Origin of the sequence: Coleofasciculus sp. E2-BRE-01 (assembly GCF_040221695.1) — a bacterium.
In the GTDB taxonomy this organism is placed as follows: Bacteria; Cyanobacteriota; Cyanobacteriia; order Cyanobacteriales; family Coleofasciculaceae; genus Coleofasciculus.
Window position 1 is genome coordinate 1 of sequence record NZ_JAVKEA010000138.1, and the last position, 49,429, is coordinate 49,429.

Consider the following 49,429-nt stretch of genomic DNA (forward strand, 5'->3'; position numbering starts at 1 on the left):
CCCACACCCACAAAACCACCACAAACCCAAACAAAACAAACTAATAATACTCAATATTCAAATTATTACCAATACCCATAAATACACCAAACTACACCACCACAATCAAAAAAACCACAACAACAAAACCCACAAAAAAAATAACCCAACAACATTACCAAACACCCTGTATCTTTTGGTGGTTTTTGTGGTTTTTTTTGACACCTTTGGGAATTGCGGTGCCCCTACAGGTAGCGCCTGTGCCGTCAATTTGCTTAAGTCCTATTCCTTTGTCCTTTGTCGCAGAATGCTGGTAAGCTGTTCGGCATTTAAACCTTAATATCAACAATGGCGAAATCCTTGTAGTGCGAGCATCTTGCTCGCTACCCATTCCCAATCTTGCTCGCTACCCATTCCCAATCTTGCTCGCTACCCATTCCCAATTTAAATGCATGACAGCTTAATCCGTTGGGGCGGGTTTAGTGACATCAGGGTGAAAACTAAATGTTAATGGTAAAACCCGCCCCTACATTTTCTCCATCTCCCAGACGCGCCATGTTCAGTCTCTACAACCCCTGTTCCTCAACCCAACCTACACCAATGGGGGAAATCTAAAAAAAATCAATAGAAATGCAGACTCCGCAAAAAAATGCTAATTTAGATACAGAAATGCCATTCAAGGTGAAACGTTAGATTTAACCGATAAGCATTTTGAGTACAAATCTGTACTCAGTAAAAGCTCCGAATAAAATTAGCTCAATTCCGCACTACAATAGGCTTTGAGCGTGAGTACAGAAATACTCGAACCCCACCCCTTAAATACTTGCACCCCATCCCGAAAATACTAGAACCCCTACCCCCAAAGAAATTTGAAACGCCTCTGTAATCAGACTTTAGGGGGATGAGTACATAACTAATTAATCTAATAAGTCTTAACCCCAGGCGAACAGAACCTCCTGTTTAGACCGAGCTGCTATAAAAACAACTATCGCCGGAATTCAAGTATGAAGGATGCTCAATCAACTCCTTCATACTTAACTGTTTAAGTATTGGCGTTGGGTGTTAAGGGTGCATTTATCTTTTAATTCAGACAATGCCGAAAGCCCATGACTCAAACAGTTACTAGATTGGCTACGCCGAGACGATTAGGCGATTCGGGGACACCGGAGGAGGAAGGATGTCATGAACACCAACAGTCTGAAGATGAAATCAGAATACGACTTGAAACGACATCAGGAACGACAAACGGGCAAAGAGCCTAAAGAAATCCTGAACGCGACTCGAACTGAAAATACATCCTCTGTCGCCAATCGGACTAAAATCCGCGTCGCTGTCGCCAGTAAAGGGGGTGGCTTGGTTAATCAACATTTTGGTCATGCCAAAGAATTCGAGATTTACGAAGTTGATCACGATGAAGCCCATTGTATTGATCGGCGTTCCGTAACTCCCTATTGCCAAGGCGGGTATGGCGAAGCCGATGTACTAGAAAACATTATGCAAACGCTTTCGGATTGCCAAGCTGTTCTCGTGTCTAAGATTGGTGCTTGTCCCAAGGAACAATTGCAAGCGCAGGGAATTGAGTGCGTTGAAGCCTACGACGTGATTGAAAACGTAGTGCTGGACTTTTATGAGCAATATCAGGGTTTTACCGATAAGGTTTGACAAAAACCAATCCTTTAACTAAACCCGCCCTGATTCAAACATGGAGTATTTTGTATCTTTGGTTACGATTTTACAGGAATTTTAGCATCGAGTTCAATTCCGAGACTGATGTTCTATAGGTAGATTTATGAGTGTAATTTATCTGGATAACAATGCCACCACCCGTGTAGACGAGGCTGTGCTGGAGGAGATGCTGCCTTATCTGACTGAATATTATGGAAATCCCTCCAGTATGCACACGTTTGGTGGACAATTAGCCCGCAATATAGAGCAAGCACGAGAAAAAGTTGCGGCATTATTGGGCGCTCAACCGACAGAAATTATTTTTACCAGTTGCGGTACAGAAGGGGACAATGCCGCGATTCGTGCGGCGTTGAGGACTCAACCAGACAAGAAGAACATTGTTACCACGGCGGTGGAACATCCAGCGGTTTACACGCTTTGCAAACGACTGGAAAAAGAAGGCTACCGGGTGACTTATCTTCCCGTTAATGGCAAAGGGTTGATTGATCTCAAGGAATTGAAAGCCTCTCTCACCGACGATACGGCGCTGGTTTCAGTGATGTGCGCCAATAATGAAACGGGGACGATTTTTCCGATTGAACGGATTGGGCAGATTGTTAAAGAACGGGGCATTTTGTTCCACGTTGATGCGGTGCAGGCGGTGGGGAAAGTTCCCCTAAATATGAGCGAGAGTACGGTTGATTTCTTGGTTCTTTCCGGTCATAAACTTCATGCACCGAAAGGGATTGGCGTACTCTATGTTCGCAAAGGTGTGCGTTTCCGTCCCCTATTAATCGGGGGTCATCAAGAACGAGGGCGTCGGGGGGGTACGTCAAATGTTCCCGCCATTATTGGCTTAGGGAAAGCCGCAGAATTGGCAATCCAGCACGTCACGGAAGAAGTTACCCAGGTGAAGGAATTACGCGATCGCTTGGAACAAGGATTACTGAGTCAGATTCCCGATTGTCAGCTTAATGGTCATCCGTCGATGCGGCTACCGAATACGACGAATATTGGCTTTAAGTATATCGAAGGTGAAGCCATTTTACTGTCCCTGGATCGCTTTGGGATCTGCGCCTCGTCGGGTTCGGCTTGCACGTCTGGCTCATTAGAACCCTCTCATGTGCTGCGGGCGATGGGATTACCTTACACGCTTCTCCATGGTTCGATTCGGTTTAGTTTGTCTCGATATACCACTTCGGCTGAAATTGATCGGGTGTTGGAAGTAATGCCAGCAATTGTAGAACGCTTACGCATGATTTCCCCCTTCAAGAATGAAGCCGACGAAGAACACGGTTGGCTGCAAACAGCCAGGGAACAACAGGGGAGAGGGGTTATGGAGACAGTTAAATGAGCAGGGTTTGTAGAGACGTGCCATGGCACGTCTGGAAGCTGGGGGAGATTTTGTAGTTTGAAATGGTGCGTTAGCGAAGCGTAACGCACCCTACACCCGCCCCGACTTTACGTAATGACGAATGACGAATGACGAATGACGAATAACGGGAGGACGAGCTATGTGGGACTACACTGACAAAGTAATGGATTTGTTTCATAATCCGCACAATATGGGCGCGATCGCGACTCAAGATTGTGCGACGGCGGAAACGATCGCAGTTGGCGAAATTGGCAGTATCGTTTGTGGCGATGCGTTGCGGTTGTATCTGAGGATTGATAGCACAACTGATACCATTCTGGATGCCCGTTTTCAAACCTTTGGCTGTGCGAGTGCGATCGCGTCTTCCTCGGCATTAACAGATCTGATTAAGGGGATGACGGTTGATGATGCGTTGCGACTGACGAATCGTGAGATTGCTAGCTATTTGGGTGGCTTACCTCAAGAGAAGATGCACTGTTCGGTTATGGGTCAAGAAGCCCTGGAAGCGGCAATCTCTGATTATAAAGGGATTCCGGTTAGACCGGAGGAAGAGGACGAAAGTCCCTTGGTGTGTAGTTGTTTTGGGGTGAGTTCCGCTAAGATTAAACGACTGATTCGGGAAAATCACCTCACTAACGCCGAAGAAGTCACCAACTACATTAAAGCTGGTGGGGGGTGTGGATCATGTTTGGCAGAGATCGATGATCTGGTGATCGATGTTACTCAAGAACAGGAGACATTAAATACCGCCGCGTCGTTGTCCGCACCGATTCCTCAACCCGCCGTCGCTACAACGACTCCTTCGACTTTCCCGATCAAAGAGGAGAAATCGCCACCTCCTGCTACCCTGACGAACTTACAAAAAATTACCTTGATTCAGCAAGTCCTGGAAACGGAAATCCGTCCCACATTAGCCTATGATGGCGGCGATGTGGAGTTGCATGACGTAGAGGGCGATCGCGTCAAGGTGATTCTCAAAGGATCGTGTGATGGCTGTCCCAGCGTGATGATTACCCTGAAGATGGCGATCGAAAAGCGGCTGCAAGAACGAGTGTCTCCTAATCTTATGGTTGAAGCCGTGGTTTAAGTTTAATGTGCAAATTTTGACTTCAGTTTCTGATTGAACAAGTTTTAACGTAACTCCGTTGTATAGGTAACCCTTGGTGAATCGCCAAGGGTATTTTTTTAACCGATAACAGGTTGGATTGATTCTACACGTAAGTAACCTTTACCTTGATAAACCTGAATTAAAAACAGTGTTAATTGTCACTATTTAATAATAACTAAAGATTTAAGTAAATTGTAAATAAGTCATTGATCTATCGTTGACATAGAAAGACCAAATCTTTGTTACAAACCGAAAAATAGTGAATCAAAACTAAATCAATAAAACTCTGGTTATGTAGCGAAATACACTTTTAGTTTTAGATTTAATTTCTATTATTAAATCATCAGGAAAATAAAAAACGTTACCAGGATAAACGCTCAATTGTTTCTTGATAGACTTGAAGCTTTCGGATAGTTGAATATACAAATATTCTCCGAATCAACTTCAATTAACTGTTAATGATGTAACCTCAAAAAATTGATCCTAATGGAGGTCTGAAATGAGGAAGATTGCTATTTACGGTAAAGGTGGAATCGGTAAATCCACAACCACACAAAATACAGTGGCTGGACTTGTCGAACTCGGTCGCAAAGTCATGATCGTTGGTTGTGACCCCAAAGCAGATTCAACTCGCTTATTACTCGGTGGTTTGCACCAAAAGAGTGTGTTAGACACCTTGCGTGAAGAAGGCGACGACGTCGATCTCGAAGAAATTCGTAAAGAAGGCTATGGCAAAACCCTCTGCGTAGAATCCGGTGGTCCAGAACCCGGCGTAGGCTGTGCAGGTCGAGGCATTATCACCTCAATTAGTATGCTCGAACAACTCGGCGCCTATGACGAGAGTGAAGGTCTTGATTATGCTTTCTACGACGTACTAGGTGACGTGGTTTGCGGCGGTTTCGCCATGCCAATTCGGGAAGGTAAAGCCCAAGAAATTTACATCGTTACCTCTGGCGAAATGATGGCAATGTATGCCGCTAATAACATCTGCCGAGGCATTCAAAAATACGCTGAATCAGGTGGTGTTCGTCTAGGCGGTTTAATTTGCAACAGCCGTAAGGTTGATCTGGAAGCTGAACTTATCGAAGCATTGGCTGAAGCCCTCGGCACTCAGATGATTTATTTCTTGCCCCGCGACAATATGGTTCAACGGGCGGAACTGAACCGCAAGACGGTGATTGAATATGACTCCGATTGTGAGCAAGCCGGTCATTATCGCAGCTTAGCTAAAGCGATTGATGAGAACACCAATCATGTCGTTCCCACACCGATGAAGAATGACGAGTTGGAACAACTACTTGTTAAGTTCGGTTTGTACGGCTAAAGATGCAGTGTGTTGCAGGTGGAAGGTTACAAACATTCTCACATCTTCCACCGCTGAAATACAAGCACAATTGTTTGGAGGCAACATCCCATGACTATCATGGTGAGAGCGATTATTCGACCGGAAAAGAGCGACGACGTTATGAAAGCGCTCTTGGACGCTGGTTATCCAGCCGTTACCAAAGTTGATGTCTTTGGTCGAGGCAAACAACGGGGATTGAAAATTGGTAATGTGCTTTATGATGAACTCCCCAAAGCGTTGTTAATGGTAGTGGTTCCCGATACCGAAAAAGAGTTTGTGATTCGGGCAATCCTGGGCAGCGCTCGCACGGGAACAGAAGGAGCAGCGGGTGATGGCAAGATATTTGTCAGTCCTGTAGAAGAAGTCTACACCATCAGCTCCGGAAAAACCGATTCGAGTAAAAAAGAACCGGCGCTGGCTACGCGCTAAAAATGAGACCCATTTTGTATCCATTGTTCTTGTAGAAATCGTTAATAACGGTTTCTACAAGAGAACTCCCCGGTTTATGTTAGGAGGCACGAGAGTAAATCTCAGTGTTGAAGGTTATGAAAGAAGTTCTGGCTGTCATCAGGATGAACAAAATTAACCAGACGAAAGCCGCCTTAAGCAAAGCTGGTTTTCCGTCCGTGACAGCGGTGAAAGTAGTCGGTCGAGGCAGGCAAGCCGTGGACTTTCAGTTGGCGAAAGCAATTAATGAAAATCCCCAAGATAGCAGTGATTTGCTGCCCCTCCTGGCTCAAGGACACCGTTTAATTCCTAAACGGATGCTCAGTTTGGTGGTTCCCGATGACAACGTTCCGCAAGTGGTTGATGCCCTGATTCAAGCCAATCAGACCAGCAACCCTGGAGATGGAAAAATCTTTGTTCTGCCCGTTGAGGATAGTGTCCGCGTTAGCAGCGGCGAAACTGGAGCCGTCGCGGTTGATGAAATGATGGGTTAAGGTTTTCCAGCGAAATGTAGGGGCGGGTTTTACTTGGTACACATCGATAACTTGACTAAATCCGCCCTTCTAGGAAAGTAATTAAGACAGGAGAAAACGATTATGACTCCCCATGATTCAGATACCTTAAAATTAGAAAAGGCGACGTATGAAGTAGACCCGAAAGACGTTACCAAAGAGATGGTATCGCCCTACCCAGCCAAAGTTGCCAGAAAACGGGCAAAGCATATCGTGATGCGGGACCCGTCCATCGAAGGACAGGAAATTCAGGCGAATGTGCGGACGGTTCCTGGGATTCTCAACACCAGACACTGTGCCTTTGCTGGCTGTAAAGGGGTGGTTGTTGGTCCGTTTGGTGATGTGCTGCACATTGTTCACGGACCAGTGGGCTGTTCTTACTACACCTGGATGACGCGACGCAATCAGTATCGTAGCCGTGAAGATGGCAAGAATTACATGAGCTACTGTGTCACCACTGACATGCAGGACTCTGATATTGTCTTCGGCGGTGTGAAAAAGCTGCGTCAAGCCGTTCAGGAAGGCTATGACATCTTCAAGCCCAATGCGATTACCATCACAGCCACCTGTCCAGTGGGGTTAATTGGTGACGATATCCAAACCGTTGCCAAAGAGATGACTGAAGAACTCGGCATTTCGGTTGTTGCATTTAACTGCGAAGGCTATAAAGGCGTTTCCCAGTCTGCGGGTCACCACATCGCCAACAATGGTTTCTTTAAAAATTGGGTGGGTGAAGGCGAAGCAACAGACGAAGAAATTGAAGGCTTCACCGTCAACCTTTTGGGTGAGTACAACATCGGCGGCGATTCCTATGAAATTGAGCGGGTGCTTGAGAAGTGTGGGATTAATGTGATTGCCACATTCAGTGGTGATGGCACTTACGATGCAGCGACGAAAGCCCATTTAGCTAAGTTGAACTTGGTCATGTGTCACCGCTCAATTAACTACATGGCGGAGATGATGGAGACCAAGTTTGGGGTTCCCTGGACAAAGGTCAGCTTCATCGGCGTTCAAGCGTTTGCCAAGTCCTTGCGTAAGGTTGCCCGATTCTTTAATGATGAGGCACTTACCCAGCGCATTGAAGAGGTGATTGCTGAAGAAGTGGCTGCCGCAGAAGCTGAAATTGCCCCGATTCGGGAACGGTTGCAAGGCAAGAGTGCGATTCTGTTTGTGGGCGGTTCTCGCGCTCACCACTACCAAGACTTGTTTGCAGACTTAGGCATCAAAACCATTGCCGCCGGCTATGAGTTCGCCCACCGGGATGATTACGAAGGTCGTCAAGTTCTACCGTTGAAAGTAGACGCCGACTCCCGCAACGTCGAAGAGTTGCGTGTCGAAAAAGACCCCGAACGCTACAAACTGACGGCTGACCCAGCATGGGTGGAGCAGCTTAAAGAAGAAGGGTTCCTGAATCGGTACGAGGGGATGATTTCGGAGATGGGTGAAGACACGTTGATGATTGATGACATCTCCCATCATGAGCTAGAAACTCTGATTAAGCGCCTCAAGCCCGATATCGTCGGTTCCGGGATTAAGGACAAGTATGTGATTGAGAAGTTTGGCGTTCCTTGTAAGCAACTTCACAACTACGACTACGGCGGTCCGTTTGCCGGATTCCAAGGTGCGGTTAATTTCGCCAAAGATATCGATATGCGGATTAACAACCCCACTTGGAAGTTAGTGAAAGCCCCCTGGCAGAACTAGCCAATAATGTAGAGACGCGCCATGGCGCGTCTGAGAGCAAAAAAGTTATCCGTTAATTCTTGCGAGCAGGGCGGGTTTAGTCACATCTGGGTTGAACAAGCAACGTTAATCGTGAAACCCGCCCCTACTTAAACCCACAAAGGAGAACCAGAATCATGTTAGAAGCAACCCCTAAAGAAATCGTTGAACGTAAGGCGCTACGAATCAATCCTGCCAAGACTTGTCAGCCTATTGGTGCAATGTACGCCGCATTAGGGATTCACGGCTGCTTACCGAACTCCCACGGGTCTCAAGGCTGCTGTTCATTCCACAAGTCTCACCTGACCCGCCATTACAGAGAACCCATCATGGCTGCAACCAGCGCCTTTACCGAGGGTTCCTCTGTGTTCGGCGGTGGCGGAAACCTGAAGCAAGCCCTAACCACTATTTTTACCGTGTACAACCCGGATATGGTGGCAGTTAGCACCACTTGCTTATCGGAAACCATTGGCGATGATTTACCCACATTTATCCGCCAAGCCCGTGAATCTGGGGCAGTTCCCGAAGGCAAATACGTCATTCATGCCAATACTCCCAGCTACGTCGGGTCTCATGTCACCGGCTGGTCGAATATGACTAAGGCGATGGTGACCTATTTATCGGCAAAAACTGATACGCCGAATAACAAGCTCAACATTATTCCGGGCTACGTCGAACCCTCCGATGTGCGGGCGGTTAAGCAGTTAGTGACCCAAATGGGGATTGACGCGATTGTCTTCCCGGATACCTCGGATGTGGTGGATACACCGAAAACGGGTGATTTTCAGATGTACCCGAAAGGCGGGACACCGATTCCCGATTTAATCGACACCGGGAATAGCACCGCCACCTTAGCCTTGGGTAATTTTACCTCGGAAGCCGCTGCAACTGCCCTGCAAAACAAGTGCCAAGTTCCGTCTCGTGTCCTAGATTTACCCATTGGTCTTCGCGCCACTGACCGCTTTGTTCAAGCCTTGATTGAATTCAGTGATGTCACGCCACCTGAGTCGCTCAATGATGACCGGGGACGGTTGGTTGATGTGATGACGGATATGCAGCAGTATCTGTATCGCAAGCGGGTTGCGGTATACGGTGACCCTGACCAGGTGATCTCTGCGACTGAGTTCCTCGTAGACTGCGGTATGTTACCGGTTTACGTGATTACGGGTAGCCCGGTTGGTAAGCGCTTTGAAGAACGGGTCAAAGATATCCTCAAGGATGCCGTTCCTGATGCCGTGGTTGCGGCTAATGCAGACTTATTCTACCTGCATCAACTGATTAAGAATGAGCCAGTCGATTTGCTTCTGGGCAATGAATACGGCAAGTATATCGGTCGTGATGAAGATATTCCGATCGTGCGCTTCGGTTTCCCCATTTTAGATCGCGTCGGTCACAGTTATTTCCCCACAGCTTGCTACTGGGGCGGTATCTACCTGCTATCTAATATTTGCAACACCTTACTCGAACGCCTCGACCGGGATGCTCCCGATGAGCTGTTTGAATTGGTTCGCTAGAACGCTTTAGGGGCGGGTTTAACAATTATCGGATTGTTCCACACTCGCCCCAACTCTGACCAAGGACAAATGACAAATGACGAATGACCAAGGAGGTTTATCATGCAGAAACCTGAACACCATATCTTCGTTTGTTCCAGCTTCCGAGTCAATGGCAACGCGAAAGGAGTTTGTCAGAAAAAGGATTCTACTAATTTAATTCAGTATCTCGAATCAGAAATCACCGATCGCGGTTTAGACGCTCTGGTTTCCTCAACGGGATGCATGAATCTGTGCAACAACGGACCTGTGATGATGGTTTACCCAGATAATTACTGGTACGGAAATGTTGATGAAGAAGCCATTGACGAAATCCTCGACGCCTTAGAAGATGGCAAACCTGCTGAGGATTATCTGTTTGTTAGTTAAATCTCAACCACTCGCCACCGCCTTGGGTTCAAACCCAAGGAACCAAAAGCGAAAGTCGTCTAAAGACGACTCACTCAGAATTCTAGAACATGTTAAAGAAAGAATTAGTCAAGGGCAATCCGAGTCAATTGAATGGATACAGTTGTTACTTGATGTAAGCGGATCGCCCCTACCCGAAGACCCAATGTGACATGTTTACCAGAATTCCAGCCTTAAACCGCCTTGGGTTCAAACCCAAGGCTTAAAGCGAAAGTCGTCTAAAGACGACTCACTCAGAATTCTAGAACATGTTAAAGAAAGGATTAGTCAAGGGCGACACGAGTCAATTGAATGGATACAGTTGTTGATTTGTGTAAGCGGATCGCCCCTACCCGAAAACCCAATGTGACATGTTTACCAGAATTCCAGTCGTCTAAAGACGACTTGAGCTATAAGCCAAGAACTTGAGTTCTTGGCGGGTGTCGGGGCTTACCTCACCTTTTTCTTTTTCTAAAAGCATTTTTGTACAACGTTTGTGAGCCTGACGATATGGAACCTGTTATTTTTCAAGAACGTGAAAAGCAAATTCACCGCAAGGGAAACCAACCATTTGACCTGGAATGTAACAAAGACAGTCTTGCTGGTGCAGTTAGCCAACGGGCTTGCGTATTTTGTGGTTCTCGCGTTGTTTTATACCCCATCGCTGACGCGGTTCATTTAGTCCATGGACCAATCGGCTGCGCGGCGTATACGTGGGATATTCGCGGGGCGCTTTCATCGGGTCCAGAATTGCATCGGTTGAGTTTTTCCACGGACTTACAAGAACGCGATGTCATCTTTGGCGGTGAGAAGAAACTGTATCAGGCGTTAACGGAACTGATTGACCGCCATCACCCCAATGCGGCGTTTGTTTATTCCACCTGTATTGTGGGTATTATTGGTGATGATTTAGAAGCGATTTGTAGACGAGTTAGCCAAGAAAAAAATATTCCCGTAATTCCGGTTAAGTCAGAAGGATTTAAAGGGAACAAACGGGCGGGCTATAATGCCGCTTGTACTGCTATGTTCCGCTTAGTGGGGACAGGAGACACCACCGGAATTTCTCCCCGCAGTATTAATATTCTGGGCGACTTTAACTTAGCCGGAGAAATTTGGATTATCCGTGAATACTTTGAACGCATGGGTGTCCAGGTTGTTGCCAATATCACAGGCGATGGTAGAGTCGGAGATATCGCGCGATCGCACGGTGCTGCATTGAACGTGGTTCAGTGTTCTGGGGCGACAATGGATTTAGCTAAAATGATGAAAGAAAAGTATGGAACTCCGTTTATACGAGTGTCCTACTTTGGTGTCGAAGACATGGCGGAAGCCTTGTATAAAGTTGCCCGATTCTTCGAGGATGACCCAGACATTCTCAAACGCGCTCAAGACTTAGTGCGGGAAGAATTAACATTGTTATATACTAAACTGCAAGAGTACCGCAAAGACTTGCAAGGTAAAAAAGCGGCGATTTATGTTGGCGGTGCGTTCAAAGCCTTTTCCTTAGTTAAAGCCTTCCGACTTATCGGCATGGATGTGGTGATGGTGGGTTCGCAAACCGGAACCAGTGAAGATTACCGAGAACTCCACGAAGTTACCGATGAAGGCACAATTATTGTGGATGATTCTAACCCCTTGGAACTCTCAGCATTTTTAAAAGAAAAAGATGTTGATATCTTTGTTGGTGGCGTGAAAGAACGACCGATTGCCTATAAGTTAGGACTCGGATTTTGCGACCACAACCATGAACGCAAGGAAGCGTTAGAAGGGTTTCTGGGAATGGTAAATTTTGCTAAGGAAGTACATAGCACCGTTATGTCTCCCGTCTGGAGATTTGTGCCGCGTAAAAATCAAGCCTTGAACTCAAGTTCAATCTAAAAGCTTAAACCCGTTTAAACGGGTTGTTCGTAGTAGGCACTTTAGTGCCTTAAGGTAAGCTTTTGTATTCACTATTGCCTATTGCCTATTGCCCATTGCCGAGCGCGTAGCGCTATAGCTGTAGGGTGTGTTAGCGAAGCGTAACGCACCATTATTCCTCAAACTTAAGTTATAGGGTTAGCGTTCACGCCGCGTTTCCGAAAGGTAGCATAACACACCATTATTCCAGAATTGAAATGATAAACCATTACCCAATTCGCTGCCACCGATAAAACCATGTCTAAGAAACTCAAAATTAAGCAAAAAACTGAAGCCTACGTTTCCACAACCAACGCCTGTAAACTGTGTAAACCTCTGGGCGCTTGCATTGCCTTTCGAGGTATTGAGGGAACCGTGCCCTTTCTGCATGGATCACAAGGCTGCGCCACCTACATGAGGCGTTATATCATTAGTCACTTTCGCGAACCCATTGATATCGCCTCATCTTCCTTGAGTGAAAAACATGCCGTTTATGGCGGAGGACTTAACCTGAAAAAAGGTATCCTCAATGTCATGGATAAATATGGCGCAAAAGTTGTAGGAATTGCCACCACTTGCTTAACTGAAACCATTGGTGATAATGTTAGTGGGTTGTTGAGAGAGTTTAAGGAAGAATTTGGCGACAAGGAATTGCCAACCTTGTTAAATGTCTCCACCCCCAGTTATAGTGGAACACACATGGAAGGTTTCCATGCCACAGTGCGGGCAGTGATTGATCAGTTAGTAATTGAATCCCCCCCAACCCCCCCTTTGAAAGGGGGGGCAAATCAGGTCAATCTTTTACCTGGATTAGTTTCTCCCGCCGATATCCGTTATCTAAAAGAAGTTCTCGACGATTTTAATTGTCCAGGAACGATCCTACCGGATATCTCTGAAACCTTAGACGCCCCCGCGCAAATGGACTATGAAAAGATTCCAGAAGGGGGAACGCCAATCGCGGCGATTCAAAGTATGGGAGGTTCTAGCGCCACGATTGAGTTCGGTCAAGTGTTGCAACGCACGGGGAATTCTGGGGGTCAACTACTAGCTGAACGCAACGGTGTTCCCCTGTACGCCTTGGGTATGCCGATTGGGTTGCGAGAGTGCGATCGCTTCTTTGAAGCCCTAGAAACAGTTTCTGGTTGTGCGACACCAAGAAAACATCAACTGGAACGAGGGCGGTTAGTGGATGCCTATGTTGATTCCCATAAATATCTGTTTGGTAAGCGGGTAGTGGTTTATGGGGAAGAAGATTTGTGTGTCGGATTAACGGCATTTTTAGCCGAAATCGGCATGAAGATAGTCTTATGTGCATCAGGAGGAAATAGTGGACATTTTCAGGAGGCGATTAATGCGGTTACTTCGGATATTGTCACCGAACCGCCAATCGTTAAAGAAGGATTTGATTTCTATGAAATTTCTGAAGAAATCGAAAGTCTAGAACCGGATATGTTGATTGGAACCAGCAAAGGATATTCCCTGACTAAAAAACATCAAATTCCCCTAATCCGCGTTGGCTTCCCCATTCACGATCGCTTTGGCGGACAGCGGATGCTACATCTGGGGTATCGCGGCACTCAGAACCTGTTAGATCGGATTGTGAATGCCATTATCGAGAAGAAGCAAACCGATTCACCCGTGGGGTATGGCTATCTTTGATTTTGTCATTTGTCATTTGTCATTTGTCATTCGTCATTTGTTATTTGTCATTTGTTGACGAGTCACGCTTTAACCATCCGCCACTAACTTAGTTTAGAGAGTATTTCCCTAAATTCAACTCATCACTTCAGGAGAGAAAACCATGACAGCTACAATTAACTTAGAAAATCACCCTTGTTTTAATGTCAAAGTAAAAGGACAGTTCGGACGAGTCCATTTACCTGTAGCACCCAAGTGCAATATCCAATGTAATTATTGCAATCGCAAATATGATTGCGTTAACGAAAGTAGACCTGGTGTAACCAGCACTATTCTTTCTCCCGCCCAAGCCGCTGTTTACATGGAAAAGGTATTAGAAAAAGAACCAAGAATCAGTGTTGCTGGAATTGCGGGTCCCGGTGATCCCTTTGCCAATCCAGAGGAAACCTTAGGTACAATGCGGCTGCTGCGGGAAAAGTTTCCCGACTTAATCCTCTGCTTGGCAACCAATGGCTTAAATCTCAAACCCGAATATATCGACGAAATTGCCGAAATTGGCGTCAGTCACGTTACCGTTACCATAAACGCGATCGACCCAGAAATTACTCGCAAAGTGTACCGTTGGGTACGCCATGAAAAGTCAGTGTATCAGGGATTAAAAGGCGCTAAGTTACTCTTAGAACGCCAATTAGAAGCCGTAAAAGGATTGAAATCCGCCGGGATTACGGTTAAAATTAACTGCATTGTCATGCCCGGAATTAATGACCATCATGTGGTTGAAGTTGCCAAAATCATGGCAAAACTTGGGGCAGATTTATTCAATGCTATGGCGATGTATCCCACCGCCGAAACGCCATTTGAGGGATTGACTGAACCCGATGGGATTACGATGGCGAAAATCCGCAAAGAATGCGAGGAATATTTACCGCAAATGCGCCATTGCACACGCTGTCGGGCAGATGCTGTGGGACTTTTAGGGGCAGATCAGTCCGAGGAATTCCACGGGTGTTTGATTGCTTGTTCCAAGAAAGTAATTCCCATTGAAGAAAAAGAACGCCCTTATGTTGCTGTAGCCAGCGTTGAAGGAATTCTGGTGAATCAGCATTTAGGTCAAGCGGATCAATTTCAGATTTGGCAGAAAACGGATCAAGGCTTTACCTTAGTAGAAGAACGCCTCGCCCCGGAAAAGGGAAGTGGTTTTGAACGGTGGCAAAAAGTCGCGAATATGCTTAAAGATTGTCGGGCAATTTTAGCCAGTAGTATTGGGGATAATCCGAAAGAAATTTTGACCAAGTGTGGTGTGCTTCCGGTGGAAATGAGCGGTTTTATTGAGACGGGATTGCAAGCCGTTTATGAAGGAAGTGATTTGTCAAAGCTGAAAGGCAAACGGCAAGTTGCGGCGGGTAAAGTTGGCGAATGTACCGGGAGTGGCTTAGGTTGTGGTTAAATCGTTTGTAGTTGCGCTTTAGCGCCATCAACTCGCATTCTTGACCCATAACCCGTAGGGTGCGTTAGCAAAGCGTAACGCACCGTTTTTCTGATTATTGGTGGGTTACGGCGGATATCTGATTAAATAGTTATTCCTCTTCATGGAGTTACCGCCTAACCCACCCTACTGGCTATGTCCTTTTTCCCCTTATTATTGGTGGGTTACGGCGGATATCTGATTAAATGGTTATTCCTCTTCATGGAGTTACCGCCTAACCCACCCTACAGTTAATTATAATTTTTTTAATATTAAATAAAAATAACAAAGAGCGATTAAGCAATTATTTGTAGCTTGGAATACCAGCTCCCTATTTTTAATGATAAACAATAACAGTAATCACCTTAATCTGATCATGTGCCATAGATAAGGCATCTCCGCAATAGTTTTTCTAACCCCATTAAAGGTATCAAATTATGCTGTATTTAGCTGAAGTCAAAAAAAATCATTCCTGGATTGGCAGTCGGGCAACGGTACTTAAACTGCAAGCCTATTGCCAAGAAAGAAGCCGACAAATTTGGCGCACGGTTCAAGATGAAGTAATTCTCGCCACCCAAGTCAAGCATATTAATAAAGGTATGCTGGTCTTAATTGAGGTCACTTCAGATAGACAAGTTTGTCAAGTTTATTCGACGACAGCCGGACTAATTGTCAACATTCTCCAAGCCTTTACGTATCTGGAAAAGCAATGGACAACGTATACCCAAAGCTGGGAAGATTTGAAACTGTCTCTGCTGCTGCAACAGCAAGAACTCAATCGTCATGAAACTAGAATTCAGGAACTGGAAGAAAAATTGCAGCAAGCCTTGGCAAGGCGAGCAAGACGGCGGTATCAGTAGTTTTGAAAACATTTTTATCAGGATTCCCGCTTGGCTGACAATTTTTGTTAGATGAGACAAGTCCTATCCTAATTAAGTCAGGGCGCACGTCTGTGCGCCCCTACGATTCCGGGCTGCTGTTGACTGGTGAAAACTGAGGATTTGGCACAACCCAATGTTTAAGCACGCACCCTTTAATCTGTTGCCACCATGACATCTGTCGCTTTAACAACAGCATACGCTTCCTTACCCTCAGCAAGTCCGAGTCGTTCCGCAGAAGACTTGGTGATAATTGCCGTCATTTCCACCCCAGGAGCAACTTCTATTGTCACCTCACTGTTCACAGAGCCAGGTACAACCTTTTTTACTGTTCCTTTAAAGGTATTGCGAGCGCTAATTTCCATAGTTCAATCCCTGCTTTAGTCATTGGTTCACCAGCTAATAATACCAAAAATCACTGAATTTTCTGATTTTGCTGAGTAATTTGAGAAAAACAGCGAATTGTATTATTTTACTCACTTTTACCCTCGTAGAACTGATATAGCCTAGTCAGAAGTCCGAATGCAAAAATGCGGCATAGGTAATGGTTTTTATCTCACAGCAGTTTATCGAACAGTTAATCCAAGAAGACGTTCCCTATTTTGATTTAACCACCCAGGTGTTAGGGATTGGCGATCGCATGGGGACAATCCGCTTTACCACTCGCGCCAAAACCGTTCTAGCCTGCACCGAAGAAGCCGCCAGTATCTTACGCCAAACTGGGGCAGACGTGACAACAATCTTGGCAACAGGTGAAATCTTGGATGCGGGAATCCCATTTCTCAGTGCTACTGGAAACGCCGCCGCCTTGCATCTGGCTTGGAAACCTGCCCAGAATTTACTCGAATATGCCTGTGGAGTCGCCACCAAAACCTACAATCTAGTGCAGATAGCACAAGCGGCGAATCAAAATGTTATGCTCTATACCACTCGTAAAGTCATCCCAGGAACCAAACCTATCGCCGTAAAAGCCATCTTAGCAGGTGGGGCATATCCTCATCGACTGGGAGTCTCAGAAACCGTTTTAATCTTCCAACAGCATCTCAACTTTCTGGGCGGAATTGACTCCCTCATTCAGCAACTCCCCGTAATTAAGCGTCAGGTTAAGGAAAAGAAAGTCATGGTTCAGATTAGTACGATGATCCTATCAACACCTTCTGTCAGTCATTAGCTAAGGCAACAGGGAAATGAAAAAACGACATGTTTTCTCAATGGCATGGATGGTTGCGACATTCCTAATCGTTGTGGGTTGTTCTCAAGGGACACCTCAGAACCCTTCCGCCACGTCACCAGAATCGGTAGAAATTACGGTATCAGCGGCAGCTAGTCTACAGGATGTCATGAAAGCGATCGCGCCCTTGTATACTCAAGAACAAGCTAACGTTATCATTACCTATAACTTTGGCTCCTCCGGTTCTCTGCAACAGCAAATTGAACAGGGAGCGCCTGTGGATGTCTTTCTGTCCGCCGCACCAAAACAGATGAACGCTTTGCAAGAGAAAGACTTACTGCTAACGGATACACGCAAAGACTTATTGAAAAACTCAATTGTTCTGGTTACACCAAAGGATAAAAGCGATATTTCTAATTTCAAAGGATTAACGACTGATAAAGTGAGCAAAGTGGCAATTGGCGACCCGGAAAGTGTACCCGCTGGAAAATATGGGAAAGAAGTCCTAACTTCACTGAATTTATATAAACCCATCCAAGATAAACTGGTTTTCGCCAAAGATGTGCGCCAAGTCCTCTCTTATGTCGAAACCGGAAATGTTGAGGCAGGATTAGTTTATGCCACGGATGCTAACGTATCAGATAATGTCAAAGTTGTCGCCACGGCATCAGAAACGTCTCACGCACCAATTATTTATCCAGTTGCGGTATTAAAAGAGAGTAAACATCCGGATTCAGCCAAGGCATTTGTGCAGTTTATCTCTACTGAACCTGCTAAAAATGTGTTTAAAGCGTATGGTTTCAACTTAGCTAGCAATTAACAGTTTCAACTGAGTAATGGTGCGTTACGCTACGCTACCCTACCCTTCGGGAACGCTGCGCGAACGGGAACGCTCCGCGAACACTAACGCACGATGGCGGCGTGACCCAGCTAATTTGGTGAAATAGATTTGGTTCGTAGTGAGGGCTTTAGCCCTCTCCAGCTAGGCGTTAAAGCACTAAAGTGCTTACTACAAACAAAGTCCTATTTTAACCCGGTCGCGCCACCAGAATTTGGCGATGTTTGAAGACTATGGTTTTAGCTTGGCTGACAATTAACGGTTTCAAATATAGAGTTTCCTGATCGAATGAGATACTATGCCTTGGACGCAAGCCTTGCGCCCCTACTCTTGTAAATTTCCTTTCCCCCCAACCGCCAACTCCCTCTGCGTACCTCTGCGCTTACCTCTGCGTACCTCTGCGTTAAAAAAATAATCCTGCCATTTCACCGTTTAATCGAGGCGAGTTTATAGGCTAGGTTTATAGGCTAAGGTTCCCTACTACAAACCTAATGTAGAAAAAAGATAGTTAAACTACAGAAAACGCCAGGAAAAGCTGAGATATTATCAATCGAACCATCCCACAACCTTCTCGCCATAATTCGATTACTGGACGAATAGAATGCCCTATTCAGATTTATCTCCGCTGTGGATTTCGCTAAAAACTGCATTTGTCGCTACAATCTTCGCTTTCTTAGTGGGAATTGCCGCCGCCAGATGGATGTATGGCTATCGCGGTAAAGCCAAAGGATTAATTGATGGTTTGTTTACTTTGCCCCTGGTACTACCACCAACAGTTATCGGTTTTCTGCTGCTGCTGCTTTTGGGTAGAAATAGTCCTGTGGGACAATTGTTAAAGCACCTGGGAATTACTATAATATTTTCCTGGTCAGCCACAGTAATCGCGGCTACAGTTGTGGCGTTTCCTTTGATGTATAAAACGGTACTGAGTGCTTTTGAACAAATTGACAAGGATTTGATTCATTGCGCTCGGACATTAGGGGCATCAGAATGGCGGATTTTTTGGCAGATTCTATTACCTTTGGCATTACCTGGTGTGGTTTCAGGAACGATTTTAGCCTTTGCCAGGGCTTTAGGAGAATTTGGTGCCACATTAATGTTAGCGGGTAGTATTCCTGGCAAAACTCAAACCATGCCGATCGCGATCTTCTTTGCCGCAGAAGCAGGTAAGATGGGAGAGGCGTTGAATTGGGTGCTGCTGATGGTGGCGATCGCACTCTTGGTAATCGCCACGATCAACTACTGGTCAGGAACACAGCACTCCGCCAAGTGGCACGCGATCGCGCATTGGTTATCAATCACAACGGATTACGTGGCAAATGTAATACCATTGTTTAATCATGCCACGAAAAACCCTCGGAGTTATCGCCATTCTCCCTTAGCAAAGGGAGTTAAGTATGGCAATAAAGGACTTTTTGTTAACCTGAAAAAACAGTTGCCTGGGTTTACCTTAGACGCCCAACTAGAAGCAAATGGACAACCTTTAGGACTCTTAGGTACGTCTGGTTCGGGTAAAAGTATGACGCTGCGCTGCATTGCGGGATTAGACTCACCCAACCAGGGACGCATTGTTCTCAATGGAATAGTTTTGTTTGATTCAAAACGCGGAATTAATATTCCCAGTCGCCAACGCCGGATTGGTTTTGTGTTTCAAAATTATGCGCTGTTTACCCATTTAACCATTGCCCAAAATATCGCCTTTGGTCTGCAAGATTTGCCCAAACTGGAACGCCGACAGCGCATTGCCAAATATATGGAGATGATGCAACTGCAAGGCTTAGAAAACCGCTACCCTGAGCAAATTTCCGGCGGACAGCAACAGCGAGTTGCTTTAGCTAGGGCTTTGGCGATTCATCCAGAAGCCTTACTCTTAGATGAACCCCTTTCCGCCTTGGATACGTATTTACGCAGCCGGATTGAAAGGCTATTGAGTGAAACGCTTTCTACTTATGAAGGCGTGACGCTATTTGTCACCCATAAGCTAGAAGAAGCTTATCGAATCTGCCAGAATTTGTTGATTCTTTACCAGGGAAAAGTGATTGCTAATGATACCAAAGAGACTATTTTTGAACGTCCTCCTAGCTTTGAAGTTGCCCAGGTTACTGAATGTAAAAACTTTTCCACCGCCCGGATGATTGAACCCCAAACAATTGAGGCGCAAGACTGGGGTTGTGCGCTTCAGGTGGTTGAACCAATTCCTAACAAATTAACGTATGTGGGAATTCGCGCCCACCACTTCACCTTTCCCCATCATCCCGATGGAGAGAATACCTTTCCCTGCTGGCTGGTGATGACCAGTGAGACGCAACACCGGACAACACTATATATTAGACTGCATCAGCCTCCGGCTCACGCCCAAGACTACCACCTACAAGTTGAGGTTTATAAGGAAAAATGGGCGAATCTCAAAGACCGCCCCTTTCCCTGGTACATTCGTTTAGACCCGTTGCGACTAATTTTGATGGAACAATGACTGACTATTATGTCCGGAAACCTTGACAAAAACCGGGATCTACAGACCTGTCAGCCAATGTATTCTTATGTATAAGAAAAGGTTAAAATTGGGTTAAAATAACAGAACGTCCCTCATGTTTAGGGAAGGGAAAGCAGATACTATTGGGCTAATGGTCAAGGTAGGAACCTTAATTCGGGTTATCCGCCCTGAATATGCTGCGGGTATTCAGGGGATTATCCAAGGTCGTGAAGAGTCAGGACGTTGGATCGTCCGCTTAGAACAAAATTTAATGAATCCGAATGATGTTCCTCTGATGTTGTCTCTGGACGAATCTGACTTTGAACTGATTCAGCCTGAGTAGTGGTTCGGTTATTTTTTGAGACGCTTGTTTGCATTATTCTGTCTTAATGTAATTGATTGTAAACAAGTTTAGTTTTATAGCAATAAATTGAAATATTTCTCAGGAAAAAATAGTTTCAAAAAGATAGTTTAAATACAAAAAACCACAGGAGAGGTTGAGATACTATTCATCAGTTGAGCTATCTCATCCTATTTCTTTGGCAGAATAGTCACGCCTCCTAACCTTCCCTTAGTCAGGTGAGGTGGTGTTAATGGTGGGGTAGAGCAAGTGTAATGTCTTACAAAATTGGTATTACCCAGGTTTCTAATGGAGGTTAGCAACGATGTCTCAAGACAATGTGATCAATTTACTCGAAGCAGGCGGAAAAGATAAAAAATTGCGAGCTAAATATGACGCCCTCAAAACTAAGGAAGAGTTTGTGGAACTGGCGGCTACTGATGGTTACGAGTTTACCGTCGCAGAACTGGATGCTGTTTTGAAAGAAGCGGGGGACTCGTGGGAAGAGTCAGGCTTTCCACCCAGACGCTTGATTTGGTGGTAGGTTGTTTATGTCATTTGTGGACAGAATTCTCCAACTAAGCGTGGATTTGAGCTATAAGCCCGGAGTTTAAACTTCGGGCGGGTGTCAGGGCTTAACTCGTAAACTTTCTTCCTGTCGCTTGAGTGCGGCTAAAAGTTCAGCATTTTGCAGAATAACGCCAACTTGATTATTGAAGATTTGCATATATTTCTGATCACTTTCATCAAAACTGATTTGGAAATACTCCGGGGCGGCTTGGGAGAACCCATTATTCTCAAATTCCCAAAACTCGCCCGGTTTACGCTTATTCACCAATTGCGTCACCCCCAGCAAATCCCCATCGGGACTAAAAACAGGCATACAGAGTAAACTACAGGTGCGATACCCTGTCTTTTGATCGGTTTTCTTTGCCGTTTCTGAGTTAAGATGATCGTACAAATCAAAGGGAATATTCAACGGTTCCCCCGTCATCGCAACTTGACCCGCATACCCTTGTCCAATCGGTACACGCAGTTCTCTAAGTTCATTATCTTCAAAACGAATTTTTGTCCACAATTCCCCGGCTGGGCGGTTAACTAACCATAATGTGCTGCGATCGGCGTGCAATAATTGTTTAGCTGCTGTCATTACCCGTTGTAAAATATCTTCCATCTCTAGAGAACCTTGGACACAACGGGATGCAGCCATAAGTGCGGCGGCGACTCGTTGTCCCCGGGCTGTTTTATGATAGGAACGGAAGCTTTCCAGAATCATTTGAATCAAGGGCGCATTTTCGGCAAATCGTTTTTCATCTGTCCGAGTAAATCCCTGTTTATCAATGCGTTCAGATAAAGCCGCCCTGGGATTAGCCACTTGCTTTAATTTGTTGAGTAACTGAACAACGGCGACTAACTCCCCGTGGTCATTTAAAAGGGGAATAGCCAGCATGGTATAAGTACGATAACCGGTTTTTTTATCCTGTTCCTTTGCCATCTGCGATCGCGGATCATCATAGAAGTCAAAAGAAATGTTAATGGTTTGCTGTAACCGCGCCACTTCCCCGACAATTCCTTTATCTGCACTCATGCGAATTTCCAGGGAACCACTCCCTTCATCTTCAGCAACAATTGACCAAAATTCTTTCTTTTCTTCGTCGAGTAAGAAGATAGTCGTGCGATCGGCACATAAGGATTTCCCTGTCTTTAACGTAATCGAACGTAACGTACCATCTAGAATATCATCAAACCCCTGATTATCCATCACCGCATTCAGCATCGCCAGGGTTTGACTAACCACATTTTGCTGTTGACTCTCGGCTTTTTGCTTAATCCGCTCAAACTTTTGAGCATTTTGCAGCGCTACCCCGGCTTGGGAGTTGAAAATCTGCATATATTTTTGACTATTGGTGTCAAAACTTGCCTGAAAACATTCCGGTGCTTGGGGCCAATCGGCGGGGTTATAATCGGGAAATTGCCCCGGTTTTCGTTTATTGACTAACTGAGTTACACCGAGTAACTCCCCATCGGGACTAAAGACAGGCATACAGAGTAAACTACAGGTGCGATAGCCTGTTTTTTGATCCGTTTCCTGGGCTGTGGTTGAATCAGGATGATCGTACAAATCAAAGGGAATATTTAACGGTTCCTGCGTTTGGGCAACTTTCCCGGCAAACCCTTGACCGACTTGAACTCGTATTTCTCTCACCGAACCATCTTCAAAGGGAATCTTTGTCCACAACTCCTGCTTATCTGCATCTAATAACCAGAGGGTACTGCGATCGGCATTCATCAATTTTTTCGCCGCATCCATCACTCGTCCCAGGATTTCTTCGGAGTTTAAACTGCTATGAGACAGGGAATGAGTGGCTTCGGTTAGGGCTTCAGCGGCTTGTAACCGTTGGGTTAATTTATAACAGTATTGGCATCGCTCTAAAATGCGTAAAATAGTTGGCGCATATTCATCTAACTGGCTTTGATCGGTGAGGGTAAACCCCTGTTGATCAATGCGTTCCGATAGGGGGGCTTGGGAATTGTTAAACCGTTTCAGTTTATTGATCAGTTGAATCACAGCAATCAAATTCTGCTGTTGATTGGCGATGGGATAGACTAATTCATTATAAATGGCATAGCCGTTGGTTTGATTGAGTTCATTGGGAATGGTTTCTGGGTTCTCCTGGCGGAAGTTAAAAGGAATGTCACTAAATTTTTTAAAGTTAGTCAGGCGGGCTTCTGTTTCTTTATTGGTGAGAATTTGAATATCGGGAAAGGTTTTTCCTTCATTCCGGGCAATAATCGACCAAATCTGATTTTGCTCATCATCAATAAAGAGAATCGTCGTCCGATCCACGCTTAAGGCTTCTCCCATTTTTAAGGTAATCGAGCCTAAAATTTCATAGAGAATATCGGCAAAATCCTTCCCCTCCATAAAACTCAACATAGACAGTAGTTTTTGCTCTTGTTGGGTAACAATTTGCTCAAAGCTAGCCTGCAAATCCGCTAAGGCTTTATTTACCCAATTGGAATTAAAAATGGCGGCATAAATGCGATTACAGACTCTTAGTTTTCCCTCCTGCTTAATCGCCACCCCAGATAAACACAATTCCCGTTGTTCAGAACTATCGGAGGCGTGAAGCTCCCCTTGTTGTAAAATTTGCTGATAAAGCCCCAAGAGTCCGCGATTTCGCTGTCCAATTCGGAAGAGGCGATCGCGAATGGTTTTCAGATGGGGCGGTTCATCGGTGGCTTCCCAGTTTTCCAGGATGCGCTGCTGGACTATTTGCGCCACCCATTCATCTTCTTTTCCGGGAGTCGGGGAGGAGTCGCTATTGATAATTAAATGACAAAGTTTTTGGGTGAGAAACGGTTGTCCGCCTGTCCAGTTTAAAATAGCCGCTAAGATAGTTTTGGCTTGGTTATATTTATCAGCTAATCCAGCGGCTAAGGGTTGAGCTTCCGCTAATTTGAACCCCTGCAATTCAATCCCATGACCCAGGTTAAAGGGGGTACGTTTTTTATCTTGAATTAAATCTGAAGGAGTGGCTACACCAAACAAAGCAAATGTGAGGCGATCATATTCATTACAAGCCCGCAGTACCGCAAAAAAATCATCCGTGCGGAAGTTTAAACTGAGGATACTATCAATTTCATCAATAAAAATTACCACCCTTTGGGGGATAGACTCCAGCAGCACTTGTTCGATAAACTCACTCAAGCGTTGGATAGGGGGTAGATATTCGCGATCGCGCAACCATCCCCTTAAGTTAAACCCCCGCAGCGCCGGAAAACTCGTGACTAATCGTCTCATCATCCCCGCATACCACTGATCGGCTGTGATATCCTGGGAACCGATTTTAGTCAAATCAATTGCCACACAAGCAAATCCCTCCCCTTGCAGCTTATGCATCACCCGCACCCGTAAGCTAGTTTTACCCATCTGGCGGGAATTGAGAACATAACAAAACTCCCCCGCCTTTAACCCCTGATAAAGTTCCGTGTCAGCCTGTCGCACCACGTAGCTAGGGGCGTAGAGGGGGAGATGACCCCCAACTTTGTAGGGCGAGGTGATAGGTTGCGCTTTACTCATGGGGATTGCAAGAGGAGGTAGAATACACCAGATTAGGGATTCGAGTCGCGGTTCTCAGATTAAGGGTACATCTCTACCACTGTGCCAAATTTTCCCAGATATGAGGTAGGTTGGGAAAACGCAAGGAAACCCAACAGTGATCAAGGGGGATCAGGAAAACCCTTTTAATGTTAAGTCGCAGGCACGATATAATAACGATACTATGCCTGCCAGAGATATCTATCACAACACAGTCAAAAATGCTCTAATTAAAGATGGCTGGACTATTACCCACGATCCATTGCGAATCCGTTTATCTCGTGGCAAAAACCTATTTGTTGACTTGGGTGCCCAACGGTTACTAGCCGCAGAACGGGAAACTGAAAAAATAGCAATTGAGGTCAAAAGTTTCACGCGCCCTTCAGACATGAAGGATTTAGAAGAAGCCGTTGGTCAATTCGTTCTGTACGCTCGTTTGTTGAAACGTTATTACCCGGAGCATACCTTATATTTAGCGGTGAGTGAAGACACCCGCAAAAGTGTCTTTGAAGAAGAAGCAGGTCAGACTTTGATTGAAGATGACATTATTCGTTTAGTGACCTTTGATCCCACAGAAGAGGTGATTATCCGATGGATTCATTGAAATCTCACTATCGGGAAGTCGTTGAAAACGTTCTCCAGGACTATGCTAAATTTCTGGATAGCGATGATCAGGTTCAAGTTGAACTGGTGTTTGATCGAGAACGCGATCGCTATCTGTTGGTCGAAGCAGGCTGGCAAAACGGTTATCGCATCTACGGAACGGTTTTGCACATTGATCTGATTGACAGTAAAGTCTGGATTCAGCATGATGGCACAGAAGAGGGAATTGCAGTGGAGTTAGTGGCGGCTGGTGTTCCTAAAGAGCATATTGTTTTAGGTTTTAGGTCACTCGAACAACGAAAACATACCGAATTTGCGATTGGGTAAAAGCTAATTTAGGAGGCAATATTGAAAGCTAAAAAATCAAACCGAATCGAACGCCAGGGAATTGCTATTGCTATGTCGGCGTTTGAAAAAATTGATTATGCCTTCCGAGAACAGCAAGAAAATGATTATGGAGTAGATGCTCATGCCGAATTAATTGAAAATGAAGAAGCTACAGGTCGGCTTTTAGGAATTCAAATCAAAACAGGACTTAGTTATTTATCCGAGCCAACGCCAAGCGGTTATGTTTATAGATGTGATATAGAACATATTGAATACTGGATCAATCATTCTCTTCCGATAATGCTTACATTGTGTAATCCAGAAACTTCTACTATTTTTTGGCAACATATTTCTCAAGAAACCGTTATAAGGACGGGAAAGCAATTTAAGATTATTGTTCCCTTTAACCAGAAGGTTGAAGAAGCGTCAAGAGAAAAACTCGAAAATTTACTAACGCCAATTGTTCCAACAAATTGCTATACTGTTTTTCGGACACACGATTTTAGTGATAATACAGCAAAGAGATATTCACTCGACATCGTTCTTAATGGGCTGAAGACTAAAGCCGAGATAGCGTCTGCGATCAGGCAAGCCACTACAGAAAGCGTCAAGCGACGTTACTACCGGGACGATCGAGTTGAGGGACGATGGGGCGATGCTGATGCTGACGTAGTTTGGATTTATGCTTATCTTTCTGCTGATGAGCGAGCAAAACATATCTGGGTATGTCGTAGTATATGGATCAGGGAATATTTACCAGATAACTCCAGACCTGATGGATTTAAAGGTGAGAATATCGGTGGACTGATTACTGTTGATTGGAGATCTGATTATCAAGAATTTGCTAAACTTATTGGAGAAAATACATTTAGTAAAGAAGATTATATCAAACAGGTAAACCCACTTATTTGCGAGCTGGAAGAATTGCTAATTCGCTTTGACAATGAACTAGAAAATCTAATAAAATCAAAGATACAAGAAGCTGATTTTATTGAGATAACCCAAAAAACGCGAGAGCGAATTGATTCTCTCGATAGAGATTCAACAGACATGAATTATGCTCCTTATGAATGTACCGAAGTAAATTCACAATTTAGGCAGCTTGTTGCACTCATCGCCAATATGGTTCTATATTACTCTGAGCAAGAAATCAAAAAATGGTCATCTGAGACTCGAATAAGACAAGCCAAAAAATATAGTTCCGATGCTCGGATAAAACTAACACATTTAAGATACGAATTGTCCAAAGTGAGGTAACCACTTTTACGTTACCACATAACATATACTTTTGTTCAATACTAGATTATCTCTCCAACTCATTTACCAACTCACTCGGTTCACCTGGATAAAAGCTATCCTCTAAAATTTCCGCTAAACTGTAGGGACACGTCTGGGAAAAGGTTTGTTCTGGCAAGTCGGTTTCTCCCATTGCCAGATCTCTACCGTTCTCGTAAGCTAAAACAAGCGCATCCTCAAGGTAAGGCTTTAGACTTGGGTTGTCTTTGAGCAACTCTAACGTATCACGGCGCTGTACGCGAATCGTCGCCAGCCAACTTCGACTCCGGCGTTGCGGTTGGTACTCCCATTTCAACAAATGTCCAATCAGCACCGTCAACCGATTTCGCAATTCCTGGCGTTGCTGTTTTCCCAAGGATTCAATCTCCTCAATCAGATTGCCCAAATCAAGCTGACTCCACTGCTGTTGGCGGAGTAACGATGCTTGTTCCTGCGTCCAAGCATAAAAATCGGTTTCGTAGAGGTTGGGTGTAGGTATTGCTGTCTGTTGGTTCGTTTCTGGCACTGGCATCACGATTTTCCCACCTCAACGTCTCTATAATAGTAGATCTGTTCTATGTAGGCGCGATCGCGAGGCTCCCCAGGTGGAATCGCTACAAGTCATCATAACCCGCCATGCCTACATCCGAACTTGTACAAGAGTTGCGATCGCGTCTCCTAGACGAGTAAAGTGGTTGGGATTTAATGTCAGGAGAATATCTACCTTGGCTTTCAGCGCAGCTTGGGCAATTAGAGCATCGAAAATGCCACCGCCAGGGAGATTGATAGTAGCCATGCGAGAAATCGCAGCAAGATAATCCTCGGAGAATAGGGGAATGATATTCAAATGTTGTGAAATATCTGTAGTAATGCTTTGGGCTTGCGCGGGAGTAAGACGCGGCTGAATAGGAAGACGTGTAAGAACAGAATAGGTTTCTGCTAGAGTGTGAGTCGAAATAAAACCCTCAACTTGCCTAGATTCTGCTGCTTTTAGGTGAGGGAAGCAGAGCCCATGTCGTGGATGGCTGACAACGAGTGCAGCCACTAAAACCGAAGTGTCAAACAAGACTTTTACCAAATCATCTGCTCCCGAATACGTTCTTCTCGCACTTCGTCAATGAAGGCGTTGATGTCAAAATTGTCAATTGGTTCGGTTTCGATAACTAAGATACCTTCTTTGCGATAGACTTTTGGATGTTGAGAGGTTGATGAGTGAACGGCTGGTGAGACTGGGGCAGTTATTTGAGTATTTTGCTGATTGAGGGCAGTGACTTTCTCTGCGACAGCCTGCAAAATGAATTGTTCCAACGAGATTCCTTGCCGACTTGCCCACTTTTGGGCGTCTTGCTGGAGTTGCACAGGAAGATTCATAGAAATAAGTACAGAATGATACCGTGTATCCCAATTGTAAGCGATTTATAGCGTTGGACTTAAAATACTTTTTGTAGGCGATCACGAAAATACTGGCGATATAATTCAAAGCGGGGTGCGATCGCATTTCCTCGTAACTGTACTAACCCCATACTGTGTAATTTAAACGCCAGCATTGACTCTAACTCAACGGGTTCCTGCGCTACTAGCACCTGAGCAAATGCTGTTGCTAATTCTGGGTGCTGTTGCAAATTCCATAGATGTCGGCGCAGGTGATCCCCATAAATTCCCGCCTCTGTTGGCGCCATCTCTACCAATTGCTCTAAGGTTAACTCGCCTCTGGCAATATAATAAAGAGCCACTCGGACTAAATAAGGATGTCCACCCACCATCGTCATTAATTGCTCAACCTGATAAGTTTGCCAATTGAGTCCATGACGTTGAGCTAAATCCGTGACTTGTTCTCGACTAAACTCCGATAATTCAATCGGTAAACCCACATTAAACGGGGATTGATTGATATCCAAGGGAATATAAACTTCTGTTGAATGAACCACTACTAAACGCAATTTTGCCCACAAATCACTGTCGCCATCCCCATACCCAGCTTCTTCATACCAAGCGCGTAAGAGGGCAAAAAAATCATCGGTTATTTTTGGATGTTGAAACACCCGATCCACTTCATCTAATCCCAAGACTAACGGTGCATCAGTTTCCGATAACAAAAAATCCTCAAAATAAGCGGTGCAGTTATCTTTACTGCCAAATGTATCCGTCCAATATGCCTCAACTTGATGGGGTAAACGCAGCTTGCGGGTAATTTTGGCACATAACCACTGTAAGAGTTGATTGAGATTGGTAAACACGCTTTTATCCGCATGTTGAAAGCTTAAGGGAACAGTGCGACAGCCTTGTTCTCTAGCTTGATCCAAAATTCTCGCCATTAACGATGTTTTGCCCATCTGTCGCGGCGCTTTGATGCGAATCAAGGTTCCCGGTTTGAGGATTTCTTGATAACATTGAGCTTCATCGGGAACTCGTTCAACATAAAATGCGGAAGCTAACCGAACTTGACCTTTGGGTAATTCTGGTTCAGCTACAGGTAAAGGGGGTAAGGGGTGGATCGGAGTTTGATAGGTTCTGATGTCCTCCGCTACATCGCTCCCTTCCCCGGCTTGAGTTTCCCAATCCTCACTACCCGACAACCGTTGTAACACCGCCTGTACCACGGTTGGTGTATCAGCGGGAGCGTTCCATTCCTGATAGCCAATTCCTTGGAGATAGTTGCGTAAATCGTGGTTTAGGGGGGTACGGGGAGGACAATTCACCCGAATTGCTAAGACAACGGGTTTGGCGTTTTGAGTCTCATCCCGTAACTCCTGAACCCGTCGTAACTCTTCAATCACCATTTCACTCAGGGCGGCTTGGGGAGACAAGAGCAGGATAAAATAATCACATTGCGCCAGTTGGCGATCAATCTGAGCTAATTCAGCCTGGGCTACACCAGAGGAATGGCTCGAACCCTCTCCCACCCCCGTTCTAAAAACTGGATATCCTGCTTGTGCGATCGCCTCCTCTAACTGAATCGCTAAACTCCCGTCAGGCTCTTGATTACGGTAACTGAGAAACACTTGCGGCTGCTGCGTCTTGGCTCGCGCGATCGCACCGTGAATCTTTTTTTTGCTCACTTTTTCCCCTAATACCTGGGAAAGCTTTTGCCATAACTTATAGCCCACATATTTTTCCACATAGTCCGGATTTTGCGGATAAATCTCCTTATAGGAGTGTCCTTCCCATGAGCCAACAAATACCTGACGTTCTAGGTCATTCAGGTGCTTTCCCGTCTTCAGATAGGTCAAGCGATCAATGAAATTCAAGGCTTCTTTATAATCCATACCCTCTTTTTTTCTGACTGTAACATGGGGAATTCTACCTGATAATTCATGAGTTTTTTAACCTAGTCGTCAAGTTGGATTTGATAATCCTGAGGTTTCATGAGGTTTTTCGTTAATTACAAAATAAAATATATCTAAATTTTTCCTCCCACCCAACAATGATTTCATTTTTGTGAGGTTTTATGGTTTACATCACCCGAATTATCAACGAAACTAATAAATAGGTGTTCCCCACCGATTGATCTGTGAATCTACCAGGGTAAAGCCGCCCAACCGGGCTGAAATACCCGACTCGGTTATAAATTTAGATAGTATGACAGGGGAAGAACAATGTTTAATTTAACAGGGGTGCTCGTTCGCGATTGTGTTGAACGCCTGAAAGCAGGCTACCGCCAGACTTACGGAAATTCTCAACCCGATGATGTTGAGGTCATCGCTGGAGTGGCGCAAGTGGCTCTAGAACAGATTACCCAGAGTGATGCTCTATACCACAATGTTGAACATACCATTTTGGTGAGCTTAGTCGGACAAGAAATCCTTCGAGGGAAACATATCCTAGAAGGAAACGTTTCCCGTCAAGATTGGCTCACGTCAATCGTGTCTTGGTTATGCCATGACATCGGCTATATTAAGGGGATTTGCCGAAATGACCAACCTGATCAAGGATTGTACGTGATTGGTCTTGATGATATGATGATCTCCTTACCCCAGGGCGCAACTGATGCGAGTTTGACATCCTATCATGTTGACCGAGGAAAGCGGTTTGTGGACGAGTATTTCGGCGCTCATCCCTTCATTGATTGTGCCATCGTCAAACGCAATATTGAGTTAACCCGTTTCCCAGTACCTGCTGATAACGCCCATCAAGATACGATTAATTACCCGGGTTTGACTCGTGCGGCTGATTTAATTGGTCAGCTTAGTGATCCACGTTACTTACAAAAGATTCCCGCATTGTTTGGTGAGTTTGAAGAAAGTGGCGCGAATAAGATTTTAGGCTATCACAATCCGGGTGAACTGCGGCAAAACTACCCCAATTTTTTCTGGACAATTGTGTTACAGTACATCCAACCTGCTTTGCGTTATTTAGAGGTAACCCGAATGGGTCAACAGATTATTGCCAATCTGTATGGTAATGTCTTACAGGTTGAACAGGAAAATAGGGTAAGCCCAAAGAAGGTTGCCATGTTTGTTTAAACTATTCGGCATTTAAAGCTTAAGGTCAACTCCTGCAAAATCGTTGTCAGGCGAGCCAGCCAGCTCGCTACCTATTCCCAATTTGAACTTGGTATCAAGTCATCTTTAGACGACGATATAAGAGCTTAAGTCCATTTTAATGAACTTAAGCTCTTAGCCCGGAGATTGAACTCCGGGCTAGAATTGTCAAACAGAATTGGTATTAGAATTCAGATGACAGCGTTGCTGATAAATTTGCGCCACCTGATCCGCTGGATTTTGACGCAAACAGGCTTCAAACAAGCGTAGCGCTTCGGCATAAGCCTGTTGATTATACAGAGACAACGCTAAGGCAAATCGGTCTTGATTTGCCAATTTACCCTCTCGGACTTCCGGTAAGTCAGCATCAAAGATTTCATAGACGGTAACCAGTTCAGATTTACCTTTGACTTTGACATGATCAATCATGCGGATAGCATAGTCGTAGGGGTTTTGTAATTGTTTAAACGTGTGGTGAGAAATTAATAATGATACGCCATAATTTTTGGTTAAGCCTTCCAAACGAGCCGCTAAATTAACCGCATCACTAATCACGGTGGTATCCATGCGGTTATATCCGCCCACAGTCCCTAACATTAATGTTCCTGTATTAATACCCATACCTAGTTGAATGGCTCGATAATTACAGTTAGCTCGATGTTGATTATATTCAGTTAACTGATGCAACATGGCAATTCCGGCTTTAAGCGCATCATCCGCACCGCCACTAAAGAGTGCCATAATCGCATCCCCAATATATTTATCAATAAATCCTTTATTTTTAATAATAGTGGGTTCCATTCGGGATAGATAGGAATTGATGAATTTAAAATTCTCCTCAGGGGTCATCCCTTCCGAAAGAGCAGTGAAGTCGCGAATATCCGAAAATAACACGGACATTTCTTTCTCCACTTGGTCGCCTAACTTAACATCAATAATAGTCTCTTTATTGAGTAACTGGAGAAATTGACCCGGCACAAAGCGAGAAAAAGCATGATTGAGTTGATTGAGATGACCTGTAAACTTGAGTCGTTCGGCTTCCCCCCGTTTGCGTTCGGTGATATCGTTCAGCACGACAATGGCGTAGCTAACATTTCCCTTGTCATCAAAGATGGGGGTTCCTAAAACCTCAATCGGCACTATTTTGTCGGGCTGGTGAATCTCTATCCCTTCATAGATGGAATTTTTACCGTTAAGCGCTTGGATAATTGGCTCAAGATTGGAGGGATAGACTTTCTCGGATTTAGGAGAATAAATTGGATAAATTTCGGGTAGCAGATTGGCAGGATTGGTGGGAATTAGACCTTGCCCAAAAAGTTTCTTTGCCGTCTGATTGGCATAGTAGGGTCTACCGTTTTGATCAACGACAAAAACGCCGACGGGTATCGCTTCTAAGAATTGAGTGAGCCGACTTTCACTATCTCGTAATTGATCTTGAGCCTGCAGCCGTTGATTAATTTCGCGATAAATGTGAGAATAGATATAAACAAGAATACCTAAGTCAAAAATGAGTCCAATGGAGAAAATCCATATTGTCGTATGGACTGTGCCTTGAGTGTGCTGCGATCGCGCCTGAAATAGCCGCTCTTCCTCCGCCTTCATCTGATGAAAAATATCGCGAATCTGCTCCATGATCAGTTTGCCTTCGTTTGTGTTGACAATCTCTAGAGCGGCGTCTAATCCTTGCTCGTTTCTTAAAGTAATGGTTTGCTGAAGTTCGGCTAATTTCTGATTGATTAAAGGGATAGCAAGTTCTATTTTTTTTTGATGATAAGGGTTTTCTGCTGTCAAGGCTTGTAGCTGTTTTATATCATTTTCGACTTTATTAACTGCTTTTTTATAAGGCTCAAGATAACGCTTTTTACCTGTTAAAAGATAACCCCGCTGTCCCGTTTCGGCATCCGTAATTTCAGCTAAGACTTCCTCCAGCTTTGTTAATACTTTTTTGGCATGGAGTTCTTTTTGATTCATGTCTCTCAGGCGAAATGCACTATAATAACCAATTGAGCTGACGATAACGATAAGGCTGGAGGTTAGTCCAAATCCTAGGATGATTTTGCGTTGTATCGATAGTTTCATCATCAAGGGTAGAGTTTAACCGAAGAAACTCTGATTGGTGTTAAATCTCAAAATACTTATTCAGGTATAATTTATCTTTGTCCGTAATTTAAAATAATAATATTTTTTTACATAGTCAGCTCGGCATGATTTTATTGTTTTCAGATAAAAATCATGCCAAAACTGGGTTATTTATTTTTTGTTCAGAGAAATACGTCTCGCGTTCAGTGTCGTTCCTCTAAGATTTACCCCATACCCCACACCCCACACCCCACACCCCACACCCCACACCCCACACCCTGCCTACCTTTGACGCGAGCTTGTCACCCCTTCAGCCCCCCTAGACTTGACAAATAATCGCGCCCTTCAAAATTGCTCCACTCAGATTCGCACCATTGAGATTTGCCTGATTCAGATTGGTATTTCTCAGGTTTGCTCCTTTCAGGTTTGTCTGACTGAGATTAGCGCCTGTCAAATCAGCACCACTGAGATTCGCATCGGTTAAATCTGCGCCTTTCAGATTTGCGCCTCTGAGATCAGCATTTCTTAAGAAAACAGCGATGAGGTTGGTATCAATTAAAATGGCTTGACTCAGGTTTGTTGTATGACAAATCGCTTCATAGAGATTCGCTCGACTGAGGTTGGCTCGACTGAGATTGGCTCGACTGAGGTTGGCTCGACTGAGGTTGAAGTTTTGCAAATTATACTCACTGAGATTCAATCCACTCAGATCAACCTTACTAAAGTTCAGTTTGACTACATTAGCTTTACTCTGGTTTGAATTTAAGTTAATATTTTGCAGTCGCCACCGATTCCAATTTTCAACACCTTGTTTTAGGACAACTATATCGTTCGCATTTGCCACTTTGTATGACTCCTCCAAGTTTCAACGTGATCGCAGTATCGTTTTGTCAAAATTCTCTGAATCATTCAGAATGGTGAGAATAGGGTCGATTTGGAGTCATAAAAATTGCTGAGATTGCTATTGAATCAAGTGAATAACATTGAGTTTATGCCAGAAACGGGTGATGAAACAAATAGGGGTTTCATCGATCAATGTAACAAAAGTTTAAGACCTTATTCAGATTATCGGATAAGAAGTGCTTGGTCAAAACATAGAGGATTTTCTATGGCATAGCTATAAATTGGGGAAGTTTTGAGTGTGTAGGGGTGGGTTTAGGGAATCGCGTTTCGCTATTGACGATAACGTTACCTCAAAACCCGCCCTGAGTGTTGAGTGTTGATCCTGCGCTCGTCGGACATAATTTCGACCTGGCGCGATCCTGGAGGGAGCCTGGTTTTAAGGAGTGTCGAGACTTAGCCGATTACGTTGCTACACCCCCTGTTTCCTTAAAGGCGGGTTAAATGGCGGGTGCGATCGCGCTTTGGGTCCCCTGGGTTTCAATCGCCAGCGATCGCGCTTGGGCAGAAATTCCCACCTCTTGCCAAGCCTCAGCCATAGCGGTGACTACGGCTTCAGCTTGCATCGGATCGACAAGCGCCAACAAAGTGGGACCAGCGCCACTAATCGTCACTCCATAGGCACCTGCTTTTAAAGCGGCGGTTTGTACCGCTTCATACCCCGGAATCAAAGCCTGTCGATAGGGTTGATGTAACGTATCCTGGAGGGCAGTTTGTAACCAATCACCTCGTCCCGTTGCTAAGGCGCGGATCAGTAATCCGAAATGGGCAATATTAAAAATAGCATCCGCCCGACTCACTTGGCTGGGGAGTACCTGTCGCGCTTCTTGGGTGGAGAGTTCAAAATTGGGAATGGCAACGACAGGGATAATTTGATCATGCCAGGGAATATCACAAATCTCCCATTCCTTGAGAACTGCATCCCCCCGCGCCGCCAAACGACAGCCGCCCAACAAAGCGGGGACAACATTATCTGGATGTCCTTCCAGCGCGATCGCTAATTGCATGATTTCGGTTTGACTCAGGGGTTCCCCAGCGAGTTGGTTAGCGCCAACCAATCCGCCGACAATCGCTGTGGCGGAACTTCCTAACCCTCTGGCGAGGGGGACCTCTAAATCAATTTTGAGTTGGACGGGGGGAGGTGTATGACCAATCTGGTTGTATAGTTTCAGAAAGGCTTGGTAAGCCAGATTCGTTTCATCAGTTTTTACCTGGTTTGCCTCGACACCCGACACCCGAATTCTCACCGCCCGTTCCGTTTCCCAGGGAGTATCCGAACTCAGACGAGTAAACGTGAACGTGTTGTACAGGGTTAAGGCAGCGCCAATGCAATCAAATCCGGGTCCTAAGTTGGCGGTTGTAGCAGGAACAGTAACGGTGACGGGAGAATGGATAGACATTCGTGCGGGATAAAAAGATGCCAAGGGGCAATCTTACCAGATTCCCTGTATCAATGTAGAGACTCCTCATGCTACGTCTGTCCGTCTGTCCGTCTGTCAATGGTTGTAGGCACGGGTTTAGTCACAATTGTAGGGGCAGGTTTAGTCACAATTGTAGGGGCGGGTTTAGGGACTAAATTCAGATCCTCAGAACTAACGGAACAACAAAACCCGCCCTACCCACCGATAACGGAACAACAAAACCCGCCCTCATGTATACGCTGATTCAGCTTTCCCCTAATTAACGACGATTAATCAGAACAAAACCCCGGGTTTTTTCCGAAGTAGAATCCACCGTCGCCATGGCTTGCCAAAGGTCTTCCGCCTCAACCCAAATAGGCGGATACTTATAGCGGGATACATCTAAAATTAGAAAGCGATCGCTCTGTTGATTATATGCCGCGATCGGGGAAATATGTCCGCCCCGTTCCTGACCCATGGTTTTTCGTAAGTAGTTGACTAAGACGAAGTTATTGGGATCTTCTAAATTCTCTATCACCATCTGACGGAATTTGTCTAGAGTTACTTCACTGGCGTGGTAAACTTCAGCGTTGAGGGGATAGGTTTCTAAGAGTTGACCTAATTGGTCTAAGGTCATCCCTTGACGGGCAATGACCGCAGCAGGGAGAATTTTTTCGGTTTGTTCATTTAAAACGTTTTCTTGGGTAAAAATGTGATATTCCCCAAAGTTAGTGGTTGGCGGTGCAGGGATAGAAAGGGCGTTGAGTACCATCACTATACTGGCGACGCCACAATAGGCTAAATTTTCCTGGGTTTCAAAATGGATACTTAAGGGGAAATAGTCACGACGAGCATTACTTTCAACGAGTAGGGTTTCTCCATCCTGAGAGTTGAGGTTAATTAAATCTTGGGATAGGGGCAATGTTTGGGGGAGGAGTTTACCTGTGGCAAAGGAAAACCCGATAATTCCGGCACCTAGAGGAATGCGAAGTGCTTTAAGAAACTTCAGTCGATGCATATTGAGCTGGAGTTGTCGAATATTGCTAATATACTGATATTAATCTGCTTTGGTGGAATTTTTGTGGGGAAGCGTGATTTTAATGGCTGGGATGTTAATTAGATACCCAACGGTTAAGCTATTATCTCCTTCCAGATTAATTCCATCTAATCCGTTGGTTAAAGTGAGTCCATTAAATTCTGCGGCTACCCCAGGACTAATTGAGAATAGGTCGAAGGTTGAGAGTCATGTTGAGAAAGGGCGCACGTCTGTGCGCCCCTACGGAGTTTTCAGGTTACTTTTTTATTGGGCTTGATTTGGGCGTCCCATTCCTCTTTGACCCCGACGATTTCCCCGCATCTGACGCATCTGTTCCTGTTGTTCCTCGGTTAGAACATCTCGCATCTGTTCCCGTGCGGATTGGTGAATTTCCCGCATCTGATTCCGTTGTGCTTCGGTCAGATTTAGCGCCCGCATCCCTTCCCGGTGTCGCTGGCGTTGTCCCTGCAATTCTTGGAACTGTTCCCGTTGTTCGGGGGTGAGAATTTGTTCGATTTGCGAGTGTTTGTTATCCCGGATGCGTTCTAACTGAGTTTGTTGGTCGGTTGTTAGGTTGAGTTCCTCTGCGAATCGGGGTTGGGAAAATGCTGCCATGGGTGCAGCGGCGAGGGTAATTGCAGCGATGGTGGCGAATAGAGGAAAGACTTTGATGTTCATGATGTTACAGTTGTCAACGATTTGGTGTTTGATGTCTTTATCCTAGAAACTGTAAGGGTTATACCGCCTGAGGCAAAAGTCCTGATTTGAGGTGGGACTTTAGTCCTATATTGGTGTGGAGGTGATGGGGAGATGAGAGAGTTATCAGTTATCAGGAGTAGGGGAAGCAGAGGTAGATGGGGAAGAGGGGGGAGATAGAGGAGCAGAGGGAGATTGTGTAGGGGCGGGTTTCACTACTATCTTTTTGGTTACACCGAGATGTAACTAAACCCGCCCCGACTTTACGAACGACAAATGACAAATGACACATGACAAATGACAAATGACCAAACACCCAATTCCTTTCCTTTTATATCTAGAATGGATTCTCCTGGGAATCATCGCTATCATTGAATTCCTACGATTTCCTTTTCCTCACCTCCCTCGTTTTCCTCTCCTGAATCTGCTGGGTTTAGCCGTTTTCGGTGTGATGGGGTTGAGATTACCGACTCAGAAATCGGTCAAGGTGATTTATACCGGCGTGGAAATTGGCGTAATTCTCCTCGTCTCCTTGGTGGGTAAACTTCGTATGTTACCCTTGATGTTAATTATTTTAGTTATCCGAAACTGTTTTATCTTTGAACGGCAAAGTCGCTTAATTATTACCGGATTTGCCTTTGTCTTATTTCTAATGCGAGAAGTTGACCGATTTCAGTCTCGCAGCCTTCGCCTTCGCCCTCACTTTCGCCCTCCACGTTTGGCAATGCCAGAACGCTGGCTATTTATCCTGTTAAGTTCTATAGTAGTCTTTGGCTTAGTTTTGGTCTTTTTACAGTTATTAGTTGATGCTGTATTAGCTGAACGGCGCAGTCGGGACGAATTGGCACAGGCAAATGCTCAACTGCGACGCTATGCTACCCGGATTGAGGATATGGCGACGCTGCAAGAACGGAATCGTATCGCGAGGGAAATTCATGATTCCTTGGGACATTCTCTGATTACGTTTAATCTGCACTTAGAAGCAGCGTTGCGGCTTTTGGAGTCGAATCCCGCCGAAGCCAAAGATTTTTTACTCGAAGTCAAACAAGTCGCCGCGACTGCGCTGCAAGACGTGCGTCAATCCGTGGCAACCCTGCGGTCTAACCCGTTACAAGGGCAATCTCTAGAGGATGCGATCGCGTCTTTAATCCAAGAGTTCCACAAGTCTACTGGTATCTTACCCGATTGTCAGATAAATTTGTCCCATCCGGTGACGCCTGATGTGAAAATGGCGAGTTATCGGATTATCCAAGAATCCCTCACCAATATTTATAAACACGCCAAAGCCACGGAGGTGAGTATCCAGATTTGGACAGATTCCCAGTTCCATCTGATCATTCAGGATAATGGCAGAGGATTTGATGTGACGCAGAACACCACAGGTTTTGGACTACAAGGGATGCGGGAACGTACTCAAGCGTTAGGGGGTCGTTTTACAATTAACACAGCACCCGGACAAGGGTGTCAAGTTATTGTTGAGTGGTGACTTGTCATTCGTCATTTGTCATTTGTCATAAGTAGTGGAGTGTGTAGGGGCGGGTTTAGGAACTTTCTGCTTGGCTATAGATGGTAAATTTTGTACAAAACCCGCCCTAATTTAGGGTTGAGTGTGTAGGGGCGGGTTTAGGAACTTTCTGCTTGGCTATAGATGGTAAATTTTGTACAAAACCCGCCCTGATTTAGGATTGAGTGTGTAGGGGCGGGTTTAGGGAATTTCTGCTTGGCTGTTGATGGTAAATTTTGTACAAAACCCGCCCTTTTATGATTAAAATCATATTAGTTGATGACCAAAGTCTAGTCCGACGCGGTTTAAAAGCCTTATTACAATTTGAAGATGATTTCGAGGTTATCGGAGAAGCAGATAATGGAGAAACCGCGATCGCACAACTGGAAACCCTACACCCTGATATTATCCTCATGGATGTGCGTATGCCGATTATGGATGGTGTCGCCGCTACTCGGCAAATCCATCAACGGTTTCCCCACATCAAACTATTGGTTTTAACCACATTCGATGATGATGAGTATATTACCCAAGCCCTGCATTATGGTGCATCGGGCTATTTACTCAAAGATACACCCCCCGACGAATTAGCCCAAGCGATTCGGGCGGTGCATAAGGGGTATACTCAATTGGGACCAGGAATTGGTCAAAAGATTATGACGCAAATCCCTGCTTCTGTCTCCAATTCCTCCACCGCTTGGGATGAACTCACCCCCAGAGAACAGGAAATTCTCCGCTTAATCGCCACGGGTGCGAATAATCGAGAAATTGCCCAAACTCTGTATATTTCCCAGAAGACAGTGAAGAATCATATTACCAATATCTTAAGCCGATTGAACCTACGCGATCGCACCCAAGCTGCAATCTGGGCAAACTCCCATTCAATCCACGGCTAGGAGTTCCACAGACTCAGCCAAAATTATCGGTTTATTTTCGTATTCCGCTTCTATGCTTTGTTCCACATCTAAATCCCAAGTCAAATCGTAATCCTTTTCCAATTCCGCCTTACTGACAAACCGACCCACTTCCCCTGTAACTCTCACCCAGTTGTCCTCTATAATCGGCGTATCGGGATTAGCATTCATCACCAGGACTTGTTTGTCTAACAGGGGTTCTTCCTGTACCAGCTTAAATGTACTCGAATCGATAACCTCGCCCACCTTACCATCCACCGTAATCATCTCACCCGTCAACTCCTCCCTATTTTCAGAGACATCACCTAAGGTAGAACTGTTCTCTATTGCTGTCTTATCTACTGTCTCCTCTGGCGGTATAGTAGCCGCTTCGTCTTCATAGAAAATACTACAAGCAGACAAAAGTACCATCACCAGCCCCAAACCCATTAATTTCCGAAGTCCCATTGAGAACCCTCCTAACTGCGGTTATGCTTTACACTAAACAGAATAGACGTGCGATCGCGTCTGGCTAGAGTCTAACTCCCACATCCTTCCCTAGAGAGAAATTTACCCGATTACTCATTTCCTTATTGCTCCCCTCTCCCCCGGTGGGAGAGGGGCTGGGGGTGAGGGGGTTGAACTATTAACACCATATTGTCTTAATTCCATTAATTATCCTGAAAAAACTATGTCTCACTTCACCACCATCAACATTCAAATCAAAAACGGCGAGATTCTGCATCAAACATTGCAGGAGTTGGGGTATCACGTCGAATGCAATACCTCGGTACGCGGCTATCACGGGAATACTACCGAAGCCGAATACGTGATTCGCCAGTCTAATGGTTACGATTTAGGCTTTCGCCAAAATGAGGAGGCGTATGAACTCGTGGCAGATTTCTGGGGGGCGAGAATTAATCAAACAGAATTCGTCAATTCCGTGAATCAAAAATACGCCCATAAAATGTTAATGCATTCCGTGCAAGAACAAGGATTTAATGTCGAAGAAGAAGACGTATTAGAAGACGGTACAGTGCGGATAGTTGTGGGGCGCTGGCAATAAAAAAGTCCCCCCATTCCCCATTCGTATTGTCAAGGCGGGTTGAGTCACTCGGTTGGTCTCCAATGATGCATCAACAAAACCCGCCCTTTGTAAGAATAGTAACGTGGCATCTCTTAATTGAAATTCGTAGTAAGGGCTTGACGCTTAAATTTTGTGGGGTTTACTGCATCCACCTAACCTACAGTTTTTCAGGGTTAATTCAAATGTCATATAGTGACTTTACGTTAGCCAAAGTTAAAAAAGACTTTGACTTAATTACTGTAGAAGAAATGAATACGTTTAGTCAGGTTGCTGAGTTTGCACCCAGTTCCTTCCTGACAGATACTTTACACTATAATATTCCCTTAGCCTTAGCCAGCAATAGTGAAAAAGCTCGATCTGAAATGATTATTGCCCCAATTTTAATTGATATCAGAAGACAATTACACGAACAGATAAACTTATTTTCAGGAATTGAATTTAATATTGATAAAGAACGCGGATTGAATGGAGTTTGCGATTTTCTGATTAGCCAGTCTCCGGAACAGTTATTTGTCAATGCGCCAGTAATTACGCTGGTAGAAGCAAAGAAGGAAAATCTGATTGGGGGATTGGGACAGTGTGTAGCAGAAATGGTAGCGGCTCAGATGTTCAATGACCGCGAGGGAAATGAAATATCCGAAATTTATGGCGCAGTCACGTCAGGAACCAACTGGAAGTTTTTGCGCCTTAAAGGAAACGTTATCGAAATTGATTTGAATGAGTATTATCTGAATGATATCGATAAAATTTTAGGGATTTTGGCAAATGCTGTTCAAGACCATTGATAATTATATTGATAATTATAGATTGATCTAAGTTGCCTGATTATTCATACACCCCCAGATCTTAATCGTCTTATCCAAACTGCCACTAACTAAAGATTGCCCATCCTGACAAAAAGCTAAACAGGTTACAGCCTCCTTATGCCCCGTCAATGTTTGAATTTGCTTTCCCGTCGCCACATCCCAAAACTTGATTGTCCGATCATTCCCACCACTAATTAAAATGCGCCCATATCGACTAAACAGCAGACTATTCACCGCATAATAATATCCCTCCAACGTATGTTCAACCTGGTGAGTCGCCAGATTCCAGAGTTGGATTTGTCCTTGCCAATTGGTACTCGCTAACGTTAACCCATCAGGATTCATCGCCACTTGGTTAGCGTAACTTTTCAATGTCCGAGGTCGATCTCTTGTCCGTAAATCCCACAGCTTAATCTTGCCATCCCGACTGCTACTGACTAAGGTATTACCATCCGCACTAAAGGCAAGACTCCAAACTTCATCCGTATGCGCCCCTAGAGTTAATTGATTACTAAACGTACAAATCAGTTTACCCGTTTCTAAATGCCAAAGTTTAATCGTGCTATCCTGACTGCCACTAGCAAGAATTTGACCATCGGGACGAATCGCGATCGCCCGAATGATATCTTGATGTCCATAGAGACTGTGGCGAAGTTCTCCCTGATCCCAAATCTCGATGACATGACTTGCACCATTTCTAACTCGCACCACTATTTTCACATCATCAGTTAACGCCAAAAATTCTTTGGCTTTGGGATATTTGGGAATCTTGTAGAGGACTTTTTTTGTCTGCCAATGGTACACTCGAATGGTTTTCCCACGTAAATAGGCAATTCGTGTGCCATCGGGACTAATGGCAATGGATTGACCCGCCTTATGCGTTGTGATATCTTCAAACAGGTGATACGGGAGATAAGCATTTAACGCCCGTTTCGCCTCTCGTTCAGTGCGATCGCGCAACAGTAAATAGGCAATTCGCTGCACTTGTTCTGATTCATCCTGCAAGGCGGGGATAATTATCCCTAAACCCGATTCTCCATACTTGGATGCCTCTTTAAGTGCAGCAATTCTCACCGTCTCATCGTCACTTGCCAGACGCCGCTTAACCCCTGCAACTCCGCCTAAAATAACCGCACCCCGAGGGGCAGCATAAGACGAACCAAGAACCGCGTCATTGTCTCTGGGTTGATTAAAATGCTCCACCATAATCCGTTTATAATATCATTTCCCTTTATTTTTCCAATTCTATAAAACATCCCCCAAATACTACCAATTTCTCTGCGTCCCTCTGCGTTAAAAAACATCAGATTGGATATTACAAACTACTAATTACTTATGAATAAATCCCGATCGCGTCCCTTTCACTCCAACCTTGTGATAAACCGCTAATATCTCAGGTGCGGCTAGCGATCGATTAAACAGTTGTACATCACTCATCCTACCCTGAAAGAATCCCGGTGAACTCGGATGATCCGAACGCCGTCCCAATCGCAGAGGTTTAAAATTATTCAGCGAACCCTGTCGTCCCATAGGGTTAAACCGATTCCCCAACTCAATCCCATCAACATACCATCGTCCTCCATCCTTCGCATCTCGGTCAACGGTAACCATCAGATAATGCCAGTGATCATCAGCAATGAAGCACTGACTATCATAATTCGTCCAAGCTGACTCGATTCCATCCGCTAATTGTAAACCCAACCGACCTTTATGCAGATATAAACAATATCCTTGCACCGAACCAGAAGTTTCCACGCGCTTATCTAAAATCACTTCAAGTCCACGACGGCGAGTTTTAACACCCACACCAATCGAGAAATCCCCAACCCCAAAATTCAGGGCTGATCCATGGGGAATTTCCACATAGTCATCCCCATCAAATTGCAACGCACTCCCTAATCCTTGAGGTAGAACATATTCCACAAAGCGATAAGACTCCGAATTCACCTCATCGGGATGTCCCGCACCGCCTAATCCCGGCATTCGACCCGGAACCATCGTCACTGGTGTCGCCCCCTTAATTGTGCCATCATTTCCCCCCACACTATCCGCCGCGATGTCCCCTTCTTTTTCATCTAACCGCCACCAGGCGACTCGATTAGCCGGAACATAATGTTGAATGGCTTGTTGAACCCATGGTTGTTGCTTATTCCACAGGATTAAGAGTGCTGCTTGTCGTACCCGTGGGGATTCATCTTGAACAAAAGCGTCCTGCACTAAATTTAACCCCGCATCCCCATAGGCGATGGCTTCAGTCATAGCGGCTAAACGTTGTTCCACCACAGGAGAGGTTAAACGCATCCTCACCCCAGCAATACCACCTAAGACTACGCCTTTAGTTGGGGGTGGATTTTTACCGCCGAGAACGGCGTCATCCTTTTTTGGTCGGTGAGAATTCTTTGCCATCGCCCCTATTTCCCTATCCTCTTTAATAATGCCATTCTTCTCAGTGAGCGATCGCGCCATGGTTCGCGGAGTCATCAACGAAGTGAAGGAACACTCATGAAACATCTGGCTGTGTACCTCACTGACTTGAAAAGCGCTATAACGAAAGCTTCACGCCAACCGGGGGAGTCTCTACAACCTCTACTCCCCTGCTACCCTTTTCCTTCTGTCTTTTCTCCACCAAATACGGCTAACCCATAATATTTCCAAGGTACGGCTACAGATTCAAACCCAGCCGTTTTCAACATATCTAGATGGGCGGCTAATGTAACTAATTGATCCGGTTGAGAATAACCGTAAGGAATACTTTTACCTGTTTTCGTCCTGACTTCGGTTAACGTAGTTCCCTGTTTTACACACCATTCCTCGCGAATATGCTTATAGGTTTCTGACAAAATTGGTGATTCAGGAACAACCGGATCAGCATTCCAAAACACACCGCCAGGGTTAAGGCTTTCCCGAATTTTAGTAAACAGTTTTACCTTCATTTCATCGGTCAAATGATGAATAGCTAGAGAGGAAACACAAGCATCAAAACCCCCTCCCACCGATAACTGATGATTTGCCCAATCACCAAAATCTCCTTCGATACCTGTCCACTGTTGACGATATCCGGCTGTCTCTAGCTTGGCTGTGGCAAACTCTATCATCCGGGGAGAATAATCCACGCCGACGACTTGGACATCTCGATAGCGCTGGAGTACCTTGACACTCAATTCGCCCGTCCCACACCCCAAATCCAGTATACGTTTCGCCTGAGACGGGATACAGCGTGCGATCGCCTCTAACATTTCATCATAGCGTGGTAAGAGTTGCCGGATATACAGATCAAACTCCGCCGTCTTCGCAAAGACTTCTCCGGGGAATATGGAGTTGGGGATGGCTGAGTCTGGAGGAGTCTGGATTGGGTTGGTGGGATGAGAACTCACAAGCGTTGAGGATAACAACTACCATTGAGATTTTACCGAAGATATTTGGTTTTAGCGATCGCGTTGCGCCTTGAAGCATTAACGGCTGTTTTTATAGATTGATGGTGTCTTACAAAAATTGGCAATTAGGTAGGCATAGATACTATAATCATTATTTATCGAATTCTACCTTCTTTCTCAGGCAATTTTCAGATTAATGTGGCATACCTCAATCAGGAGGATAAAGTTCGTTCGTAGTCAGCACTTTAGTGCCTTACAATGCCAGAGCTGATGACAAACCTTTAGGTCGGTTTGTTGGTTGGCGTTATGCCAAGACACCTAACAAAATTTAGGCTAAAGCCCTTACTACAAACTTACTAACCAGGGTGATATCACAAGAAGTACGAAAATTTATTCCGGAAAAGTTTTGATGTCATCTCAATGGTTAAACCTATTTCCTTTATTTCAGTCTCGTTTATCTCAACGAATTACCCTCTGGGTATTTATCAGCCTTATTGTTATCGAAACGCTTATTTTAATTCCCTCTTATTATCGGCGTAAGCATGAACTACTCAATCAATTGGAAGACGTTTCCGGAGAAGTAGTTGAGAGTGTCGTGCGGTTGACGCAACAAAATATGTCCACGATTATATTTGACGAAAAAGTTGAACAGCTAACTCGTGGTTCTCAGGTTATTTTAGGCGTTACCATTTACCACGCAAATGGACAATTGATGGGAACATTTGGTGAATCACCAACCCTTACATTCGAGGATCTTCAACATGCTGATATCCAGCGCCTTCCTAAGTTACAGGATCAACGATATGATTTAGCTTGGTCAGCCCAACAACTAGGAAAACCCTACATAATTATTATTCGCCATGATGCGTCCTCGATTCAACCCAAGTTATACGCCTTTACCCTAAGAATTGCGGGTTTAGTATTGTTAATATCAGTGTTTGTTACCGGAACAACCATGTTAGTTTTAGGGAAAACCGTAATTGTCCCTATCCTACAACTTCGTCAAGACTTAATTGCCGCCGGAGAATCCATTAGCCACGATACGTTAAATCCCAATTTCTATGCTTTATCTGTTCAGCGCCATGATGAATTAGGTGATGTCATGACAGCTTTTAATCAGATGTTTCAGCGAATCTCCTGGGAAATTGCCGAACGCAAGCGGACAGCGGAAATATTGTGGGTTGAACAAGAAAAATCTGAGCGTTTATTGCTGAATATTTTACCGGAACCTATTGCGGGGCGATTGAAACAAAATCAAACTTGTATTGCTGATGGTTTTGCTGAGGTTACTATTTTATTTGCGGATATTGTTGGCTTTACCCAACTATCGGAACGAATCTCACCGACAGAATTAGTTAATTTACTCAATGAGATATTCTCAGCATTTGATCACCTGACCGAAAAGCATAGTTTGGAGAAAATTAAAACCATTGGCGATGCTTATATGGTTGCCAGTGGATTACCCAAACCACACCCTGATCATGCCGCCGCGATCGCAGAAATGGCGCTGGATATGCAACAAGAAATTCAACAATTCAATCAAAAGCATCATGCTGAACTCAGTATTCGCATTGGTATTAATACTGGATCGGTGGTAGCTGGCGTTATTGGCACGAAAAAGTTTATTTATGACTTATGGGGGGATGCCGTAAATACAGCTAGCCGCATGGAATCTCATGGAATTCCGGGTACAATTCAAGTGACAGCAGCGACGTATCAGCATTTACAGGATAACTATGTGTTTCAAGAACGGGGAATCATTCCGGTGAAAGGGAAGGGGGAAATGATGACTTATTTTCTGACCGCAAAAAAACGTCCGGATTCATAGCGTTATTTCGTGAAGATAAGGCAGAGGACAAAGCCCAGGAGACAGAAGATTAAGATGATTTGATTCGATGGTTAAACAGGAGTCAAGTATGAGCTACTCTTTTAGCCTTTATCTTCCTATCTTGACAATTAAATCCTTTGCGTCAATAGTAAAGCAGGGTGTCATCACAGTAAAACTGGTATTTTGAACTGTTCTGACAATTGATGAGTACAGCGCGGCGGAAATAAAGCAATTATTCAAAGTTACCGAAACGCTTGCCATGTAAGCCTTTTGAATCTTGAATTTCGTGACACCGTACTCATAGGTTCAGTCTCTTGTGCCAGGTTAATTAATGGAAGTGCTTGGCTGATGATTAAAACCGATACACCCTTATTGTCTAAGATTCATCGCTATATTCCCGTTGGGTTAACCCTTGCTGTGGGAATTGGACTGTCAATTGCCGCAACTGTAACGGCTGGGAAATGGGCAAACAACCAAACTCGCTCAGAATTGCAACAACAAACCGATAACCTGACAACCACATTCCAGCGTAAAATTGATGAATATTATTATATGGTTGTATCCTTGAGCGCGTTTCACGAAGCGTCTGATCAGGTGCAGCAAGATGATTATGAAGCGTTTACCCAGCATTTTCTTTCTATCCATTCAGGCATTTTGACTCTGGGTTGGCTTAAACCTGTGTCGGCTAGGGAACGCCCCAGTTATGAAGCACAGATGGCAGAAATGGGGTTTGCCAATTTTTCGATTTATGAATACCATCCCGTAAAAAAACAGGTTATCGCTAAGGCGCGTTCGGATTATTTTCCGATTACGTTTTCTCCGCAACAGGATGTCATTGGCTTTGATCTGGCGTCTCATCCCGTGGGTAAATCTCTACTGGAAAAAGCACGTATGACAGGACAATTAGTCGCCACAAGTAAGCTAAAGATACCTGGTAAACCGCCAGATAGTCTGACGATTTTACTACCGCTTTACCATAATGACATGCCTCACAATACACCTGAAACTCGCCGTCAGGCTTTTCGGGGTGCAATGATTGGGGTTTATTCTTTAGAGGAAATTATCACAACTTCACTGAAAGGGCTACAGATTGATACGCTGAATTTTTGCCTATCTGATCCGTCTTTACCCTCTCCAAAACGTTATCTGGCGCTGTATCAATCCCAGACAAAAACGGTTGAGATGAAGCCTGATCGATCATCTTGCCGTAACCATCTCATCTATACCCACCCAATTCAAGTGGCTGATCAGCAATTGTCACTCAGTTTCTGGGAAATACCACAAAATTCAGGTTGGGGAATTCCGCCTCTGGCTGGAGTAACCCTGTTGAGTGGCTTACTATTAACCGGAACATTAGTTCTGTATATTGTGCGATCGCTACATTACACGGCTGAGATTGAGGCAGAACGAGAAAAATCAGAACTCCTGCTGCTAAATATCTTACCCAAACCGATTGCCGATCGCTTGAAACAAAACCAGCAGACGATTGCGGATAGCTTCACGGAGGCGACAGTATTATTTGCTGATATCGTGGGGTTTACCCAGCTTTCGCAACGGATATCGGCAACAGAATTGGTAAAACTACTCAATGAAATTTTTTCCGCCTTTGATCAGCTTACCGAAACTTATGGGTTGGAGAAAATTAAAACCATTGGCGATGCTTATATGGTTGTCGGCGGATTACCCACACCCTGCGATAATCATGCCGACGCGATCGCGGATATGGCATTAGAGATGCAACAGCAAGTGGCTCAATTTAGCGCTAAATATGGTGAACCGTTTAAAATCCGAATTGGCATTAACACTGGACCAGTGGTTGCTGGAGTGATTGGCACAAAAAAGTTTATCTATGACTTATGGGGGGATGCCGTTAATACCGCTAGCCGCATGGAATCCCACGGAGTTCCTGGGGGGATTCAAGTGAGTGCCTCAACCTATCAACATTTGCGGGATAAATATCAGTTTGAAGAGCGAGGTACGATTCAGGTTAAAGGTAAGGGTGAAATGATGACGTACTTACTAAAGAACAGAAAAAAAGAAAAAACCATCGCCACAGACTAAACACAACACATTAAAAACAACCATAAAGCCCTCTTTTATTGAATAAAAGAGGGCTTTAAAAAAGAAGAAGTCTGGCATCGAGCTATTTTCCCAGGGGGCAACCCCCAAAGTATCTTCGCCGCAGCAACGTTTCACAGCCGAGTTCGGGATGGGTTCGGAGTGGAGCCATTGCGCCAGAGACACCA

General features: G+C 44.8%; 44 protein-coding genes and 1 rRNA gene. 29 read left to right on the forward strand and 16 right to left on the reverse strand.

Features of this window, described 5'->3' with window-relative positions:
* The 14 genes from RIG66_RS16455 to RIG66_RS16520 form a co-directional block, all read left to right on the forward strand.
* The coding region (locus RIG66_RS16455) for a hypothetical protein (RefSeq protein ID WP_446379821.1) at positions 1-319 on the forward strand (319 nt) is incomplete at its 5' end.
* An 842-nt stretch (positions 320-1,161) separates the two neighbouring features.
* On the forward strand, positions 1,162-1,641 hold the full coding sequence (locus RIG66_RS16460) for a NifB/NifX family molybdenum-iron cluster-binding protein (RefSeq protein ID WP_446379823.1): 480 nt from the start codon (positions 1,162-1,164) through the stop codon (positions 1,639-1,641).
* Positions 1,642-1,768: 127 nt separating this feature from the next.
* Positions 1,769-2,998 (forward strand): cysteine desulfurase NifS, encoded by a 1,230-nt coding sequence (gene nifS, locus RIG66_RS16465; RefSeq protein WP_446379825.1) that lies wholly within the window; start codon positions 1,769-1,771, stop codon positions 2,996-2,998.
* A gap of 160 nt (positions 2,999-3,158) precedes the next feature.
* Positions 3,159-4,106, forward strand: coding sequence for a Fe-S cluster assembly protein NifU (gene nifU / locus RIG66_RS16470; RefSeq protein ID WP_446379827.1), 948 nt, complete (start codon positions 3,159-3,161; stop codon positions 4,104-4,106).
* 520 nt (positions 4,107-4,626) lie between these two features.
* Entirely contained in the window at positions 4,627-5,451 is an 825-nt protein-coding gene (nifH, locus tag RIG66_RS16475; RefSeq protein WP_446379829.1) for a nitrogenase iron protein, read from the forward strand.
* Positions 5,452-5,541: 90 nt separating this feature from the next.
* Positions 5,542-5,901, forward strand: a complete 360-nt coding sequence (locus tag RIG66_RS16480) for a P-II family nitrogen regulator (RefSeq protein WP_446379831.1) — start codon at positions 5,542-5,544, stop codon at positions 5,899-5,901.
* 116 nt (positions 5,902-6,017) lie between these two features.
* Positions 6,018-6,413 carry a P-II family nitrogen regulator gene (locus RIG66_RS16485; protein ID WP_446379833.1) on the forward strand — a complete coding sequence of 132 codons (396 nt, stop codon included), beginning with the start codon at positions 6,018-6,020 and terminating at the stop codon, positions 6,411-6,413.
* A 102-nt stretch (positions 6,414-6,515) separates the two neighbouring features.
* Positions 6,516-8,135, forward strand: coding sequence for a nitrogenase molybdenum-iron protein alpha chain (gene nifD, locus RIG66_RS16490; RefSeq protein ID WP_006098789.1), 1,620 nt, complete (start codon positions 6,516-6,518; stop codon positions 8,133-8,135).
* Positions 8,136-8,290: 155 nt separating this feature from the next.
* Positions 8,291-9,667, forward strand: coding sequence for a nitrogenase molybdenum-iron protein subunit beta (gene nifK / locus RIG66_RS16495; RefSeq protein WP_446379835.1), 1,377 nt, complete (start codon positions 8,291-8,293; stop codon positions 9,665-9,667).
* 102 nt (positions 9,668-9,769) lie between these two features.
* Positions 9,770-10,075: a (2Fe-2S) ferredoxin domain-containing protein gene (locus tag RIG66_RS16500; protein ID WP_446352470.1), complete on the forward strand. Its 306-nt coding sequence runs from the start codon at positions 9,770-9,772 to the stop codon at positions 10,073-10,075.
* A 528-nt stretch (positions 10,076-10,603) separates the two neighbouring features.
* On the forward strand, positions 10,604-11,971 hold the full coding sequence (gene nifE / locus RIG66_RS16505) for a nitrogenase iron-molybdenum cofactor biosynthesis protein NifE (protein WP_446379837.1): 1,368 nt from the start codon (positions 10,604-10,606) through the stop codon (positions 11,969-11,971).
* A gap of 276 nt (positions 11,972-12,247) precedes the next feature.
* Positions 12,248-13,648, forward strand: a complete 1,401-nt coding sequence (locus RIG66_RS16510) for a nitrogenase component 1 (protein WP_446379839.1) — start codon at positions 12,248-12,250, stop codon at positions 13,646-13,648.
* Positions 13,649-13,790: 142 nt separating this feature from the next.
* Complete coding sequence (gene nifB, locus RIG66_RS16515; RefSeq protein ID WP_446379841.1) at positions 13,791-15,074, forward strand: nitrogenase cofactor biosynthesis protein NifB; 1,284 nt, start codon at positions 13,791-13,793, stop codon at positions 15,072-15,074.
* A gap of 455 nt (positions 15,075-15,529) precedes the next feature.
* A complete protein-coding gene (locus tag RIG66_RS16520; protein WP_446379843.1) occupies positions 15,530-15,952 on the forward strand; it encodes a hypothetical protein in 423 nt (140 codons plus the stop codon).
* Between the two features lie 173 nt (positions 15,953-16,125).
* Here RIG66_RS16520 and RIG66_RS16525 read toward each other — a convergent pair whose 3' ends face one another.
* Positions 16,126-16,335 carry a TOBE domain-containing protein gene (locus tag RIG66_RS16525; RefSeq protein WP_446379845.1) on the reverse strand — a complete coding sequence of 70 codons (210 nt, stop codon included), beginning with the start codon at positions 16,333-16,335 and terminating at the stop codon, positions 16,126-16,128.
* A gap of 179 nt (positions 16,336-16,514) precedes the next feature.
* Here RIG66_RS16525 and RIG66_RS16530 point away from each other — a divergent pair, with 179 nt between their 5' ends.
* The 5 genes from RIG66_RS16530 to RIG66_RS16550 all read left to right on the forward strand — a co-directional run bounded on the left by RIG66_RS16530 (position 16,515) and on the right by RIG66_RS16550 (position 21,336).
* Positions 16,515-17,141 (forward strand): ModD protein, encoded by a 627-nt coding sequence (locus RIG66_RS16530; protein ID WP_446379847.1) that lies wholly within the window; start codon positions 16,515-16,517, stop codon positions 17,139-17,141.
* A 49-nt stretch (positions 17,142-17,190) separates the two neighbouring features.
* Positions 17,191-17,961: a molybdate ABC transporter substrate-binding protein gene (modA, locus tag RIG66_RS16535; RefSeq protein WP_446379900.1), complete on the forward strand. Its 771-nt coding sequence runs from the start codon at positions 17,191-17,193 to the stop codon at positions 17,959-17,961.
* Between the two features lie 619 nt (positions 17,962-18,580).
* A complete protein-coding gene (modB, locus tag RIG66_RS16540; RefSeq protein ID WP_446379849.1) occupies positions 18,581-20,452 on the forward strand; it encodes a molybdate ABC transporter permease subunit in 1,872 nt (623 codons plus the stop codon).
* Positions 20,453-20,567: 115 nt separating this feature from the next.
* Positions 20,568-20,795: a hypothetical protein gene (locus RIG66_RS16545; RefSeq protein WP_446379851.1), complete on the forward strand. Its 228-nt coding sequence runs from the start codon at positions 20,568-20,570 to the stop codon at positions 20,793-20,795.
* A 322-nt stretch (positions 20,796-21,117) separates the two neighbouring features.
* Complete coding sequence (locus RIG66_RS16550) at positions 21,118-21,336, forward strand: Nif11-like leader peptide family natural product precursor (protein ID WP_446379853.1); 219 nt, start codon at positions 21,118-21,120, stop codon at positions 21,334-21,336.
* A gap of 84 nt (positions 21,337-21,420) precedes the next feature.
* Here the strand turns inward: RIG66_RS16550 and RIG66_RS16555 are convergent, their stop codons facing one another.
* Positions 21,421-24,876 (reverse strand): GAF domain-containing protein, encoded by a 3,456-nt coding sequence (locus tag RIG66_RS16555; RefSeq protein ID WP_446379855.1) that lies wholly within the window; start codon positions 24,874-24,876, stop codon positions 21,421-21,423.
* A gap of 202 nt (positions 24,877-25,078) precedes the next feature.
* On the opposite strand from RIG66_RS16555, the gene RIG66_RS16560 reads away from it, so the two are divergent.
* From RIG66_RS16560 to RIG66_RS16570, 3 genes are read left to right on the forward strand one after another with little or no spacing between them, the layout of a single operon-like run.
* On the forward strand, positions 25,079-25,498 hold the full coding sequence (locus RIG66_RS16560) for a XisH family protein (protein WP_446379857.1): 420 nt from the start codon (positions 25,079-25,081) through the stop codon (positions 25,496-25,498).
* Positions 25,486-25,824: an element excision factor XisI family protein gene (locus RIG66_RS16565; protein WP_446379859.1), complete on the forward strand. Its 339-nt coding sequence runs from the start codon at positions 25,486-25,488 to the stop codon at positions 25,822-25,824. Before RIG66_RS16560 ends, RIG66_RS16565 begins: the two co-directional genes overlap by 13 nt.
* Positions 25,825-25,845: 21 nt before the next feature.
* Entirely contained in the window at positions 25,846-27,081 is a 1,236-nt protein-coding gene (locus RIG66_RS16570) for a DUF4365 domain-containing protein (protein WP_446379861.1), read from the forward strand.
* Between the two features lie 46 nt (positions 27,082-27,127).
* On the opposite strand, the gene RIG66_RS16575 is transcribed toward RIG66_RS16570, so the two are convergent.
* From RIG66_RS16575 to RIG66_RS16590, 4 genes are all read right to left on the reverse strand, one after another.
* Positions 27,128-27,631, reverse strand: a complete 504-nt coding sequence (locus RIG66_RS16575; RefSeq protein WP_446379902.1) for a DUF29 domain-containing protein — start codon at positions 27,629-27,631, stop codon at positions 27,128-27,130.
* Between the two features lie 108 nt (positions 27,632-27,739).
* A complete protein-coding gene (locus RIG66_RS16580) occupies positions 27,740-28,177 on the reverse strand; it encodes a type II toxin-antitoxin system VapC family toxin (protein ID WP_446379863.1) in 438 nt (145 codons plus the stop codon).
* Positions 28,171-28,470: a hypothetical protein gene (locus RIG66_RS16585; protein ID WP_446379865.1), complete on the reverse strand. Its 300-nt coding sequence runs from the start codon at positions 28,468-28,470 to the stop codon at positions 28,171-28,173. The genes RIG66_RS16580 and RIG66_RS16585 overlap by 7 nt, the downstream gene beginning before the upstream one ends.
* 59 nt (positions 28,471-28,529) lie before the next feature.
* Positions 28,530-30,365: an AAA-like domain-containing protein gene (locus RIG66_RS16590; RefSeq protein WP_446379867.1), complete on the reverse strand. Its 1,836-nt coding sequence runs from the start codon at positions 30,363-30,365 to the stop codon at positions 28,530-28,532.
* 330 nt (positions 30,366-30,695) lie between these two features.
* On the opposite strand from RIG66_RS16590, the gene RIG66_RS16595 reads away from it, so the two are divergent.
* Complete coding sequence (locus tag RIG66_RS16595) at positions 30,696-31,562, forward strand: Npun_R2479 family HD domain-containing metalloprotein (protein WP_446379869.1); 867 nt, start codon at positions 30,696-30,698, stop codon at positions 31,560-31,562.
* Positions 31,563-31,748: 186 nt separating this feature from the next.
* Here the strand turns inward: RIG66_RS16595 and RIG66_RS16600 are convergent, their stop codons facing one another.
* From RIG66_RS16600 to RIG66_RS16620, 5 genes are all read right to left on the reverse strand, one after another.
* Positions 31,749-33,551 carry a CHASE3 domain-containing protein gene (locus RIG66_RS16600; protein WP_446379871.1) on the reverse strand — a complete coding sequence of 601 codons (1,803 nt, stop codon included), beginning with the start codon at positions 33,549-33,551 and terminating at the stop codon, positions 31,749-31,751.
* 427 nt (positions 33,552-33,978) lie between these two features.
* Positions 33,979-34,503: a pentapeptide repeat-containing protein gene (locus tag RIG66_RS16605; RefSeq protein WP_446379873.1), complete on the reverse strand. Its 525-nt coding sequence runs from the start codon at positions 34,501-34,503 to the stop codon at positions 33,979-33,981.
* A 496-nt stretch (positions 34,504-34,999) separates the two neighbouring features.
* A complete protein-coding gene (gene thrB / locus RIG66_RS16610; RefSeq protein WP_446379875.1) occupies positions 35,000-35,959 on the reverse strand; it encodes a homoserine kinase in 960 nt (319 codons plus the stop codon).
* A 280-nt stretch (positions 35,960-36,239) separates the two neighbouring features.
* Positions 36,240-36,977 (reverse strand): phytochelatin synthase family protein, encoded by a 738-nt coding sequence (locus RIG66_RS16615; RefSeq protein WP_446379876.1) that lies wholly within the window; start codon positions 36,975-36,977, stop codon positions 36,240-36,242.
* A 282-nt stretch (positions 36,978-37,259) separates the two neighbouring features.
* The gene (locus RIG66_RS16620) at positions 37,260-37,673 is read right to left on the reverse strand and encodes a Spy/CpxP family protein refolding chaperone (RefSeq protein ID WP_446379878.1); all 414 of its coding nucleotides are present in this window, start codon (positions 37,671-37,673) and stop codon (positions 37,260-37,262) included.
* 322 nt (positions 37,674-37,995) lie between these two features.
* Here RIG66_RS16620 and RIG66_RS16625 point away from each other — a divergent pair, with 322 nt between their 5' ends.
* Both RIG66_RS16625 and RIG66_RS16630 read left to right on the forward strand, forming a co-directional pair.
* The gene (locus RIG66_RS16625) at positions 37,996-39,177 is read left to right on the forward strand and encodes a sensor histidine kinase (protein ID WP_446379880.1); all 1,182 of its coding nucleotides are present in this window, start codon (positions 37,996-37,998) and stop codon (positions 39,175-39,177) included.
* Between the two features lie 275 nt (positions 39,178-39,452).
* Positions 39,453-40,091 carry a response regulator gene (locus tag RIG66_RS16630; protein ID WP_446379882.1) on the forward strand — a complete coding sequence of 213 codons (639 nt, stop codon included), beginning with the start codon at positions 39,453-39,455 and terminating at the stop codon, positions 40,089-40,091.
* Here RIG66_RS16630 and RIG66_RS16635 read toward each other — a convergent pair.
* Complete coding sequence (locus tag RIG66_RS16635) at positions 40,077-40,556, reverse strand: hypothetical protein (protein WP_446379884.1); 480 nt, start codon at positions 40,554-40,556, stop codon at positions 40,077-40,079. The two genes, RIG66_RS16630 and RIG66_RS16635, sit on opposite strands and share 15 nt — an antisense overlap.
* Positions 40,557-40,779: 223 nt before the next feature.
* On the opposite strand from RIG66_RS16635, the gene RIG66_RS16640 reads away from it, so the two are divergent.
* Positions 40,780-41,154, forward strand: coding sequence for a DUF1257 domain-containing protein (locus tag RIG66_RS16640; protein ID WP_446379886.1), 375 nt, complete (start codon positions 40,780-40,782; stop codon positions 41,152-41,154).
* A 203-nt stretch (positions 41,155-41,357) separates the two neighbouring features.
* A complete protein-coding gene (locus tag RIG66_RS16645) occupies positions 41,358-41,960 on the forward strand; it encodes a hypothetical protein (protein ID WP_446379888.1) in 603 nt (200 codons plus the stop codon).
* A 27-nt stretch (positions 41,961-41,987) separates the two neighbouring features.
* Here the strand turns inward: RIG66_RS16645 and RIG66_RS16650 are convergent, their stop codons facing one another.
* The 3 genes from RIG66_RS16650 to RIG66_RS16660 form a co-directional block, all read right to left on the reverse strand.
* Complete coding sequence (locus RIG66_RS16650; RefSeq protein ID WP_446379890.1) at positions 41,988-43,187, reverse strand: WD40 domain-containing protein; 1,200 nt, start codon at positions 43,185-43,187, stop codon at positions 41,988-41,990.
* 123 nt (positions 43,188-43,310) lie between these two features.
* Positions 43,311-44,492, reverse strand: coding sequence for a LamG domain-containing protein (locus RIG66_RS16655; RefSeq protein ID WP_446379892.1), 1,182 nt, complete (start codon positions 44,490-44,492; stop codon positions 43,311-43,313).
* A gap of 86 nt (positions 44,493-44,578) precedes the next feature.
* Positions 44,579-45,355 (reverse strand): class I SAM-dependent methyltransferase, encoded by a 777-nt coding sequence (locus tag RIG66_RS16660; protein ID WP_446379894.1) that lies wholly within the window; start codon positions 45,353-45,355, stop codon positions 44,579-44,581.
* A 409-nt stretch (positions 45,356-45,764) separates the two neighbouring features.
* Here RIG66_RS16660 and RIG66_RS16665 point away from each other — a divergent pair, with 409 nt between their 5' ends.
* Together RIG66_RS16665 and RIG66_RS16670 are read left to right on the forward strand one after the other, a co-directional pair.
* Entirely contained in the window at positions 45,765-47,183 is a 1,419-nt protein-coding gene (locus RIG66_RS16665; RefSeq protein WP_446379896.1) for an adenylate/guanylate cyclase domain-containing protein, read from the forward strand.
* 348 nt (positions 47,184-47,531) lie between these two features.
* Positions 47,532-49,244, forward strand: a complete 1,713-nt coding sequence (locus RIG66_RS16670) for an adenylate/guanylate cyclase domain-containing protein (protein ID WP_446379898.1) — start codon at positions 47,532-47,534, stop codon at positions 49,242-49,244.
* A gap of 69 nt (positions 49,245-49,313) precedes the next feature.
* On the opposite strand, the gene rrf is transcribed toward RIG66_RS16670, so the two are convergent.
* A 5S ribosomal RNA gene (gene rrf / locus RIG66_RS16675) occupies positions 49,314-49,429 on the reverse strand; the annotation flags it as partial.

Excerpts from the sequence above, each read along its gene's own strand:
- RIG66_RS16460 (WP_446379823.1), top strand. The coding sequence starts at position 1,162 with ATGAACACCAACAGTCTGAAGATGAAATCAGAATACGACTTGAAACGA.
- nifS (WP_446379825.1), top strand. The coding sequence starts at position 1,769 with ATGAGTGTAATTTATCTGGATAACAATGCCACCACCCGTGTAGACGAG.
- nifU (WP_446379827.1), top strand. The coding sequence starts at position 3,159 with ATGTGGGACTACACTGACAAAGTAATGGATTTGTTTCATAATCCGCAC.
- nifH (WP_446379829.1), top strand. The coding sequence starts at position 4,627 with ATGAGGAAGATTGCTATTTACGGTAAAGGTGGAATCGGTAAATCCACA.
- RIG66_RS16480 (WP_446379831.1), top strand. The coding sequence starts at position 5,542 with ATGACTATCATGGTGAGAGCGATTATTCGACCGGAAAAGAGCGACGAC.
- RIG66_RS16485 (WP_446379833.1), top strand. The coding sequence starts at position 6,018 with ATGAAAGAAGTTCTGGCTGTCATCAGGATGAACAAAATTAACCAGACG.
- nifD (WP_006098789.1), top strand. The coding sequence starts at position 6,516 with ATGACTCCCCATGATTCAGATACCTTAAAATTAGAAAAGGCGACGTAT.
- nifK (WP_446379835.1), top strand. The coding sequence starts at position 8,291 with ATGTTAGAAGCAACCCCTAAAGAAATCGTTGAACGTAAGGCGCTACGA.
- RIG66_RS16500 (WP_446352470.1), top strand. The coding sequence starts at position 9,770 with ATGCAGAAACCTGAACACCATATCTTCGTTTGTTCCAGCTTCCGAGTC.
- nifE (WP_446379837.1), top strand. The coding sequence starts at position 10,604 with ATGGAACCTGTTATTTTTCAAGAACGTGAAAAGCAAATTCACCGCAAG.
- RIG66_RS16510 (WP_446379839.1), top strand. The coding sequence starts at position 12,248 with ATGTCTAAGAAACTCAAAATTAAGCAAAAAACTGAAGCCTACGTTTCC.
- nifB (WP_446379841.1), top strand. The coding sequence starts at position 13,791 with ATGACAGCTACAATTAACTTAGAAAATCACCCTTGTTTTAATGTCAAA.
- RIG66_RS16520 (WP_446379843.1), top strand. The coding sequence starts at position 15,530 with ATGCTGTATTTAGCTGAAGTCAAAAAAAATCATTCCTGGATTGGCAGT.
- RIG66_RS16525 (WP_446379845.1), bottom strand. The coding sequence starts at position 16,335 with ATGGAAATTAGCGCTCGCAATACCTTTAAAGGAACAGTAAAAAAGGTT.
- RIG66_RS16530 (WP_446379847.1), top strand. The coding sequence starts at position 16,515 with ATGGTTTTTATCTCACAGCAGTTTATCGAACAGTTAATCCAAGAAGAC.
- modA (WP_446379900.1), top strand. The coding sequence starts at position 17,191 with ATGGTTGCGACATTCCTAATCGTTGTGGGTTGTTCTCAAGGGACACCT.
- modB (WP_446379849.1), top strand. The coding sequence starts at position 18,581 with ATGCCCTATTCAGATTTATCTCCGCTGTGGATTTCGCTAAAAACTGCA.
- RIG66_RS16545 (WP_446379851.1), top strand. The coding sequence starts at position 20,568 with ATGTTTAGGGAAGGGAAAGCAGATACTATTGGGCTAATGGTCAAGGTA.
- RIG66_RS16550 (WP_446379853.1), top strand. The coding sequence starts at position 21,118 with ATGTCTCAAGACAATGTGATCAATTTACTCGAAGCAGGCGGAAAAGAT.
- RIG66_RS16555 (WP_446379855.1), bottom strand. The coding sequence starts at position 24,876 with ATGAGTAAAGCGCAACCTATCACCTCGCCCTACAAAGTTGGGGGTCAT.
- RIG66_RS16560 (WP_446379857.1), top strand. The coding sequence starts at position 25,079 with ATGCCTGCCAGAGATATCTATCACAACACAGTCAAAAATGCTCTAATT.
- RIG66_RS16565 (WP_446379859.1), top strand. The coding sequence starts at position 25,486 with ATGGATTCATTGAAATCTCACTATCGGGAAGTCGTTGAAAACGTTCTC.
- RIG66_RS16575 (WP_446379902.1), bottom strand. The coding sequence starts at position 27,631 with ATGCCAGTGCCAGAAACGAACCAACAGACAGCAATACCTACACCCAAC.
- RIG66_RS16585 (WP_446379865.1), bottom strand. The coding sequence starts at position 28,470 with ATGAATCTTCCTGTGCAACTCCAGCAAGACGCCCAAAAGTGGGCAAGT.
- RIG66_RS16590 (WP_446379867.1), bottom strand. The coding sequence starts at position 30,365 with ATGGATTATAAAGAAGCCTTGAATTTCATTGATCGCTTGACCTATCTG.
- RIG66_RS16595 (WP_446379869.1), top strand. The coding sequence starts at position 30,696 with ATGTTTAATTTAACAGGGGTGCTCGTTCGCGATTGTGTTGAACGCCTG.
- RIG66_RS16600 (WP_446379871.1), bottom strand. The coding sequence starts at position 33,551 with ATGAATCAAAAAGAACTCCATGCCAAAAAAGTATTAACAAAGCTGGAG.
- thrB (WP_446379875.1), bottom strand. The coding sequence starts at position 35,959 with ATGTCTATCCATTCTCCCGTCACCGTTACTGTTCCTGCTACAACCGCC.
- RIG66_RS16615 (WP_446379876.1), bottom strand. The coding sequence starts at position 36,977 with ATGCATCGACTGAAGTTTCTTAAAGCACTTCGCATTCCTCTAGGTGCC.
- RIG66_RS16620 (WP_446379878.1), bottom strand. The coding sequence starts at position 37,673 with ATGAACATCAAAGTCTTTCCTCTATTCGCCACCATCGCTGCAATTACC.
- RIG66_RS16625 (WP_446379880.1), top strand. The coding sequence starts at position 37,996 with ATGACCAAACACCCAATTCCTTTCCTTTTATATCTAGAATGGATTCTC.
- RIG66_RS16630 (WP_446379882.1), top strand. The coding sequence starts at position 39,453 with ATGATTAAAATCATATTAGTTGATGACCAAAGTCTAGTCCGACGCGGT.
- RIG66_RS16635 (WP_446379884.1), bottom strand. The coding sequence starts at position 40,556 with ATGGGACTTCGGAAATTAATGGGTTTGGGGCTGGTGATGGTACTTTTG.
- RIG66_RS16640 (WP_446379886.1), top strand. The coding sequence starts at position 40,780 with ATGTCTCACTTCACCACCATCAACATTCAAATCAAAAACGGCGAGATT.
- RIG66_RS16645 (WP_446379888.1), top strand. The coding sequence starts at position 41,358 with ATGTCATATAGTGACTTTACGTTAGCCAAAGTTAAAAAAGACTTTGAC.
- RIG66_RS16650 (WP_446379890.1), bottom strand. The coding sequence starts at position 43,187 with ATGGTGGAGCATTTTAATCAACCCAGAGACAATGACGCGGTTCTTGGT.
- RIG66_RS16655 (WP_446379892.1), bottom strand. The coding sequence starts at position 44,492 with ATGTTTCATGAGTGTTCCTTCACTTCGTTGATGACTCCGCGAACCATG.
- RIG66_RS16665 (WP_446379896.1), top strand. The coding sequence starts at position 45,765 with ATGTCATCTCAATGGTTAAACCTATTTCCTTTATTTCAGTCTCGTTTA.
- RIG66_RS16670 (WP_446379898.1), top strand. The coding sequence starts at position 47,532 with ATGATTAAAACCGATACACCCTTATTGTCTAAGATTCATCGCTATATT.